Genomic DNA, 54,909 nt, shown 5'->3' on the forward strand with positions numbered 1-54,909 from the left:
CGCACTGACGGTGACCGGCTGGCCGAAGACGGACGGGGCCGGGCCGGACGTGACCGTCGTGGTGGTGTCCGCCGGGTCCGGCCGATCCGGGTGCCCGGTGTCAGGCGGTGAAGCCGCCGTCGACGCGGATCGTGGCCCCGGTGAGGTAACCGCCCTCGGCGCTCGCCAGGTGGGCGACGGTGGCCGCGATCTCGGAGGGCCGCGCGTAGCGGCCCAGCGCCGTGAGGCCGGCGATCGCCTCGGCGTTCGGCCCGTCGGCGGGGTTGGCGTCCGTGTCGGTGGGGCCGGGATGCACCAGGTTCACGGTGATCCCCCGCGGGCCGAGTTCCCGGGCCAGGCCCTTGGTCATCCCGGCCAGCGCCGTCTTGCTCATCGAGTACAGCGCCATCCCCGGGAAGACCGCGCGGTCCGCGATGTTGCTTCCGATGCTGACGATGCGGCCGCCCCGGCCCATGTGCCGCACGGCCGCCCGGGACGCCTCGAACGGCGCCCGGATGTTCACCGCCAGCGTGCGGTCCAGCTCCGCCGGCCCCACGTCCTCGATCGGGCCGACGGGGAAGACGCCTGCGTTGTTGACCAGGATGTCCAGTCGGCCGAACACGGCGGCGGCCTCGTCCACCGCGGCGGTGAGGGCCGCGGGGTCCGCGCTGTCGGCCCGGACGGCGAGCGCCCGGCGCCCCACGGCCTTGATCCGCTCCACCACCTCGGTGGCCCGTACCTCGTTCTTCTCATAGGTCAGCGCCACATCCGCGCCTTCCTCGGCCAGTCGCAGCGCCACGGCGGCGCCGATGCCCCGGCTTCCGCCCGTGACCAGCGCCGCGTTTCCTTCGAGTCGGTTCATGACGACCAGCCTCGCGGGCACCGGCGACGGGCACCGGCGGAAATCGGACCGGGCGCTCCGCCCGGGAGGATTCCGCCGTGCGCCGCCCGCCCCGGGCCGTCCGGCCCCCACCGCGGGACCAGCGACGCCTCGCCCCGTGCCCCTTCCTGGTGGACGCTGGAGAGGTACCGCGGCCGGTAGGTAAGCCGAGGAGGGCGGTCATGGGGCGTTATGTGTACGGGTTCGCCGAGGGGAACCGGGACCTGGCGGGGCTGCTCGGGGGGAAGGGGGCGAACCTGGCGGAGATGAGCCGGCTGGGGCTGCCGGTGCCACCGGGGTTCACGGTGACGACCGAGGCGTGCCGGGTCTTTCTGGCCGAGGGCACGGAGCCGGAGGGGCTGGCGACGGAGGTGTCCCGGTACCTGGCGGCGCTGGAGAGGGACAGCGGGCGGCGCCTCGGGCAGCCGGACGACCCGTTGCTGCTCTCCGTGCGCTCCGGGGCCCGGTTCTCCATGCCCGGCATGATGGAGACCGTCCTCGACGTCGGCCTGAACGACGCCTCCGTGCTCGGCCTCGCCAAGGTCTCCGGCAGTGAGCGCTTCGCCTGGGACTCGTACCGCAGGCTGATCCAGATGTACGGCAGCACGGTGATGGGCGTCGACCCCGCGCTGTTCGAGGAGGAGATGGCGCTCCTGAGGCAGGCCCGCGAGGCGCCCGACGACGTCCACCTGGACGCCTGCGACCTGGCCCGGCTCGTGGAGTCGTACAAGCGGATCGTGCGGGAGCGGACCGGCCACGAGTTCCCGCAGTCCCCCGCCCTCCAGTTGCAGCAGGCGATCCTGGCCGTGTTCGGGTCCTGGAACTCCGAGCGCGCCCGGCTCTACCGGCGCCGCGAGCGCATCCCGGACGACCTCGGCACCGCGGTCACCGTGCAGCGCATGGTCTTCGGCAACCTCGGCCCGGACTCCGGCAGCGGTGTCGCCTTCACCCGGGACCCGGCCACCGGACGGCCCGGCCTGTACGGCGACTACCTGGCGAACGCGCAGGGCGAGGACGTCGTGGCGGGCGTACGGGACGCCGTTCCGCTCGCGGAGCTGGCACGGCTGGACCCGCGCTCGTACCGCCGACTGCGCGATCACGCCAAGGCGTTGGAGCGGCACTACCGCGATCTGTGCGACATCGAGTTCACCATCGAGCGCGGCACCCTGTGGATGCTGCAGACCCGGGTGGGCAAGCGCACCGCCGAGGCCGCGTTCGCCATCGCCGCCGAACTCGTCGAGGAAGGACTGATCGGCGCGGACGAGGGCCTGGTCCGGGTCAGCGGCGACGGGCTCGCCCGGTTGATGTTCCCGCGCTTCGACACCGCCGCCCTGGGCGCCCCGCTCGCCCACGGCATACCGGCCTCCCCCGGTGCCGCGGCGGGCGCCGCCGTGTTCGACTCCGCGACGGCGCTACGGCGGGCCGCGGCAGGCGAGCCGGTGGTGCTCGTGCGCGAGGAGACCACGCCGGACGACCTGCCCGGCATCGTCGCCGCCCAGGCGGTGCTGACCGGCCGGGGCGGCAAGACCAGCCATGCGGCGGTGGTCGCGCGCGGCATGGGCAAGGTCTGTGTGTGCGGCGTGCAGGACATCACCGTGGACACCGGCGCGCGCCGGTTCACCACCCGGGACGGCACGGTCGTGACGGAGGGCGAGCTCATCTCGGTGGACGGCTCCGGCGGGACCGTCCACGCCGGGGCGGTACCCCTCGTCCCCTCCGCCACGATGCGCTATCTGGAGTGCGGGGAGCAGGCGGGCGCCGTGGTCTCGGCGGTCGCCCGAGCCCTCGAACACGCCGACACGGTACGGCGGTTGGAGGTGCGGGCCAATGCGGACACCCCCGAGGACGCCGCCCGCGCCCGGCGGTTCGGGGCGCAGGGCATCGGGCTGTGCCGCACCGAGCACATGTTCCTGGGCGAACGGCGCAAGCTGGTCGAGGAGATGATCCTGGCCCGCACGGACACCGCGCGCGAGCGGGCGCTGGCGGCTCTGCTGCCGCTCCAGCGCGCGGACTTCACGGAGATCCTGGCGGCGATGGACGGACTGCCGGTCACCGTACGGCTGTTGGACCCGCCGCTGCACGAGTTCCTGCCCGACCGCACCGAACTCGCCGTACGGATGGCCGCCGACGAGGCTTCCGGCCGGAAACCCGAGGCACGCGACGTGGAGTTGCTCGCCGCGGTGAACCGGACGCACGAGGAGAACCCGATGCTCGGGCTGCGCGGGGTGCGGCTCGGGCTGGTGGTGCCGGGTCTGGTGGCGATGCAGGTGCGGGCGCTCGCCGAGGCGGTCGTCGCCAGGCTCCGCGCCGGGGGCACGCCCCGGGCGGAGATCATGGTGCCGCTCGTCGGCGCGGTGGAGGAACTGCGGCTCGCCCGCGCCGAGGTGGACCGGGTGCTCGCCGAGGTGGGCGAGGAGACCGGCGTCCCGGTGCGCTGTCCGGTCGGCACGATGATCGAGCTGCCGCGGGCCGCGCTCACGGCGGGCCGGATCGCCGAGGAGGCGGAGTTCTTCTCCTTCGGCACCAACGACCTCACGCAGACCACCTGGGGCTTCTCCCGGGACGACGTGGAGGCCGCGTTCTTCCCGGCCTACCTCGACCTGGACGTCTTCGACGCCTCCCCGTTCGAGACCCTGGACCGCGAGGGCGTGGGCCGGCTGGTGCGGATCGCCGTGGAGGAGGGCCGGGCCGCCCGCCCGGACCTGGTGATCGGCGTCTGCGGCGAGCACGGCGGCGACCCGGAGTCGGTCCGCTTCTTCCACACGGCCGGCCTCGACTACGTCTCCTGCTCCCCCTTCCGTGTCCCGGTGGCCCGTCTGGAGGCCGGCCGGGCGGCGCTCGGGGACACCAGCCCCGGCTCCGACACCAGGTGAGGGGCCGTACGGCCCCCCGGCCAGGTCCGAACGGCACTGGCGGGAGCGGTACGGGAGGGGCGAGGGTGGCATCAGGAGCGGCACCGATCCCCCGCGGTGCCGCTCCCCCCGTGCACGGCCCCCGTACACGCGCATGGACCTCCCCCGCCGTCGGCAGCGCACCCGTGAAGAAGCAGCCATGATCCGTCCTCACGACGCGGCCCACCGCCGCATCGACCTCGACCGCACCGAGGCGCTGCGGCTGCTGGGCAGCGTGTCCCTGGGCCGGATCGTCTTCACCCGGCAGGCGCTGCCCACCGTCCGTCCCGTCAACCACGTGCTGGACGGCGGCGACATCGTGATCCGCACCCATGAGGCCGCGGCGCTCACCTCGCACACCAGGCGGGGGGAGGACGGCGGGGTCGTCGTCGCGTACGAGGCCGACGCCTTCGATCCCGACACCCGTCTCGGCTGGAGCGTCGTCGTCACGGGGTACGCGCGGCTCGTCACGGATCGCGCCGAACTGGAAAGGATCCGGGAGCTGTTGCACCCCTGGGCCCCGCCGGAGGACATGGACCAGGCGGTGCGCATCCGGCCGGACCTGGTCACGGGGGTGCGGCTGGCGGCCGCGGACGGCTGAGCGGCCGGCACGCCGACGCGCACCGGCCGCCGTGCCGGCTCAGGCCGTGGGGACGGCCAGCTCGTGCTGCTCCCCGCCGAGGACGACCTTCAGCGCGCCGGTCTCGGCGGCGCGGGAGAAGACGTCGTACGCCCGCTCCATCTGGTCCAACGGGAAGGTGTGGGTGACCAGTTGGCCGGTCGGGAGCCGGCCGGAGGCGGCCATCTTCAGCAGGGTCGGGGTGGAGTGGGTGTCCACCAGACCGGTGGTGATGGTCACGTTCCTGATCCACAGGTCTTCGAGGTGCAGCGTGACGGGCTTGCCGTGCACGCCGACGTTGGCCACATGGCCGCCGGGGCGCACCATGCGGGTGCACAGTTCGAAGGTGTCCGGCACACCGACGGCCTCGATGGCCACGTCCGCGCCGAGCCCGTCGGTCAGGTCCGCGACAAGCTGGCGCGGGGCCTCGTGGACGTCCGCGACCGCGTCGGCGCCGAACCGCCGGGCGGCCTCCAGGCGGGCCGGTGCCAGGTCCACGGCGATGATCCGCTCCGGCGCGAACAGCCGTGCCGTGGCGATCGCCGCGAGCCCGATCGGGCCGGCGCCGACGATCACGACGGTGTCGCCGGGCCGGACCCGCCCGTTGAGGACGCCCACCTCGTAGGCGGTCGGGAAGATGTCCGCGAGCAGCACGGCGTCCTCGCTCGCGAGGGTGCCGGGCAGCGGGTGCACGGACAGGTCGGCGTACGGCACGCGGACGTACTCCGCCTGCGTGCCGTCGATCAGATGCCCGAGGATCCAGCCACCGCCGCCGAGACACTGGCCGTAGACGCCCTCGCGGCAGTAGCGGCAGCGTCCGCACGAGGTGACGCAGGAGAGCAGCACCCGGTCGCCGGGCCGTACGGTGCGCACGTCGGTGCCGGTCTCCACTATCTCCCCGACGGCCTCGTGCCCGAGTACCGTCCCGGGCCGGACCTCGGGCACATCGCCCTTGAGGATGTGCAGGTCCGTCCCGCAGATCGTCACCGCCTGCACCTTCACGATCGCGTCGGTCGGCTCCTTGATCACCGGGTCCGGGACGTCCTCCCAGGACGCCTCTGCGGGCCCTTGAAAGACATAACCCTTCATGCCGCTCCTCACCCTCTTCACTCGGTGTGCCGCGGAACCGGGATGATCGATATACCCCGGTATGCCCAGCTTGGTCAGCGCGCGGGGGCCCGCGCTTGGGCCGGACGGCCCCGGTTTTCACCCGCCCCAGGTCCACTCCGCGACCTCCGGCAGGTCCGTGCCGTGCTCGCGGATCCAGTCGTGGTGGCGGCTGCGGACGTCGGCCATGGCCTGGCGGACGGCGGCGGCGCGGACCGCGAGGCCGGGGACGCGGTCGATGACGTCCATGACGAGGCGGTAGCGGTCGAGGTCGTTGCGGACGACCATGTCGAAGGGGGTGGTGGTGGTGCCCGATTCCTTGTAGCCGCGCACGTGCAGGTTCCGGTGGCCGGTGCGCCGGTAGGTGAGGCGGTGGATCAGCCAGGGGTAGCCGTGGTAGGCGAAGAGGACGGGTTTGTCGGTGGTGAACAGGCCGTCGTACTCGAAGTCGGGCATGCCGTGCGGGTGCTCCTCGTGCGGCAGCAGCCGGGTCATGTCGACCACGTTGACGACCCGCACGGCGAGGTCGGGCAGGTGCCGGCGCAGCAACTGGGCGGCGGCCAGCACCTCTTGGGTGGGGACGTCACCGGCGCAGGCGAGGACGACGTCGGGTTCGCCTCCGTTCTCCGTGCCGGCCCACTCCCAGATCCCGGCGCCGCGCGCGCAGTGGGCGCGGGCCTGGTCCATGGTCAGCCAGTCGAAGCAGGGCTGTTTGCCGGCGACCACCACGTTGACGTAGTCGCGGCTGCGCAGCACGTGGTCGGCCACGGACAGCAGGGTGTTGGCGTCCGGCGGCAGATAGACGCGGACGACCTCGGGGCTCTTGTTGAGGACGTGGTCCACGAACCCGGGGTCCTGGTGGGAGAAGCCGTTGTGGTCCTGCCGCCAGACGTGCGAGGTGAGCAGGTAGTTGAGGGAGGCGATGGGCGCCCGCCAGGTCAGCTGCCGTGAGGTCTTGAGCCACTTGATGTGCTGGTTGACCATGGAGTCGACGATGTGCACGAACGCCTCGTAGCAGGAGAACAGTCCGTGCCGGCCGGTGAGCAGATAGCCCTCCAGCCAACCCTGGCAGAGGTGTTCGGAGAGGACCTCCAGCACCCGGCCGTGCCGGTCCAGGTGTTCGTCCACCGGGAGCACCTGGGCCTGCCATGCCTTGCCGCTGGCGTCGAAGACGGCCTGGAGCCGGTTGGAGGCGGTCTCGTCCGGGCCGACGAGGCGGAAGTCCCGGCGCTCGCGGGTGTCCTCCATGACCTGTTCGAGGAGGTCGCCGAGGACCCGGGTGGGTTCGTGCAGGGCGGTGCCCGGCTTGTCGACGGCCACGGCGAAGGTGTCGAGCGACCGCAGCGGCAGGTCGCGCAGCAGGACGCCGCCGTTGGCGTGCGGGTTCGCCCCGAGGCGCCGGTCCCCCTCGGGGACGCAGGCGAGGACGTCGGCGGTGGGGCGGCCGTCCGGGCCGAACAGTTCCCCGGGCCGGTACGAGCGCAGCCACTGCTCCAGCTGCCGCAGGTGGGCGGGGTTCTCGCGGACGCCGGGCAACGGGACCTGGTGGGCCCGCCAGGTGCCCTCGACCGGCTTGCCGTCCACCTCGGCGGGGCCGGTCCAGCCCTTGGGGGTGCGCAGCACGATCATCGGCCAGTGCACCCGCTCGGTGGCCCCCTCCTCGCGGGCGGCGCGCTGCTTCAGCGCGATCCGGTCCAGGGCCTGGTCGAGGGCGGCGGCGAGGGCGCGGTGCACCACGGCGGGGTCGTCGCCGGTGACGTGCAGGGGTTCATGGCCGTATCCCCGCAGCAGCTCGTCCAGCTCCTCCTCGGGGAGCCGGGACAGCACGGTCGGGTTGGCGATCTTGTAGCCGTTCAGGTGCAGGATGGGCAGCACGGCACCGTCGTGCACCGGGTCGAGGAACTTGTCGGAGTGCCAGGACGCGGCGAGCGGCCCGGTCTCCGCCTCGCCGTCGCCGATCACGCAGGCCACGAGGAGGCCGGGGTTGTCGAAGGCGGCGCCGTAGGCGTGCGCGAGCGAGTAGCCGAGTTCGCCGCCCTCGTGGATGGAGCCGGGCGTCTCGGGGGCGACGTGGCTGGGCACGCCGCCGGGGAAGGAGAACTGCCGGAACAGCCGGCCCATGCCGGCCCCGTCCCGGGTGATGTCCGGGTACGTCTCGGTGTAGCTCCCCTCCAGCCAGGAGCCCGCGAGGACCGCCGGGCCGCCGTGCCCCGGCCCCCAGACGCACAGCGCGTCCAGGTCACGGGCCTTGATCACGCGGTTGAGGTGGGTGTAGACGAGGTTGAGTCCGGGCGAGGTGCCCCAGTGGCCGAGCAGCCGCGGCTTGATGTGCTCGGGACGCAGCGGCTCGGTCAGCAGCGGGTTGGCCATGAGATAGATCTGGCCGGCGGCCAGGTAGTTGGCGGCGCGCCAGTGCGCGTCCAGGGTGCGCAGCTCCTCCTCGGTGAGAGCGGCTCCCTGGTGGGCGGCCTCGGTCATGGGGACTCCGATCGTCGTCGGGTTCGCGCGAAGTCGGGCGTGTGCCGTCGTCCGCGGAAAGTCGGTCGTGGGCGGCGTCAGTCGGTTTCCGGTACGACGGCCACCGGGCAGGCCGCGTGGTGCAGCGCCCCGTGCGCGACCCGGCCGAGCTGGAGTCCGAAGCGGCCGCCGCGGCGCCGGGCGCCCACGACGAGCAGCGCGGCGTCCTGGGAGGCGGCGACGAGGACGTCCCGGGCGTGTCCCTCGGCGGTGCGCCGGTGCTGTTCGAGGCCCTCGGGCACGTCCCGCAGGGCGTCCTCCAGCGCCTCGGCCGCCTCCTGCTCCTCCGCGTGGGCGGGGCCGCCGGCGAGCAGCGGATGCCCGGTGTCGCTGTGCGCCGGGCGCCGCCAGGCTCGTACGGCCTCCAGGGGCAGCCCGCGCAGCGCCGCTTCCTCGGCCGCGAAGCGTACGGCGGCCGAGCCCGCGGCCTTCTCGGCGACGCCGAGCACGACGCGGCCGGGGGCCGCCGTGGCGGCCGTCTTCCGGGGGTTCCCGCGCAGCACGATCACCGGGCAGTGGGCGTGCGCGGCGACCGCCAGGCTCACGGAGCCGAGCAGCAGCTCGGTGACGGCGTTGCGGCCCCGGCAGCCGAGGACCATGGCGCGGGCGGTGCTGCTCTCGTTCACCAGCCCGAACGAGGGTTCGTCGGCCAGCACGGCGGTGGTGACCCGCAGCTCCGGGTGGTGCAGGTGGGCCCGGCGTTCGGCGGCGCCCATGATGTCCGCGGCCATCACCTCCTCGGCCGGTTTGCCGACCTCCTGGGCGATGAGGGAACCCTCGTAGCGCTCCCAGAGCGAGGCGTAGACCATGCGGAGCGGTGCCCCGCGCAGGGCGGCCTCGTCGGCGGCCCAGTCCACGGCGCGCAGACTCTCCTCTGAGCCGTCGACACCGACGACGACGGGCAGGTCCATCGTGTTCACTCTCCCTGGTAGAGGTCGACGAGGCGGGCCCGCACCCCATCGTTGACGGATTCATCGGCGCGCGCGAGCCGTACCGCGCGGTTTCGGCCACGGCCTCGCCCCATTCGGCCACTTCTCCGGCCGTCGCGCACCTCAGCTGTGCGCGACGACGGCCACGGGCGCGCCGACGTGGTGCAGGACGGCGTGGGTGACATGGCCGATGTGGATGCCGTACGGGCTGGTGCGGATGCGGCGTCCGACGACCACCAGGGAGGCGTCCTGGGCGGCGTCGACCAGGACCGGGGCCGCATTGCCGGCCCGGCTGGCCTCGCTCACCTCGACGTCCGGGAACTTCTGCCGCCAGGGCCGCAGCACCTCGGTGAGCAGGGCGGACGCCCGGCGGCCGAAGACGGGCACGACCGGCGGGTCGGCCGGAATGCCGTACGCGGCGTACGGCGGCGGGGTCCACCCGTGCACCACGCGCAGGGCGGCGCCGCGGCGCGCGGCGGCGGCGAAGGCGAACTCCAGGAGCGTCTCGCTGGGGCCCTCGGGGTCGTCGATGTCGAGGCCGAGGACGACGGGCTTGAAGGGGGTGGCGGCGGACGGGACGCCCGACGGGTCCGGCTGGTGCTCGTCGGCGGCCTGTTCACCCGCTCGGACCAGCACCACCGGACGCGTCGTGTGCGCGATGACGGACAGCCCGGCCGAGCCGATCAGGAACCCGCCGAGCCGGCCGAGGCCGCGGGAGCCGAGCGCCAGCAGTTCCGCTCCGTCGGCCGCCTCGGCGAGGGCGGTGGCCGGGTCGCCGGTGACCTGGTCGGTGACGACCTCGATGGCGGGGTGGCGCAGCCGCAGGCCCGCCGCGGACTCGCGCACCGTGCGGGCCCACTCCTCGGCCGCGGCGGCGTCGGCGTCGAGACCGGCCTCGGGCTCCCGCACATGGAGGATCCGCAACGGCAGGTCGCGCAGTGCCGCCTCGCGCGCCGCCCATTCGACGGCGGCCCGGCTCTCGGGGGAGCCGTCGAGGCCGGCGGTGACGGTTCGGGTCATGGTTCCACCTCTCACAAGGTCGCCCCTCGGGGTCTGGAGCGACGATTCCAGACTCCTGCACGCGGGGCGAGACGATCAGGGGCCGCTGGTCCCCGGCCTGGACCGATGGGCCCGGGAAGCGACCCCGGACGCGGGGGCCGAGCGGCCCCTGTGCCGACCGGCGGCGACCGGCGCACGCTGGGGACAGCGGAACTCCCGTCGCGAAGCCGCTTCGGGACGTCATGTCGAGAAGCCACGGAGTCACCATGTACGGCACCCCGCACATCGTCAGCGACGTCATGACGACCACCGTCGCCGCCGTCGGTCGGCGCGCCCCCTTCAAGGAACTGGTGGAGATGATGCAGGACTGGCAGGTCAGCGCCCTGCCCGTGATCGAGGGCGAGGGCCGGGTGGTCGGCGTGGTCTCCGAGGCCGACATGCTGCCCAAGGAGGAGCTGCGGGACGACCCGGCCGAGGAGTACCGGGCGCTGCGGCCCCCCGCCGACATGGCCAAGGGCGAGGCGATCACCGCCGGGGACCTGATGACCTCCCCCGCCATCACCGTCCACGCGGACGCGAGCCTCGCCGAGGCCGCCCGCACGATGGCCCGCGCCCGGGTCAAGCGGCTGCCCGTGGTGGACGCGACCGGCATGCTGGAGGGCGTCGTCAGCCGCGCCGATCTGCTCAAGGTCTTCCTGCGCGCGGACCAGGAGATCGAGGAGGAGGTACGGCGGGAGATCGTGGCGCGGCTCTTCCCGCCGCCGGACTCGGCCGTGGAGCTGCGGGTGGACGACGGCGTGGTGACCGTGCTCGGCCGGATCCGGGACACCTCCCTGGTCCCCGTGGCGGCCCGGCTGGTGCGCGCCGTCGAGGGGGTCGTGGACGTGCGCTTCGACCTGGCGCCCGGCGAGCGGACCGCGCACGCGTGAGGAAGGCCGCGGGACGACCCGGCCGGGCGTGACACCCTTGAGTCGCGAGGCCGGTCCTCGGGAAGTGGGGCCGGTCGGCCCTGGCACACACGGCACGGTCCGGCGATGATCGGCCGGGTGGCAGGCCGCAGTATGTCCGCTTCCGGGAACGAGAGGTCGAGATGACCGAGACACGCACCTTCACGGCACAGGACCCGATCCGGGTGTTCCTCCTGGACGACCATGAGGTCGTCCGGCGCGGCCTGGCCGACCTCCTCGACGCCGAACCGGACATCTCCGTCGTCGGCGACGCCGACACCGCCGCGCACGCGCTGGTCCGGGGCCCCGCCCTGCGCCCGCACGTCGCCGTGCTGGACGTACGGCTGCCCGACGGGGACGGCATCTCGGTCTGCCGGGAGCTGCGCGACCGGATGCCCGAACTGGCGTGCCTGATGCTGACCTCGTTCGACGACGAGGACGCCCTGCTGGACGCGATCATGGCCGGCGCGTCCGGCTATGTGCTCAAGCAGATCAAGGGCTCGGACCTGGTGTCCGCGGTGCGCACGGTCGCCTCCGGCCAGTCGATGCTGGACCCGGCGACGACGGCCCGGCTGATGCGCTCGCTGCGGGCCGACCCCGAGGAGACGCCGTCGCTGCCGCCGGAGCTGGCGAGCCTGTCGCCGCGCGAGCGGGACATCCTGGCGCTGATCGGGGACGGCCTGACCAACCGTGAGATCGGCCGGCGGCTGTACCTGTCGGAGAAGACGGTCAAGAACCACATCTCCCGGCTGCTGGCCAAGCTCGGTGTGCAGCGCCGGGTCCAGGCCGCCGTGCTCGCCTCCCATCTGGAGCCGCAGGGCGCGAACGAGCACTCCGCCCGCTGACCCGCGCCGGCGCGGCTGTTCCTCACGGCAGCTGGGGTACGACGGCCACCGGACAGCAGGAGTGGTGCAGCAACCGGTGCGTGACGCGGCCCAGCTGGAGCCCGGCATGCCCACGCTCCCGGCGTACCCCGAGGACCAGCAGGTCGGCGGCGGCGGAGCGGTGCAGCAGGACCTTGCCGGGCGGTCCTTCCAGGACGGTCCGGGACACCCGTACGTCCGGGTGCTCGGTCAGCGGGTCCTGCAACAGCTTGTCGATCAGGTCGGCGGCCTCGTCCTCGTAGTCGGGCTGCTCGGGCGGGGTCCCGTCGCCGGTGCGGCGCCAGGTGCGCACCGCGTCCAGGACGCACCGGCGGGCCGCCGCCTCGCGCAGGGCGAAGCGGGCCGCCGTGTCGCTGGTGCCGGGGTCGCCGACGCCGAGCAGCACCCGGTCGTGGGTGCCGCCGAGGCCGGCCGCGTCGCCGCGGACCACGATCACCGGCCCGGACGCCCGCCCGGCCATGGCCAGTCCGACCGAGCCGAGGAGCAGCCCCTTCAGCTCACCACGGCCCCGGCTGCCGGTCACCACGGCGGTGGCGTTGTCGCCCTCGGCGAGCAGCATGGACACCGGGTCCTCGGCCACGACGGCGGAGGCCACCTCCAGGTCCGGGGCGCGTCTGTGGACGCGTTCGGTCGCCGAGGCCACGATGTGCTCGGCCATCACATGGGGGGCGGACGGTTCCCCGCCGAGCGACGGGAGCCGGCCCTCGTAGCGCTCCCAGAGCGAGGCGTGCACGAGCCGCAGCGGCACACCGAGCCGGACCGCCTCGTCGGCCGCCCAGTCCACCGCCTGAAGGCTGTAGTCGGAGCCGTCGACACCCACGACCAGGGGCAGAGGCATGTTCCTCACCGCCATTCCTCGGGCTGCGCAGCGGCGCAGCGACCCGTCCGGCTTCCACACTCGCACGGCCGAACGGGCGGGTAGATGGGTACATTGTCCCTTTTCGGGGGAATCGGTCTCCTCGGATGAGGTCCGGGCGGCCCCTGCCCTCGGCGGCCCGTCCGACGCAGTCTGAAGGCACCGTCCACCGACGGCCGGTGTGACGGTGTCCGAAAGAGGCTCTGATGACCCCTGTCCCCCAGACCGGCCCGCCCCCCGGGATGCCGTCCTTCGACGGGCCGGTGAGCGTCGGCCGGCTGATGACCGCCCCGCCCGTGACCGTCGCGCCGGACGCCACCCTGGCGGAGGCCACCCGGCGGATGGCCGAGACCGCCGTCGGCTCCCTGCTCGTCGTGGAGGACAGCGCCGTGCTCGGCATCGTCACGGACCGCGACCTCGCGCTGCGCGGGCTGGGCGAGGGCCTGCCGCTGGACAGCCGGATCGACGCGGTGATGTCGCCGCGGGTGGTCACCCTGGACGCGGGCGACGAGATCCACGCGGCCTACCGCACCTTCCGCCGCACCGGCGTGCGGCGGCTGCCCGTCCTGGACGACGGGCGGCTGGTGGGCGTGCTGACCCTGGACGACCTGCTGCTCGACGTGTTCCGGCGGCTGGCGGACCTGCTCGGTCCGGTGGCATGGAGCGTGCTGAGGGAGCCGCCGGGGCCGCCGTGACCCCGCCCCCGCCGCGCGTCCCGGCCGATCCGGCCGCCGGGCGGGGACCGGTTCACGGGGGCCGCGGCGTGGCCTCAGGTCTCCTCGGGGCGGACGATCACCACCGGGCACGCGGCGTGCGCGGCCACCCGCTGGCTGACGGAGCCGAGCATGACGCGCGCGAAGCCGCCCCGCCCCCGGCTGCCCACGACCAGGACCTCGGCGCCCTCGGCGGCCCGGAGCAGGATCTCGGCGGGGTTGCCGTGGGCCACCCGGGTGCGCACCGTGGCGGCCGCCTCCGCACCGAGCACTTCCGCCAGCTCCTGCGCCATCTGCTCGCGGGTCGCCTCCTCGTCGATGTACATGTCCACCGCGGGCGCGGACCAGCCGTACAGCGGCACCTCCCAGGCCGCGACGGCCTCCACCGCGCCGCCGACGAGCCCGGCGTAACGCACGGCCCAGCGCACCGCCTCGAAGGAGGACGGCGAGCCGTCGACACCGACCACGATCCGGGGCTTGGCGACGTCCTGGTCCATCTGTCCCACCTCTCTGCGGCGGCGTTGCCGGCCACGGCTGTTGCCCCCCTGCCCTCCACGCTGCGCGACCCGCCGCCGCCCCGCCAGAAAAGAGCGTCCGTTCGGCCCTGCCGCCGGGCGCCGGAGCGGTGCATGCTGCCCTAAGGGGTACCGGGAGGATTCGGGAGGTGAGGCAGGGATGGGCAAGCAGACCAGGAAGAACGGCAAGGCGAAGGCCGCACAGCCTCGTAACGGCCGCGACTGCGGGGCATCGCTTCCCGCACGCCGCGATTCACGCCGCCGCACCGCCCACGCCACCCCCGGCGCCGGCCACTGGCGCGGCCACGGACCGGGCAACCAGTGGCTGCTGCTGCCCGGCGGCACATGGCGCCGGGTCGAGACGATCCGGGTGCGCGGCCTGTTCGGCTGAGCGGACGGGTCATCCCGGGGTGATCGGGAGGTCGTCGGTGAAGGCGTTGACCGGCTGGGCGATCGGTGTCACCTGCTGGGCGTCGAGCGCGGCCCGTGCGGATCTCGTGCCGAGGGTGCCCGCGGGATGCCAGGTGCCGGTGACCGCGAGCCAGGTGTCGGCCGGGGGCGACTCGGAACCGTGGACGTGGATCTTCACGGTCTGGGAGTCGGCGGCGCAGCAGGTGAAGATGATGCGGGTCAGGTACCAGCCGTCGCTTGCCGCGTCGGGTGTGACGAAGCCGGTCAGGCGGACGCTGCGGCCCAGGATGGCGCGGCTGCGGTCCTGCTGGACGCGCTTGGTGAAGTCCGTGAGGGTCAGCGGCAGCGGAGAGGTGGCGGGCAGCGGGTCGAAGCCCTTCTTCTGCACGGCGACCGGCTTGGACCCGGAACGGGCGGCGGTGTACGCGCCGAGGGCCGGCGGGGCGAAGAGCAGGAGGCTCAGCGCGGGGAGGACGAGCAGCCAGGCGATCTTGGGGGTGCCGGAGTGGTCGTGGCCGTCGTGCGCGTGCCCCTCGTGCCCGGCCCGGGAGAACGCCGCCGCGATCCCCAGCAGCAGGAGGACGACGCCCGAGGCGATGAGCGCGGGGCGCAGCCCGGACTTGACGTAGCGCAGGTACGTGTCGTCGAAGAGGGTGATGTGCAGCAGGCCGATCCCGGTCAGCTTCAGCAGCAGGGACGGGGCGACGCGTCTCACAGCAGGGCCCCTCCGATCAGGGCGCTGGCGGCGACGGCCACCACCGTGGTCGCCGTACAGAACCGCCAGGCGAAGGCCCGGCCGAACGTGCCCGCCTGGAGGGCGATCAGCTTCAGGTCGACCATGGGCCCGACCACCATGAACGCGAGCCGGGCGGTCGGCGAGAACCCGGTCAGCGAGGCGGCGACGAACGCGTCGGCCTCCGAGCAGACCGCCAGCAGGACCGCGAGGCCGGCCAGGAAGAGCACCGACAGCCAGGGCGTGCCGGAGAAGGCGTCGAGGACCGCGCGCGGCACGGCGACGTCGAAGGTGGCCGCCGCCATCGCGCCGAGCACGAGGAAGCCGCCGGCCTGGAGGAAGTCGTGCTGGAAAGCGAGCCGGAACTCCTGTCGGCGGCTGTGGCCGTGCGCGTGTCCGGTGTGCCGGTGGCGCAGCGCCGGGCGCAGCCACTTCTCGTCGCCCCGCCAGAGCCACAGCCAGCCCATCACGGCCGCCGTGCCGAGGGAGGCGAGGAGGCGGGCGGCGATCATCGCGGGGTTGCCCGGGAAGGCGACGGCGGTGGCGGTGAGCACGACCGGGTTGACGGCGGGCGCGGACAGCAGGAAGGCGAAGGCGGCGGCCGGCGTGACGCCCCGGCGGATCAGGCTGTTGGCGACCGGCACGGAGGCGCACTCGCAGCCCGGCAGCACCGCGCCGGCGACGCCCGCGACCGGCACGGCGAACACGGCCCGCTTCGGCAGCACCCGGGTGAACAGGTCGGCGGGCACGAAGGCGTTGATCGCGCCGGACAGCACGGTGCCGAGGACGAGGAACGGGAGCGCCTGCACGGTGACGGCCAGGCAGACGGTGCGCCAGGCCCCCACGGCGGGCTGGTCCAGCCACCGTGTACCGCCGAGGAGGAGGACGGCCGTCGCCCCCGCCGTGAGCAGGACGGCCGCGCCGAGCGGCCAGGGCCGGGCGCGGCGCACGGGCGGACGCGGAGGGGCGGGGACGACCGCCGCACCCTCCCCCAGAGCAACCAGTTCATCCGTTTTTTCCATCATCACTCCGGATGTCGGTGTCCGGGCGACGATATGCGAGGACGGCGGCCGGACCGCGTGTACACGCCGCCGCACTGACGGCCGTACACGCGCATGGCGTCCACCGGTGGCTCTTCTCACAATTCGGGCGAAACGGGGTTCGGAGTGATGGCAGCCACTTCGCGACGGGCGGGTTTTGTCTACGTTCGGGAGCCATGTCCTCGCACCCCCGCCGCACGGCCGGCGTCCTTCTGGCCTCGGTGACCGCCCTGCTCACCGCCGGCATCCCGGCGGCGACGGCCGCCACGCCCGCCCCGAAGCCGAAGCCGACCTCGCCGGCTCCGCGGCCGCAGCCCTCGAAGGCGCCGAAGCCCCCGGCACCGGCCCCGGTTCCCGATCCGCACGCCACCGTGGCCGTCCTCGACCTCGACGCGGACGGCGGCGTTCCCGTGGTCCGGGGCGAGGACCGGGCGTACGACACCGCCAGCATCGTCAAGGTCGACATCCTCGCCGCGGTGCTGCTCAAGGCACAGGACGAGCACCGCGCCCTGACCGACGAGGAGCGCGGCCACGCCGAGCCGATGATCCGGCGCAGCGACAACGCCTCGGCGGACGCCCTGTGGAAGGAGATCGGGCGGGCCCCCGGCCTCGCGGCGGCCAACGAGCGCCTGGGGCTGACGTCGACCACGGGCGGCCCCGGCGGCAGGTGGGGGCTGACCCGGACCACCGCGAGCGACCAGATACGGCTGCTGCGCGCGGTCTTCGACGACAGCGCCGCCGGCCCCCTCACCCCCGAATCCCGCGCCTACGTCCGCACCCTCATGGGCGAGGTCCTGCCCGAGCAGGCCTGGGGCGTCTCGGCGGTGAACTCCGCCGGCACCCGGCTGAAGAACGGCTGGCTGGAGCGCACCACCACGGGCCTGTGGGACGTCAACAGCATCGGCGAGGTCACCCTCGGCGGTCACCGCCGTCTCGTCGCCGTCCTCTCCGACGGCAGCGCCTCCATGGGCGACGGCGTCTCCCTGGTGGAGCGCACCGTCCGGACGGCCATGGCCTGACCTGCCGGCCCAGGCGGACGCGCGGTGCGCGGACGAGGGGCGGGGCGAGCGGCGGAACCGGAGCGATCTCTCGTACAACCGTTCCGTCGGCACAGACGTCTCACAGAGAGGGGAACTTCCGTTCTCCCTCCGAAAGTTCGTCTGCCACCGTCGCTCCAGTCAGAGGATTCCATGCCCTTCAGCTCTCCCGGCCCCCGTGCGATGCGCCAGACCGCGGGCGCGTTCGGCGCCGTTGCCCTGATCGCGCTGTGCGCCGCGCCGGCCGCGGCCGCCGACGACCCCGCGACCGGCCTGGCGCTGGGCACCATCGCCCCGTTCGACAGAGTGAAGCCGGGCAGCGAGCTGCAACTGTCGCCCGCCCTCACCGACACGGGTACCGCGGCGCTCGACAAGGTCTGGCTCTCGTACTCCGTCACCCGCGGTCTGAGCCAGACCGGGATCCCGTCCAACTGCCTGCGCTACACGGTCGGTTCGACCGACGAGGAGCCGGCCCGCGCCCAGGTGGTGTGCGAGTTCGACCAGCCGGTGCAGCCCGGTGTCGTCTACGCCCCGGAGCGTCCGCTGACCCTGAAGGCCCTGGACCGCGCCCTGTACGACCGGATCCAGGTGACGGTCGACTCCGCGGCGCCGACCCCCGGTGACGGCGCCTCCGCGCCGGTGCGCGGTACGGCCACCGCGCTGAAGCTGGTCGAGCGGACCGGCGGGACGCCGCCGCCGGCCGGCGCCGCCGGGACCGCGGACGTCCCGGTGACCGCGGACAACTCGGCCGACTTCCAGGTGACCGGCGCGCAGTTGAAGGGCGCGGTCGGGGACACCGTCACGCTGCGGGTGAAGTTCGCCAACGCGGGGCCCGCCTGGGTACTGCCGCAGCCGGGGCAGCGTGCGGCCCACGTGCTGGTCACGCTGCCCGAGGGCACCTCGGCGGTCAGGCCCGACGCGCTGTGCACGAACACCGGGGCCGAGTCCTACGCGTGCGGCACCGGCGCGCCCTGGGTGAAGGAGCAGGCCGCGAAGACCTACACCTTCAAGGTGAAGATCGACAAGTCGGTGCCCGGCGCCCGGGGTTACGCGGAACTCGGCTCGGAGCCCCGGCCGTTCGACCACGACAAGGCGAACGACACTGCCCGGATCACCCTCGACGTCACCGACGGCACGAACACCACGGGCGGCGGCTCGACCGGGGGCGGCGGCACCACGGGCGGCGGCTCGACCGGCGGCACCGGCTCGACGACGTCCACGGGGGGCACCGGCAAGGGCACGAGCGGCGGTTCCACCACGACGGGCGGCACCACCGGCTCCACGACCGGCACCGGCACCGGCACCGGCACCACCGGTGATCTCTCCACCGGCGGCACCGGTACCACCGGTGGCAGCCTGGCGAGCACCGGCGCGGGACCCGCGCTGCCCCTCGCGGGCGCCGCGGCCGCGGCCGTGCTCGCCGGCACGGGCGTACTGGTGGCCGTGCGCCGCCGGGGCGGCCGCGAGGACTGATTCCTCCGCCCGGCCTGACCGGCGGCGACGCCGGTCAGGTCCCCGAGCCGAAGCCCTGGGTGATGTACGCGCACTCGGTGTAGATGTACCCGGAGCGCAGCCTGGCCGTGTCGGAGCCCGCGGTCGTCACCTGACCGCGGTTCGGCTTGTGCACGAAGTACGTGGTGCCGACCGGGAGTTGGATGGTGCGCTGCGGGTAGTCCTTGCCGCCGCCGCAGGGCTTGAAGGTGGACATCAGCGTGTCGGCGAGCAGGTAGGAGCGGCAACTGCCGCAGGCCTTCAGGGTGAAGCTGCCGGTGACCGGTCCGGTGTACAGCACGGTGACGTCGTCCGGGCTGTCGTTCTTCACCGTGACCGAGATGCTGCCGCCGGAGGCGGTGGTGGGCAGCTTCTTGCCGGCCGCCGGAATGGTCTGGGCGACCTCGGCGGCGATGGCGATCTTCTGGGCGCGCGCCCGGTTCCTGTGGTGCGGGTGCGCGGCGACGAAGTCGTCCATGGTCTGCTGGGCGCCGGTGAAGTCGCCGCTCCTGTACTCCTGGACCCCGCAGTCGTACGCGCCGTCGGAGCCGCTGCGCCGGGCCCGGGACGCGGCGGACGCGAGCCCCCCGTCGATGTCGCCCGCGGAGCTCGTCAGGTCACCGATCCTGGTGTCGAGCCGCTTCAACTCCTCGACGGCCGCGCAGGACCCGGAGCCGCCGACGTCCTTCTGCGCCTTCTTCACGGCCGCGTCGACGGCCGGAACCACCTTGTCCGTCTGCGGGGAGTGCGGGAAGATCTTCATCAGGTCGCCGAAGCGTGTGCCCCAGTCCTGGTCGCCCGAGGCCAGGCCCTGCGACCCGCACTCGTACAGCGAGGTCGCGAGCCGGTCGTCGGGCCAGTCGGCCAGCGTGCCGACAGTGGCCTTCGGCAGTTCGCCGGGCACCGTGCGCAGATAGGTCAGCGGGGCCACGGCGGTGCAGTAGTCCCGACCGTCGTAGGGCGCGGCGACCTTGGAGTAGTAGGTGCGCAGGCTGGCGGGGACCTTGCGGGCGGCGCGGGAGCCGGGGTGGTGGACGACGAGGTCGCGGTAGACCCCGAGGACCTGGCGGTAGTCCGGCTCGGCGGTGCCGAAGGACTTGCCCGCGTCCGCCGCGACCAGGTGGTCGGCGCTCGCCAGGCGGTCCAGGAGCGCCTGCTGCACGGCCTCGTCCCGCGCGTCCCGGTACCAGAGCGCGCCACCCGCCGGTACCGCGAGCAGCACCAGGCCCAGCAGCAGCGCGAGGGGCGCGCGGCCGGGCCACAGGAGGCGGGTGCGCAGTCCGATGTACGCGCCGTGGGCGGCGGCCAGCAGCAGGAGGACGGCGTAGCCGGCGAGCAGCGCGCCGGGGACGCCGTCGGCATCGGCGGGCAGGGCGATGACCAGCAGGATCGCGGTCGCCACCCAGCAGGCGGCCATGAGCAGCCGACGGCGCGCGAGGGCGTAGCCGAGGCCGAGTCCGCTGAGGTTGAGCAGGGCGACGGCGACGGCCCGCCCGGCGTCCGGGGGCGCGGGCGGCGGACTCGCGGGCATGGGCGGCACGCCGAAGCCCTGCCCGGGACCGTACGCCCACGGCCCTCCGGTTCCGCCGGGCCCACCGGGACCCCCGGCTCCCCCCGGGGTTCCGGACCCCCCGCGCCCTTGGGAGCCCCAGGGACCGGCCGGTCCCCCGGCATCTCTCGGGCCCTCGGGCCCCCCGAAACCTCCGGACATGACGACTCCCCCTTGTCCGACAACCCCCACGGCCTCCGATTCTAGCCGCCGGCGCGCCCGGAGGCGCCCCAACTCGGGCTTGTACAAAGGGACTTGGCGCCCCTCTTGTCCCTTCGTCCACGCGGGCCCCGCACGGCGGTCCGGTCCGTGCGTGCGGCGCCCTCGAACAGACGGGTCGCCTGACCGGCCCAATGCGGGTGCGCCGGAGGGGCGAGGAGCCGTGACGAGTGTGACCGTGGTGGAAGGAATCCCGGGTGCGCCAGGACGGCCCGGGCGCGGCAGTGACGAGGAGGCGGGATGCCGGACCAGGTCGGCGTGCGCGGGCCCCTGCTCAGGGACGGTGCCGGCGCCGAGCACGCGCGGGCCGCCTTCGAGCAGTTGGGCGCCGTGGCGGACGCCGTGCTGTACGAGGGCTATCTGCTCTACCCGTACCGCCGGTCCTCCGCCAAGAACCGCGTCCGCTGGCAGTTCGGGGTGCTGCTGCCCCGGACCTGGGTGGAACGCGACGGTCCGGTGGCGCCCGGTGTCTCCGGCTCCGCGGACTCCTGGTACCAGCGGACCGAGTGCCTGGTGCGCGCCCTGCGGGACGACGCGGTCGTACGGCTGCGGGTGCGGTACCTCCAGATGCAGCACAAGCAGGTGGAGGCCGCGGACGGGACCCCCGTGGAGTCCCTGCGCACGGCCGACGGCACCACGCACCTCTCCTTCGACGAGGCGATCGCGCGAGAGGCCGGGCTGACCGTGCCGCTCGCGGACCTCCTGGACGGCGACCGCAGCGTCGCGGTCGGCGCGCCCGGCGGGGCCGAGGACGAGCCGCTGCCGGCGAACGGGGGCCGGATCGTGCGGCGTCACCGGGAGCTGCGGGCCACGACGACGGTCGCCGCCGAGCCACTCGCGCCGGGCCTGTACCGGCTGCGGGTGCGCACCGAGAACACGGGCGCGCCGGGCGACCCGGAGGCCTCCCGGAACGAGGCGCTGCGCGACGCGCTGATCGCCACGCACACACTCGTCGGCGGCGAGGGCGTGGAGTTCGTCTCGCTGATCGATCCGCCGAGCGGGCTGGCCGAGCAGGCGCGCGACTGCCGCAACGCGTTCACGTTCCCCGTCCTCGGCGGCGCGCCCCCGCGGGCGGCGGGCGGCGACGGCGGGACCGGCCCGGTGATGCTCTCGGCGCCGATCATCCTCTCCGACCATCCCCAGGTGGCGCCGGAGAGTCCGGGCGATCTGCACGACGCGGCGGAGATCGACGAGATCCTGACGCTGCGCACGATGCTGCTGACCGACGAGGAGAAGGCGGAGGCGCGGGCGACCGACCCCCGGGCCGCGCGGATCATCGACCGGGTCGACACCATGCCCCGCGAGGTCTACGAACGCCTGCACGGCGCGATCCGCTCGCTGGCACCGGCGGGCCCCTCGGGCAGGACGCCGGCGGGCCCCTCGGAGACGGCGCCGGGGGGCGGGCCCGGGGCCCGTTCCCCCGAACGCCCCGCCTGGTGGCGGGAAGACGGGGACGAAGGGCTGTCGCCGACGACCGACACCGTCCTGGTGGCCGGGGTCCCCGTCGGCGCCGGCAGCCCGGTGCTCCTGCGGCCGCACCTGCGCGGCGCCGACGCCCAGGACATGTTCCTGGCGGGGCGGTCCGCCACCGTCGCCGGAGTCTTCCACGACGTGGACGGCGGCGTACGGCTCGCCGTGACCGTGGACGACGATCCGGCGGCCGAACTGCACGGCTGGTACGGCCGTTTCCACTACTTCCGGCCCGACGAGGTCGAACCCCTCGCAACCACGGGCTCCCCGGCCGCCCCCGGCCGGGACCACGACCGACTGCGACGGAGGCCGCAGAGATGACCACACAGAGCGGTACCACCGAGGCCCGTGCCGACGCCCGCGAGGGCTTCGACGAGATCACCATCCTCTGGATCTCCGAGGGCATGAGCTGCGACGGCGACACCGTGTCGCTGACCGCGGCCGGGCAGCCGTCCATCGAGGACGTGGTGCTCGGCCTCATCCCGGGCCTGCCGAGGGTGAACCTGGTCAACAAGGTCCTCTCCCCGAGCCTGGGCGGCGAGGACTTCCTGGCCCCCTACCGCAAGGCGGCCCGCGGCGAACTGGAGCCGTTCATCCTGGTGATCGAGGGCTCGATCCCGAACCAGAACATCATCGAGGGCGACGGCTACTGGACGTCGTTCGGCAACGACCCGGAGACCGGCGAGCCGCAGACCCTCAACTGGTGGATCGACCAACTCGCGCCCCGGGCCTGGGCGGTGGTCGCGGCCGGCACCTGCGCCACGTTCGGCGGCATCCACGCCATGGCCGGCAACCCGACCGGCTGCATGGGCCTCGCGGACTACCTGGGCTGGGAGTTCAAGGCGCGCTCGGGGCTGCCGGTGGTCAACGTGCCCGGCTGTCCCATCCAGCCGGAGAACTTCATGGAGACCCTGGTGTGGGTGCTCCAGCACGCCGCCGGCACCGCGCCCCCACCACCGCTGGACCACATGCTGCGGCCGCAGTGGCTGTTCGGCAAGACCGTGCACGAGGGCTGCGACCGGGCCGCGTACTACGAGCAGGCCGACTTCGCCAAGGACTACAACTCCCCCAAGTGCCAGGTGAAGGTCGGCTGTTGGGGGCCGGTCGTCAACTGCAACGTGCCCAAGCGGGGCTGGATGTCCGGCATCGGCGGCTGCCCGAACGTCGGCGGCATCTGCATCGGCTGCACCATGCCGAGCTTCCCCGACGCCTTCATGCCGTTCATGGACGAACCCCCGGGCGGCACGCTGTCGTCGATGGTGATCAAGCCGTACGGGGCGGTCATCCGGCGGCTGCGCGGGCTGACCAACGACATGGTGAACCACGAGCCCCGCTGGCGGCACAACAAGCAGAAGCTGACCAGCGGCTACAACCCCCACTGGCGCGCGTGAGGCCGCCCCCCCCTCACCCCGCGCCCGCTCCGCCATCCGCCCCGCCCGACCCGAACAGCGAGGGACAGTAACGCAGATGACCACCACCGACGCGCGGACCTCAGGACGCAAACCCGCTCAGCTCGTGGACATGTCCTGGGATCCGATCACCCGGATCATCGGCAACCTCGGTATCTACACGAAGATCGACTTCGCCAACCGTGAGGTCGTGGAGTGCCACAGCACCTCGTCGCTGTTCCGCGGCTACTCGGTGTTCATGAAGGGCAAGGACCCGCGCGACGCCGGGTTCATCACCTCACGGATCTGCGGCATCTGCGGCGACAACCACACCACCTGCTCCAACTACGCCCAGCAGATGGCCTACGGCGTCAAACCGCCGAAGCTGGCCGAGCACATCACCAACCTGGGCGAGGCGGCGGAGTACATCTTCGACCACACGATCTTCCAGGACAACCTGGTCTTCGTGGACTTCTGCGAGGCGATGGTCAAGGCCACCAACCCCGGTGTGCTGGCCCGCGCCGAGCGCACCGACGCGCCCCGCGGCCACGTGCACGGCTACCGCACCATCGCCGAGATCATGAAGGCCTTCAACCCCTTCGAGGGCGAGGTCTACAAGGAGGCGCTGAAGGTCAGCCGGATCACCCGGGAGATGTTCTGCCTGATGGAGGGGCGCCATGTGCACCCCTCCACGCTCTACCCGGGCGGCGTCGGCACGATGCCCCAGCCGAGCGTCTTCACCGACTACCTCAGCCGGCTGATGCGCGTCATCGACTTCGTGAAGAAGGCGGTGGCGATGAACGACGACGTCTTCGACTTCTTCTACGAGGCGTTGCCGGGCTACGAGGAGGTCGGCAAGCGCCGTATCCTGCTGGGCTGCTGGGGCGCGTTCCAGGACCCGGACGTGGTCGACTACCGCTACGCCACCATGAACGAGTGGGGCAAGGCGATGTACGTCACCCCGGGCGTCATCGTGGACGGCAAGCTGGTCACCAACAACCTGATCGACATCAACCTCGGGCTGCGCATCATGCTGGGCAGCTCCTTCTACGAGGACTGGGTGAACGAGGACCCGTTCGTCACCCACGACCCGCTCGGCAACCCCGTCGACATGCGCCACCCGTGGAACCAGACGACGGTCCCGGTGCCGCAGAAACGGGACTTCGAGGGCAACTACAGCTGGGTCATGAGCCCGCGCTGGTACCACCCGGACACCGGTGAGCACCTGGCCCTGGACACCGGCGGCGGCCCGCTCGCCCGGCTCTGGTCGACCGCGCTGAGCGGCCTGGTGGACACGCCCTACGTGAAGGCGACCGGGGGCGGTGTCCGCATCACCCTGCCCAAGGGCGAGAAGCTGCCGGAGACCACCCTGGAGTGGCGCATCCCGAAGTGGAGCAACACCCTCGAACGCGACCGCGCCCGGCCGTACTTCATCGCCTACGCCGCCGCCATGGCCCTGCAGTTCCTGGAGGAGGCCATGGGGATGCTGCAGAGCGGCGAGACCAAGGTCTTCGAGAACTTCGAGGTGCCGGACGAGGCGATCGGCTGCGGCTTCCACGAGGCGGTGCGCGGGGTCCTCTCGCACCACCTGGTGATCCGGGACAAGAAGATCGCCAACTACCACCCGTACCCGCCGACCCCCTGGAACGCCAGCCCCCGCGACATCTACGGCACGCCCGGTCCCTACGAGGACGCGGTGCAGGGCCAGCCGGTCTTCGAGGAGAACGGCCCCGACGACTTCAAGGGCGTCGACATCATGCGCACGGTGCGCAGTTTCGACCCCTGTCTGCCCTGCGGGGTGCACATGTACATGGGCAAGGGCAAGACCCTGACCACCGTGCACTCGCCGACGTACGGGGCCGACCATGGCTGAACCGGCCGGGCGTCTCACGGACCCGGCGGTGGAGGCCCGGCTCGCGCGGCTGGACGAGGTGCTGGCCGGGCTGGAGAACACGCCCGGCCCGGCCCTGGAGGCGGTGCGGCTGCTGACCGAGGTCTACGGCGAGGCCCTCGCCCGGGTCCTGGACGGCGTGGACGAGCGGCTCGGGGCACGGCTCTCCGCCGACGAGCTGGTCGGGCACCTCATGGTGCTGCACGGGGTCCACCCGCAGTCCCCGGCCGACCGGGCCGCCCGCGCGGTGGAACGGCTGCGGCCCGCGGTGCGGGAGCGCGGCGGCGACCTGGAGTGGGCCGGGATCGAGGGCGAGGTCGCGCGGGTGCGGCTCGACTCCGGTTCCTCGGGCGGCTGCGGCGGCGGCTGCGGTGGCGGGTCCGCGGACATCGCGGAAGCGGTCCGGGAGGCCGTGCTGGCCGTCGCCCCGGAGCTGACGGACGTGGAGATCGTGCCGGGCGGCGAGGAGCGCAAGGCGGCCCCCGCGTTCGTCCCGCTGGGCACGGTCAAGCGCCGGTACGTGCCGCAGGGGGCGGGGTGAGCGTGGACGGGGCACTCGCCCGGGTCATCCGCTCCGCCGCCGACCGCGCGGCCACCTCCGGGGCCGAGGTCTGCGAGCTGTGCGCGGCCCGGGTGGCGGACGAGCACCCGCATCTGTACGACACCGGGGCCGCCGAGGTGCGCTGTGTGTGCCACCCCTGCTCGGTGCTGTTCGCGGACGGCGCGGCGGGCGAGGGCCGCTATCGGCTGGTGCCCCGGCGCCGGGTGCGGCTCGCACCCCTCGACACGGGGGTGCTGGACGTCCCGGTGGGGCTGGTGTTCTTCGTGCCCCGCTCCGACGGCACGGTCACCGCGCAGGGGCCGAGCCCGGCCGGCGCGATGCGCTGGGAGGTGGACGCGGCCGCCTGGCGGCGGCTGGCCGCCGAGGTCCCGCGGCTGGCGTCCATGGCCCCGGACGTGGAGGCACTGCTGATCAACACCGTGCGGGGCCTGTCGGAGCACTGGATCGTGCCGGTCGACGACTGTTTCCGGATGACGGCGCTGGTCCGCCGCGAGTGGCGGGGCCTCTCCGGTGGCGGGCGGGTCTGGCCGGCCGTAGAACAGTTCTTCAGGGACCTGACCGAACGGTCGTAGGACCTGGAAGGAGACGGACATGGGCACCATCCGAGTGGGCCGCCCCCAGGCGAAGCCCGACACGCCGAGTCACGTTCCCGGGCTGCACCAGGGCAACAAGGGCCCCTACCAGGAGCAGACCGGACACCACCGGGACGGCAGCTCCGACGCGCGCCGCTCCACCGGTATCCACTGGAAGCGGCATGACGCCCTGGGCGAGGGCATGCCGAACATCTCGCCCGGATGAGAGGACGGAAAGTGACCGCCATGAGCGATTGCAGATGCAGAAGGTGCGCCCGATCGGGGATGTCCGGACGGCAGTTGCTGCTGCTCCAGGCCGCGCTGGTCGGCGGCGTGATCACCGCCCTTGTGATCAAGGAGATCCCGGGCATCATGCGGGAGTTGCGGATCTTCCGGATGACCGGCGGGCCGGGCGCGAACCGGCGCTACCCCTGAGGCGGGCCGTGCACGAACTGTCGATCGCGACGGCGATCGTGGAACAGGCCGAGCGGATCGCCCGCGCGGACGGCGCGGACCGGGTGTCCGCGGTGACCGTCCGTGTCGGCGAGCTGTCCGGGGTGGTGCCGCAGGCGCTCGACTTCGCCTTCGAGGTGGCCCGCGACGGCACGCCGCTCGCGGGTGCCCGGCTCGTGGTGGAGGCGGTGCCCGCGCTGGCCTGGTGCGGCGGGTGTGCCGAGGAGTTCGCGGTGGGCATGCCGCCGTTCTTCTGGTGCCCGCGGTGCGACCGTCCCTCGCAGGAGCTGCGCAGCGGACGGGAGTTGGAGATCACGGGCGTCGACACGTAGCGGTCCGGCCCCCGCCGGTGACGGCGGGGGCCGGACCTGTGCGTGCCGCGGCCGATCAGCAGATGCGGGGCAGTTGCTCGCCCAGCGGCAGGTCCAGGACCCGGGTACCGCCGAGGCCGGTGGCGACGACGACCATGCCCGGGTGGTCCGCCACGCACTCGCCGATCAGCGCCGCGCCGACGCCCTGCGGGTGGGCGTGCATCGCGGCGAGCACCGCCTCGGCGTGCTCCGGGGGCACGAAGGCGACGAGCCGGCCCTCGTTGGCGACGTACAGCGGGTCGAGACCCAGGAAGCCGCAGGCGTTGGCGACCTCGTCGGGGACCGGGACGGCCCGGTCGCGCAGCCGTACCCCGGTGCCGGAGGCGCGCGCGATCTCGTTCAGGGAGGCGCCGAGTCCGCCCCGGGTGGGGTCGCGCAGCACGTGGACGTCCTTGGTGACCTCCAGCATGGCGGCGACCAGGCCGGCCAGGGGCGCGGTGTCGGAGGTGATCTCGACGCCGAACTCCAGCCCCTCGCGCACGCTCATGACGGCCACGCCGTGCCGGCCGATCGGGCCGCTGACGATGACCGCGTCGCCGGGGCGGGCGCGCTGGGGGCGGATGTCGACCCCGTCGGGGACGAGGCCGACACCCGCGGTGGTGACGTAGACGCCGTCGCCGTGCCCGCACTCCACCACCTTGGTGTCGCCGGTGGCCACGGTGACGCCCGCGGCCTGGGCGGCGGCGCCGATCGCGCGGGCGATCCGCCCGACGACGTCCAGTTCCACGCCCTCCTCCAGGACGAAGGCGGTGGAGAGGTAGGCGGGCCGGGCGCCGCTCATCGCGAGGTCGTTGACGGTGCCGTTGACGGCGAGGTCGCCGAGGCAGCCGCCGGGGAAGAACAGCGGCCGTACGACGTGGGAGTCGGTGGAGAAGGCGAGCCGGGCGCCGCCGAGTTCGAGGACGGCGGAGTCGGTGAGGGCCGCGAGGGTGGGGTTGCCGTAGGCCGGGGCGAAGACCTGCTCGACCAGCTCGGCGGAGAGGGCACCGCCGCCGCCGTGGCCCATGACGACGACCGGCTGGTCGCGCAGCGGGGCGGGGCAGGTCCAGTTCGCCGGGTCGACGGCGGTGTCGGGGGTGGCGAGGTCAGCCAACGGGGTTCATCTCCTCCTGCGGGATGCGGGACCCGCGCGGTGCCGGGGAGTTCATGCGGCGGTAGAGGTAGTACGCGGCGCAGGCGCCCTCGGTGGAGACCATGGTGGCGCCGAGCGGGGTGCGCGGGGTGCAGGCCGTGCCGAACGCCTCGCACTCGGTCGGCTTGATCAGGCCCTGGAGGACCTCGCCGGCCCGGCACACGGCCGGTTCCTCGGTGCGGATGCCCGAGACGTCGAAGCGGTGCTCGGCGTCGTAGGCGCGGAAGGCGTCGGTCAGCCGCCAGCCGCTGGCCGGGATGCGGCCGATGCCGCGCCAGTTGCGGTCGGCGACCTCGAAGACCTCCTCGATCATGCTGAGGGCGGCCGGGTTGCCCTGCTCGCGCACGGCCCTGGGGTAGGCGTTCTCCACCCGGTGCTCGCCGCGCTCCAGTTGGCGCACGGCGCGCCGGACGCCCTCCAGGATGTCGAGGGGTTCGAAGCCGGTGACGACGACGGGCACGCGGTGCTTCTCGGCCAGGTCCGGGTACTCGGCGGTGCCCATCACGCTGCACACGTGCCCCGCGGCGAGGAAGCCCTGCACCCGGCAGCCGGGCGCGGTCATGATCGCCTCGATGGCCGGGGGGACCCGGACGTGGGAGACCAGCAGGCTGAAGTTGTCCAGTCCCAGGCGGCGGGCCTGGTGGACGGCCATGGCGTTGGCGGGGGCGGTGGTCTCGAAGCCGATGGCGAAGAACACCACCTGCCGGTCGGGGTTCTTGCGTGCGAGGTCGAGCGCGTCGAGCGGCGAGTAGACCACGCGTACGTCGCCGCCCTCGCTCTTGACCCGGAACAGGTCCCGGTCGGTGCCGGGCACCCGCAGCATGTCCCCGAAAGAGCAGAAGACGACGCCCGGACGGGCGGCGATCTCCAGGGCCTTGTCGATGACCTCCAGCGGGGTGACGCACACCGGACAGCCGGGGCCGTGAATCAACTCGACCTTCTCCGGCAGGAGTTGGTCGATGCCGTGCCGGATGATGGAGTGGGTCTGGCCGCCGCAGACCTCCATCAGGGCCCAGGGGCGGGTGACCGTGGCGCGGATCTCGTCCAACAGCCGGTGCGCCCGCTCGGGGTCGTTGAACTCCTCGATGTACTTCACCGGACCTCACTCTCCTTCTCCTGGCGCGCAGCCTGTTCCCACGCATCGCCGAACTCTTCTTCCAGCAGGCCGAGTTGGCCGAACAGCTCCAGGGAGGCCCGAGCCGACTCCTCGTCGAGGCGCTGGAGCGCGAAGCCGACGTGCACGATCACGTACTCGCCGACCCGCACATCGGGCAGGTACTCCAGGCAGGCCTGTTTGCGGACACCGCCGAAGTCGATCAGGCCGGTGAGGGGGTCGGCCTGGTGGTCGATGGACACGACCTTGCCGGGCACTGCAAGACACATGTCTCACTCCGTCTCGTGGTGGGGTGCGGTGGCCGCGACCATGAGCTGGCCGAGCGCCAACCCGCCGTCGTTCGGGGGGACTTCGCCGTGCCGCAGGACCGTGAAGCCGTCGGCCCGCAGCAGGGTGGAGCACTTCTCCTCCAGCAGGGCGTTGGCGAACACCCCGCCGGTGAGGGCGACCGTGTCCAGTCCGGTCGCGCCGCGGGCCCGGCGGCAGATCTCGGTGACGGCGCGGGCCACGCCCCGGTGGAAGCGGGCGGCGAGCACCGGGGCCGGGGTACGGCGGCGCCGGTCGGCGAGCAGGGCCCGCAGCATCGGCGCGGGGTCGCAGGCGAGGGTGGCGCCCCCGGTGAGCCCGAAGGGGTACGCCACCGCGTCGGCGTCCCCCGCCCCGAGCGCCGCGGCCTCCAGTTCCAGCGCGGCCTGCGCCTCGTATCCGGCGCGATGGCACACGCCGGCGAGGGAGGCGACGGCGTCGAAGAGCCGCCCCATGCTGGAGGTGGGCACGCAGGCCACCTGCCGGTCCAACTGCTGTCTCAGCAATGCCAGTTCGGACGGGGAGCAGGCGGTGACGCTGGGCAGGTCCGGGTCCCAGGGCAGGCCCGCGGCCCACAGCCGGGCCAGGGCGAGTCGGCAGGGGTTGGCCACGCCCGCGTCGCCGCCGGGCAGCGGGGCGGGGGTGAGGTGGGCGAAGCGCCGGTAGCCGGTGTAGTCGGCGAGCAGGATCTCGCCGCCCCACACCGTGCCGTCGTCCCCGTAGCCGGTGCCGTCGAAGGCGACGCCGATGACCGGGGTGGTGCCGTCGAGCCCGTGTTCGGCCATGGCGGAGGCGATGTGGGCGTGATGGTGCTGGACGAGCCGCAGCGGGAGCCCGGTGCCCGCGCGCCTGCGGGCCCAGCCGGTGGAGTGGTACCCGGGATGCCGGTCCGCGGCGACCAGCCGGGGCTCGACGTTGGTCAGGCGACTCAGGTGCCGCTCGGCCCGCCGGGCCGCGTCCAGCGTGGCCAGGTCGCCCATGTCACCGATGTGCGGCCCGAACCAGGCCAGGTCGCCCTCACCGAGGCAGGGCGCGTTCTTCAGGTCGCCGCCGACCGCCAGCGCGGGGCGCACCGGGACCGGCAGGCGCAGGGGGCGGGGCACGTAACCGCGCGAGCGGCGCAGCACCTGCTCGGTGCCGTCGGGGCGTACCCGCAGCAGGGAGTCGTCGCAGGGCGCGGCGATGGGCCGGTCGTGGGCGAGCCAGGCGTCGGCGAGCCCGGCCAGCCGGGTCAGTGCCTCGGCGTCGTCGGTGACGATGGGTTCGCCGGATCGGTTGCCGCTGGTCATGACCAGCACCTGGGGTCCGGGCGGATCGCCGGGCAGTCCGAACAGCAGGGTGTGCACGGGGGTGTAGGGCAGCATGACCCCGAGGTGCGGGCTGCCCGGACAGACCTGGTCGGCCGGTTCGGGGCCCGCGGCGGGGACGCGGCGGCGCACCAGCACGATGGGGCGGCGGGGCGCGGTCAGCGCGGCGCGCTCGGCGCCGGTGAGGACCGCGAGCCGCTCGACGACGGTGAGGTCGGCGCACATCACCGCGAACGCCTTGCCGCCCCGCTCCTTGCGGTCGCGGAGCGCGGCGACGGCCTCGGGGCTGGTGGCGTCGCAGGCCAGGTGGTAGCCGCCGAGCCCCTTGACGGCGACGATCCGTCCGGCGGCGAGCAGTGCGCGGGCCGCCGCGAGGGCGTCCGCGTCCCGCGCCGGGCGCACGCCGGGTCCCGTCAGGGTGAGCCGGGGCCCGCAGCGGGGGCAGGCGACGGGCTGGGCGTGGAAGCGCCGGTCGGCGGGATCGCCGTACTCCCGGGCGCAGTCCGGGCACATCGGGAAGCCGGCCATGGTGGTCGCCACCCGGTCGTACGGCATGCCGGTGGCGATGGTGAAGCGGGGGCCGCAGTGGGTGCAGGTGACGAACGGGTGCCGGTGCCTGCGGTCCCCCGGCTCGGCGAGTTCGCGCAGGCAGTCGGCGCAGGTCGCGGTGTCGGGCGGGAGCTGGGCGCGGCCGGCCGCCCGCTCGGTGGAGCGGATCGTGAACGGCCCGGCGGCGCCGGTGGCGGGCAGGTCCTCGTGGGAGACGCCGGTCACCGTGGCCAGCGGCGGCGGCTGGTGGGCCAGGAGCGCGCAGAACCGGTCCACCTCGTCCGCCGGTCCCTCGACCTCGATGAGCACGCCGTCGCCGGTGTTGCCGACGAACCCGGCCAGGCCCGACCGGGCGGCCAGGCGGTGCACATACGGACGGAAGCCCACCCCCTGGACGGTGCCGCGCACGGTGACCCGGCGGCGGACCGCGCCGGTCGCGGGAGCGGTCATGCGACGGGCGTGGACGCGGTGTGGTGGTGGTGTCCGTGCGGGTGCGGCGCGAGGGGCGGCCGGTGCGCGGGGGCGCCGTCGCGGGCGGCGAGGGCATGGTCGAGGACGGTGCCGACGCCGTCCCCGGTGCGGGCGCAGGACCGTACGATCTCCACCCCCGGGTTGACCCGCTGCACGTTCGCGCGGAACGCGGTCTCGTCGAAGCCGGCGGCCTGCGCGAGGTCGGTCTTGGTGACGACCACCAGATGGGCGGAGCCGAACGCGGTCGGGTACTTCAGCGGCTTGTCCTCGCCCTCGGTGACCGCCATCAGCACGATCCGCAGGGTCTCGCCGAGGTCGTACGAGGCGGGGCAGACCAGGTTGCCGACGTTCTCCACGAAGAGCACGGAGGTGTCCTCGGGCAGCCAGCCCGTGAGCCGTTCGCGTACCTGACGGGCCTCCAGGTGGCACAGCCCGTCGGTGAGGACCTGCTGGACGGGGGCGCCGGAGCGGGCGAGCCGGGTGGCGTCGTTCTCGGTGGCGAGGTCGGCGGTGAGCGCGGCCACGGGCACCCCCCGCGCCACCGCGTCGGCGAGCATCCGGCCGAGGAGTTCGGTCTTGCCGCTCCCCGGGCTGGACAGCAGGTTGACCATGGCCACCCCCCGCCCGGCCAGTTCCTCGCGCAGGCTCGCGGCGAGGTCGTCGTTCTTCGCCAGGACGGCCTGTCGGACGTCGGACCGGCACATGGGCGCTGCTCCTCGGGTCGGGCGGCTGGGCCCCGGGCCGCGTCCCGCGCGGCCCGGGTGTCACCGATCTTCTGCCGTACCGGCCGCGTGGACGGGCAGCGCAGCCGGGTGCGCCGGGCCGGATTCCATCGAGCGGCCCAATGCGGCGGCCGGTGCGCCCGGATCGGCCAGCAGCAGCGGGACGAGTGCGTGCAGCGCGGTGACGGCGGGCCCGACGGCGGCGCGCACGGCCGCGCTGAGCCCCGGCAGGATGTCCTCGTCCCCGCGGGGCACCACCTCCGGCTCGCAGGCCAGGACCAGTACGCGCGGCAACGGCTCCTCGCCCAGGTGGGTGGCCAGGGCCAGCACCTTCGCGGGGTCCATGCCGTGCGCCTCCGGCGGGACGGTGCCGTCGGGGGGCTCGGCCTCGATCAGCGACAGGGTGCCGGGCCGGTGCCCGCCCCGCGCGGCGTCCACCAGGACAGCGGTCCCGCACCCGCCGAGCAGGTCGTAGGCGAGGTCGAGACCGCGGATGCCGTAGTCCCGCACCCGCACCCCGGGGGGCAGGGGGCGCCGGTCGAGGGCACGGATCACCTCGGGCCCGAAGGCGTCGTCGGCGAGGAAGATGTTGCCGACCCCGGCGATGAGGAGGGGCGCGGTCATCGGGAGGCTCCGGCGGGGGCGGCGGGCGAGCCGGCGGGGGCGGCGGGGGCGGCGGGGGCGGCGGGGGCGGCGGGGGCGGCGAGCGGGGGATGCCCGGTGGGCGCCCCGGGGGGCCGATGCGCGTCCGCGGGTGCGGCCGACGGCCGGGGCGAGCCCGGCGGTGTCTTGCGGACGAAGGCCGCCCGCAGGGCGTGGTACGGGGCCTGCGGGTCGAAGAACAGGGCGTGCATGCGGGCGAGTTCGGACCGCCGGTACTCCGCGAGGGGCCGGTGCCGTTCGTCGGCGGCGCGGGCGGACGCCTTCGCGGCGATACGGCGGTGGAGGCCGGGAGTGGCGGCGAGGTCGGCCGCGAGCCGTTCCACCTCGGCGGCGAACTCCCCCGGCGCGGCCGGTACGAGACGGTCCACCAGCCCGAGCCGCCGGGCTGCCGCCGCGCTTTGCGGCAGCGCCTCCTCGGTCAGCCGGCGGGCCTCGTCCGGGCCGACGCGGCGCGGCAGGGTGTACGTCCAGAACTCGGAGCCGTACAGGCCCATGCGCCGGTAGTGCGGGTTGAGGACCGTACCGGTGCGGCACCAGACCTGGTCGGCGGCGAGGGCGAGCATCGCGCCGCCCGCGGCCGCGTTGCCGGCCAGTGCGGCCACCACCAGCCGGTCGGTGGTCCGCAGTACCGCCTCCACCAGGTCGTCCATGGCGTTGAGGTTGGCCCAGGACTCCCGCGCGGGGTCGGGCGCCGCCTCGATGACGTTCAGATGGATGCCGTTGGAGAAGAAGTCCCGGGCGCCGCCGAGCACCAGGACCCGGGTGGGGCGGGTGAGCGCGTGCTCGTAGGCGGCGAGGAGGCGGCGGCACTGGCCGGTGCTCATCGCGCCCCCCGGGAAGGAGAAGCTCAGCAGGCCGACGTCGCCGTGCTGCCGGTAGCGGATGTCGGCGTACGTGCGCCGGTGCGCGGGAAGTTCCAACGGCGCGGGGATCTCCGGGAGTCGAACGGCGCCGAGGACATCGGCCGCCGGGCGGCGGAAGGGTGCCGGGTCGCCGGAGTTCCGGCGCGGACGCAGTTCCGGGATCCAGACCGCGCCGTCCCGGGTGGCCCGGCAGACCGCCCCCGACCGCTGGGCCAGCAGGTCGCCGGGCCGGCCGCGCAGTTCGTCCTCGGGGTGACCGCCGTGCAGGAAGAGCTCCCGGCCGACGAGTTCGTCGAGGACGCCGGGCCGCGAGTCGGCGCCGCGCAGCTTGCGCAGCACCGTGGCGGTGTCGTCGTGCTCCCAGTCGACGCGCCGCCGCTCCTGGCGGAAGGAGTCCCGCCAGACGACGCCGATCGACGGGTCGCTCTGCGGGCGGGGCTTGTACGCGCCCTCCGCATGGCGTCGCACGGCCGTGAGGATGGCGGTGACGGCGGCGTCGGAGACCTCGTTGCGGTACAGGTCGCTCTTGCCGACCGGCGCCACGGGGAACCGCTCGGCCGCCCAGACGGGGCCCGCGTCCATGCCGGCCTCGGCCTGGAGCACGGTCACGCCCCATTCCCGGACCTGTCCGGCGATGGCCCAGTCCAGCGCGGAGGGTCCCCGGTCGCCGGGCGGCCCCGGATGCACGATCAGGCAGGTGTGCTCCCGCCACACGTCCTCGGGCAGGGCGGTCGTGAGCATCGGGGCGATGACGAGGTCCGGACGGAATCCCCGTACGGCGGCCCGCACCGGTTCGTCGCCGTGCGAGGCCAGGACGACGTCCACGCGGTGTCCTCGGTCGGACAGTTCGGCGTACACGCGCTGGGAGAGACTGTTGAAAGCGCTGGCCACGAGCAGGATGTCCATGACGCGGCATGCTCGCCCCAGCGCCCCGCCCCACGAAGGACCGGCACGGCGTTTCACCCCCGCCGACGGGCACGCTTGCGCCATCCGGACCGCGCGGGCGGGGCTCGTCAGCGGGCGGGAGCCGGTCGCGCCGCGGCCGGGCCGAGGATGCCGGATCCGCCCCGTGTCGCCCCGCACCCGCCGGGAACCCGGTCCGTGCCCTCGGCGGACCCGACCGGCTGGAGGTCCCATGACGACGGACGCCGTACGCTACGACGACCGGGGCGAGGTGCCGCTCGCCGGCTACGCCGCCCTCGCCTGCGTGTTCGCGGCGGGCACCGGAACCTTCGCGCTGCCGGCCCGGCGCCGGGGCATAGAACTGCCCGAGCGGGTGCCGCCGTGGGATGTCGTCCTGCTCGGCACCGCCGCCTACAAGGCGTCCCGGCTGCTGGCCAGGGACAAGGTCACCAGCTTCGTGCGGGCGCCGTTCACGCGGCGCACGGGCGAGGGCGCGGCGAACGAGGTCATGGACGAGCCGCGCGGGCGAGGGCCGCGGCGGGCCGTCGGCGACCTGCTGTCCTGCCCGTTCTGTGTCTCCGCCTGGGCCGCCGGCACGCTGGTGTGCTCCTACGTGGCGGCGCCCCGGCTCACCCGCCTGGTCTGCGGCGGCCTCGGCGCGCTGACCGTGGCGGACTGGCTGCAGTACGCCTGGACGTGGACGCAGCGGACGGCGGAGGGCTGATCCCCCTGTCCGCCCCGTCCTCACTCCTCGTCCGCCGCGCGGCCGGCTCCGCGTCGAGCACGCCCTCGTCCTGGAAGAGTTCCGGCGTCAGGCGGGCCGGAGAAGCATGGCCGTCGCCGTCGGCATCCGCCGCGACGGGGGTACTCGGGCCCCGTACCTGTGCGTGGGGGATGCGTGGGGAAGGGGACGGACTCATGCGGCACGACGAGATGATCGGAAAGGTGCAGGCGCTCGCCCAGCTGCCCGACCGGGGCACCGCCGAGCGGGCCGCGCACGCGGTCGTGACGACGCTGTCGGAGCGGCTCCCGTCCGGGCTTGCCCGCCACGTGGCCGCCCAGCTGCCGCCCGACATGGCCGACGCGATGCGGCGGGCCGCGGACGCCGGCGCGGTGGGCGCGCACGGTTCGGGCACGTCGGGCGAGCGGTTCGGGCTGACCGCCTTCGCCGGGCGCATCGCCGACCGGGCGGGCACCGACGAGGACACGGCGATACGGGAGGCCGCCGCCGTACTGGAGGTCCTGGACGCCGCCCTCGCCCCGGAACTGACCGAGCGGATGGCGGGCGCGCTGCCCGCGGACATCCGGGAGCTGCTGCCGGTGGGGCGGGCGAGCGAGGGCGGGGAGGCGGGCCGCTGAGCAGGGGCGGACCTCTTCGCCCTCCGCCCGGCAGGTTCGCCGCCGCCGACGGCACTCCCCGCCTCCCCCGGCCGGCCCCGCCCCGGGCGGTCAGCGGCGCCCCGGCCAGATCCGGCGGCGCCTGCGCACGCGGGCGGTACGGGGTTTCGACGGGCGGGTCACCCATCGGTCCTCGACCTGATCGAGACCGAACAGCAGCAGGCTGAGAACGGGGAGCAGCAGAACCGCGACGGTGATCACTGGAGGTACCCCCTCCTGGCCGACGACACCCCGCGAGTGCCCCGGCACGGGCCACCCACCCGGGAGGGCTGTGAAGGTCCTGTGACCACCCGCACCAGGGCCGCGTGGCCCACGTCCACTGTCACATCACTCGGCTCCTGCCACATCTCCTGCGTACGTGCTGACCGGCGCCCCTTGGCCGAGTCGAAGAAGCGCGCCGGTGACCGTGCCGCGGCCTGCGTTCCCGGGGACGAGCGGGAGTACCGGAGGTATCCGCCGGACCCGGCGCCGCCGTACCGCGAGCGGCGGTCGGCGGCGGCCGCCCGGCGGTCGGGGCGCTCGGCATCGGGCGCGGCGGCACCGAGGCCCGGCACGCGGCGGTGGCGGCCGGGCGTGTTTCGGGGCCCCTGCCTGCTGCTGCGCGCGGAGGGGCTGCACAGCTGTCCGCAGATGGCGTGGTCGGTGTACCGGCGGACGGTCGCGGAGGTGGTGGGCCCGCCGCCGGAGCTGGTCCTGCTCGCGTGACCCGGGCGCGGGCGCTGGACGGGCCGCCCACCCGGGCCTGTGCTTACGGTGCTCCCAGGAGCGTGGGACGGGAGCGATGGTGGGTGATGCGCGTCGGCGGGCGGCCGGACCGGAGGGAGGCGGGCGCCGGGCGGGCCGCGCGGCGCTCGGCAGCCGGCCGGCGTACTCCGTACGGCTCGCGGCCTCCCCGCGCCCCGAGCCGCGGGAGCCGTTGCCCGAACGCACCGTGCCCTGGCTGCGCGTCGCCGCGGCCTACGCCTGGCGGCTCATCCTCGTCGGCATCGTCGTCTACGGCGTCTTCAGCGTCCTCGGCAGCTTCCAGCTGATCGCCGGCGCCCTCTTCCTGGCCCTGGTCATCACCTCGGTGCTGCGCCCGCTCGCCGATCTGCTGAGCCGGTTCCTGCCGCGGCCGCCGGCCGTCGCGATCGCGCTGGTGGGCAGTCTGCTGCTGCTGCTCGCCCTGCTCGCGCTGGTGGGCAACGCGGTGGCGGGCGAATCGCCCAGGCTGGCGGGCGAGTTCCGCGGTGGCGTGCACCAGATCGAGGAGTGGCTGCAACGGCCGCCGTTCCGGCTCAGCCCCGGCCGGCTCGCCGCGCTCGAACGTCAGGTGACGGACTACATCAGCGCACACCGCTCAAAGCTGCTCAGCAGTGCCGTCAGCGGGCTCGGCCGGGTGGTGGAGCTGGTGGCCGGCGGGGCGCTGGCGCTGTTCGCCTCGGTGTTCTTCATCCACTCCGGGGAGCGGCTGTGGGGCTGGGTGCGCGAGGAGTTGCTGCCGGCCAGGGCGCGGCCGGCCTGGGACCGGGCGGGGCGGGCGGCCTGGCGGACCTTCGCCGGGTACACGCGCGGCATCATCATCGTGGCCGCCACCAACGCCGTCCTGGTGGGCGTGGCGCTGCTGGCGCTGCGGGTGCCGCTGGCGCTGCCGCTGACCCTGCTGGAGTTCTTCGCCGCGTTCGTGCCGCTGGTGGGCTCGCCGGTGGCGCTCGCGGTCGCCACGGTGGTCGCGCTGGCCGGTCGGGGTCCGCTCACCGCGCTCGCCGTGCTGGCGCTCATCGTGGTGATCGGCCAGTTGGAGGGGCATGTACTGCACCCGGTGGTGATGAGCTGGGCGGTGCAGCTGCATCCGCTGGTCGTCGCCGTGTCCGTGATCGCGGGCAGCATCGTGGCGGGGGTGATCGGCGCGGTCGTCGCGGTTCCGCTGATCTCGGTGGCGTGGACGGTGCTGCGGGCGCTGCGGGCCGTGCCGCCGTGAGCGACGCCGGAACCCGGGAATCCCGTAACCCCCGGACCTCGGACCTCGGACCCCCGACCCCCGACCCCGACCCCGACACGATCCGAACACGAGACCATCCGCTCCTCCGAATGGGTGACCCTGGCTCCCGCGGCCCCTGTGACTACGCCGACCAGGTGATACTTACGTTGTGCGAGCGGCGGGCTGCAGACCGTGTCCGAGCACAGGTCCCACTCATAGCTATATTGCAAGGAGCAGCACGACCATGAACATCCTCACGAACGTCCTCGCCGGCCTCATCAACCTCGTCGGGTGGCTGGTCTGACGCCGCAGGGCGTGTGAAGCAGAGCGGCGCCGCCTCCCCGTCCCAGGGAGGCGGCGCCGCCGTCGTGTCGGCCCGGGTGGCTCAGCGCAGCGCCGCGGCGACGAGCCCGGCGATCTGGAGGATCTCGACGCGCGCCACGTCGCGAGCCTACCGGGCGTCCCGTTCCAGGCGGTCGAGGAGTTCCAGCAGGCCCAGGGCGCCCGCCAGTTCGACGGGGTTCAGGGAAGGGGTGATGGCGGAGCGGAGGGCGTGGACGGCCGGCAGGGCCTCGCGCAGGGCGATGTTGGCGGCCTCGATGCCCGGCGCGATCCGCAGGCCCTCGCCCACCCGGGCGTAGTCGGCGAGCGCGACGCCGGCCAGCCGGCGGGCCTGCTCCGGGGTGACCGCGCGTCGGAAGTGGTCGATGGTGGCGATCAGCCGGGGCACACCCCAGACGACGAAGGTGAACTGCTGGGTCCCCGTGGAGACCTGGATCTGCTTCTTGATGCCGCGCGAGGTGTCCCGGACGTCGGTGATCAGGGGCAGGAAGATGCTGAACCGGCCGCGCAGACGGTTGACCGGGTGGGCGTCGAAGACGAGCCGGTGATCGGTGACGTGCAGCTTGCCACCGATCGCCTCCCTGCCCGCCATGCCGACCGTCCACATCAGCTGGTCGAAGGCGAACCGGCTCAGCCCCGACGCGTCCACCGAGACGACGGCGTTCGCGTTCTTGCTGAGCCGCACGGCCTCGCCGGGCAGCAGATCGGGCGCACCGAACGCCATCGGGCCTCCTCCCCCTGGTCGACGGCCGCGGGGCGCGGCAGCCGGGCTCAGGATAGCGGGGTCAGCCGGCCGCGAAGTTGTCGAGTTGCTCCTTGCCGCCGTTGAAGCGGTCGTGGTCGCCCACCGTCTTGCCGGTGGAGGTGTACTGCCACATCGTGTAGGAGGACCAGCCCGCCGGGAGGGTGCCCGCCGTCGAGGCGTAGCGGGCGATCCACAGCGGACTGCTGCTGAAACCGGCGTAGTTCCCGGTGCACATGGTCCACCAGTTGGTGGCCGTGTAGATCACCGCGGCACGGCCGGTACGGGCCTTGTAGCGATCGAGGAAGTCACGGATCCAGGTGACCATCTGGCTCTTCGACTTGCCGTAGCAGTCGTCGCCGTACGGGTTCCACTCGATGTCGAGGACCCCGGGCAGCGTCTTGCCGTCCGCCGACCAGCCGCCGCCGTGGTTCACGAAGTAGTCCGCCTGGGCGGCGCCGTCGGTGGAGTCGGGGGTGGCGAAGTGGTAGGCGCCGCGCACGATGCCGACGTCGGAGGAGCCGGTGTACTGCTGGGTGAAGTAGGCGTTCTGGTACGACGTTCCTTCCGTGGCCTTGGTGTACGCCCAGCGCACCCCACTGCCGTACAGGGTCGACCAGGCGACGTCGCGCTGGTAGCTGGAGACGTCCACGCCCTCGGTCTGGCCGGTGCGGGAGTCGGAGAGCGAGTCAGTGGCGGCGCCGGTGGCGGAACCGTCGTGGGCGACGACGCCCATGCCCATGTAGGCACTGCCCCGCTCGGGGGTCACGGCGCCGCTTCGGGGCACGGCCGCCGGGACGGACAGGGTGAGGAGGAGGCCGGTCAGCACGCCGGTGACGGTCAGGCGTGAGCGGCCCCTGGTAAGGGGTATCGAGCTTCGCACGGCTTCCATCTGACCCGGCATCCGGCCGCACCGCACTCCGGGTTCCGCCCAACGAAGGCGGCTACCGGCGGGGTTGGGCCATCCGGGTGGCCGCCGGCCGGCCAGGGGGGAGGTCCCCACGGCCGGCCGGCGCCCGTCAGCCGTCGATGCGGTGCTGGGTCCAGAAGGAGGTCAGGTCCGTGCTGGTGGCGGCCTGGGCCGCGGCCTTGAAGTCGGCCGTGGTCGACACGCCGTACCAGTGCGCGGTCGCGTAGTCCTTCAGCAGCTTGGCCATGGCGGTGTCGCCGAGGAGGCGCCGGAGGTCGTGCAGCGCGCATTTGCCGTAGCCGTAGACCACGGTGGAGTAGCGGGAGGAGTGGGCGTCCCAGTACGCCATCGAGTTGGTGATCTTCTCCGTGCTGGAGGCCCAGGAGACGCTGTTCCAGCAGTTGGTGCCGGTGTTGCCCTGGGCGAGGTCGGTCGAGTAGTCGGCGAACGACTCGTCCAGCCAGGGGTTGTTGTACTCGTCGTCGCCGACGATGCCGTACCACCACTGGTGGGCGATCTCATGGGTGAGCGCGGTGCTGCTGACCAGGTCGAGGACGAAGCCGGGGTACTCCATCCCGCCGAACCAGAAGTTGTTGTCGAGGACCGCGTCGAGTTCGCCGTACGGGTAGGCGCCGAAGCGGGCGGCGTGGGCGTCGACGGCGGACTTGGCGGTGCTGAGCATCGACTGGGCGCTGGTGGAGCTGATGCCGGAGACGGAGTAGACGTTCACCGCGACGCCGGCCGGCGAGGTGCCGGAGATCCTGGTGAAGGGCCCGGCGGCCCAGGCGAAGTCACGGACCTGGGATGCGGTGGCCGTGGTGACGGTGCGACCGCTCGTGCCGGGGGTGTCGGTGGAGGTGCCGGTGGCCGGGACCAGCAGGCTGCTCGGGTGGTCGAGGGTGACCTTGAAATCGGCGGCCAGGGAGTAGAAGGCCTCGCCGTTGTCGGTGTACGGATCCAGGTGCCAGCCCGCGGCGTCCCGGACGGCGAGGACGGGCAGCGCGTTGCCGATGAAGTTGTACGCGCCGTCGTGCCCGAAGCGGTCGGCGCCGCTCGGCACGGTGATGCCGAGGTCGAAGCCGATGGTGGCGCTCTGTCCCTGGGCGAGCGGGGCGGGCAGGGTGATCTTCAGAGCGGTGCAGGCCACGGAGAGGTCGCCGGCGGTGCCACCGGTGACGTTGCCGACCTTGACGGGCATCGCGTCGCAGGTGCCGTGGTAGTTGTCCCACAGCCGCAGGTAGACCTCGTTCAGCGCGGTGGCGGAGGCGTTGGTGAACGTCGCGCTCTCGTGCCCGGTCCAGGTGCTGCCGCTCGTGTCGCTGCTCAGGTTCACGGTGTACGAGGGGGCGGCGGGGGTGCGGGTGGTGTCGGTGGCCGGGGGCGTGGTGCCGCCGGAGGTGTCGAGGGCGATGTCGTCCAGCACGAAGCTGGTCTGGAGGCTGGAGTCCTCGGTGCCGGTGAAGGACAGGGTCACCGTCTGCCCGGCGAAGGACGACACGTCGAACGACTTCTGCGCGTAGCCGCTGTTCTTGTCCAGGTTGGACCAACTGGCCAGGGTGGTGCTGCCGATCTTGGCGGTCAGCTTGTCGTAGGCCGTGCCGGACGTCGTCTCGGCGGTGTCGACGTGCAGCCAGAAGGTGAGGGTCGCGGTGGCGCAGCCACTCGGGATGGTGACGCTCTGACTGAGGGTGTCGGTCCGCGTCTGCCCGGTGCCGTCCAGCCAGGCGTACCAGCTGCCGCCGTGGGAGCTCTGCCCGGTGCGATTGGTGATCACGGTCGACGCGGACGGTGTCCACGCCGAACTCCCGTTCTCGAAGCCGCCGTCGGTGACGACCTGGGCGGGAGTGCAGTCGGCCGCCGCGGACGCGGGCCCGGCGTGCGTGGCGGCCGCGGGGGAGGTGCGGGCGGTGGCGGACGCGGGGGCGGTGTGCGCGGCGGCGGGGACGGCGGGGAGGAAGAAGGCGGCCAGTGCGGCGGTGGTGAGCGCGGCTACGCCTGCGGCCTTGTGGGGGGTCGGTCTCACACGCTACTCCTTTGCGGCGGCCGGGGTCCCGGCCTGCTCGACGACCGCCCGGCCGGCGGGGTGCGCCGGGGCGGCCGCGGATGGGGCTTGCGCGAGCGCTGTGCTGAGCAACCGGTCGCACCCGCTGGGGCCGGGGCGACGGCTGCCGAAAGAGTGCCAGATTTGACCCGTCCATGCCATACAGTTCCACCGGTTCGGCCGGGCAGAGGGCACGCCCTGAAGCAGGCACCGGGACCGCCGGGGAGCAGGGGCCGGGGTGGAACGCCGGAATCAGCAGCCGGGGCGGGGACAGCGCATCGGCCGGGATCCGGTCCGCGACGGCCGCGGCTCGCACCGAAGCCGGAACCGCCGGCACGCAGAAGCCCTGAGACGGGGCCGAGCCCGGATCGGCGCCGCAAGGGCCTGGCCGATCGGGACCGCCCGGCCGGAATCGGGAGTGCGCCGGGAGCGGGGACCGGGGCCGGGCGGCCGACGCCGGAAGCCGAGGCCGGCGTGGAGGGGCGCGGTTTCCGGGCGCCGCCCGGCTGTCGCGGGCGGCGCCGGTCGTGGTCAGGCCGAGCGCAGCGTCATCAGGACCGCACGCAGGCGGTCGCCGTCGGGGCCCGGCCAGCCCGTGACCACGTGGCCGAGGGCGTCCTCGGCCGGGAGCGGCGGGTGGGCGGTCGTCGGGGTGAGGACGCGGTGGACGTGGAGGACCGTGTCGTTCGGGGTGGGCAGGCGGGTGCCCTCCGGCTCGTCGGCCGGAGCCGGGGTGAATCCCTCCAGAAGGAGCGCGCCGCCCGTGTAGGCGCGGGTCACCTCGTGGTCCGGGGTGTCCGTGATGCTCTGGGCCATCGCCTGCGCCTTGCCCTCGATCAGCAGCAGCAGTTCGGTGACCAGCACCGGATCGCACAGGCCGTCGTACGTCCAGCGCTTGCCCAGGACGCCGTGCTCCATGGTGCCGACGAGCCCGTGCTCGGCGCCCTCCAGCGGCGCGCCGCGGTAGCTCAGCGGCACCAGGTAGGTGGTCCGCTCGGGGCTCGTCGCGTCGGTGACGATCATGATCTCGATACCGACCTCGCCCTCGGGGTCGTCCAGCCGGAAGCCGCCGGACTTCTCCAGGACGGGGGTGCCGGGGCCGCCGCGGTACCAGGGGCGGCCGGGCAGCCACTCGGCGAGCAGCTCGACCTTGGAGGGCGTGAGGGTGGTGTGGTGGATGACGGCCATGGCGGTGCTGGTCTCCCCGGTGTGCGCGTACTGATCACGCTCAGCCTCGCACACCGTCCGCGAGGGCCGGCTCCGTCGTCAACGCCGCCCAGGGGTTGGGGCCTTCACCGGTCACCGGCCCGCGGCCTCCGTGGACGAGGCGGCAGGGCCGCTCGGACGGTCCGCGCGCGCCCAAGAGGGCCGGGTGAACGCCGAGACATCCGTTGACCGGTGTCCCTCGAACGTGGCGGCGAGGTCCGCGAACCGGGCCCCCGGTGCCGGACGAGCACCGGGGTCGAGCACCACCGTGCCGGTGCCGAGCCGACGCGGCTCCCGGACCAGGCGCCGGCAGGCGGGAAAGCCTCGGCGGTGGCGGCGAAAGCCCGACCGCGCCCGGTGAGGAACCGGGGCGGCCGGTGGTGCGACGGCGCGTTTCCCGGCCGATCGGCTTCCGGCCGCGCCGGTCCCGTGCGGGCACCCCTATGGACCGAGGGACCGCGCCGAACCCCTGTGCAGGACCGGCGCGGTCCTCGCCTCAGCCCCGGGAGTGCGCCCGCTCGAACGCCGCGAACGCGGCCTCCTGGCGCCATTCCAGGCGCGCCTTGGCACTGTCGTCGAGGAGCCGTCGGCAGGCCGCGCTCCGCACGGGCTCCCCGGGACGTTCGGCACGGCAGGCCGCGACCGGGTGGTAGCCCCGGGCGGTGGGGTTGCCCTGCCACAGGCTCGCGCCGGGCAGGAAGGCGTACTGGAGCGAGGCGCGGGCGAGGTCCTTCAGCTCGGGGTAACCGAGGCCGTAGGTCGCGGCCGCGTACTGGTACTCGTGGCTGATGTCGATGCGCGAGACGCCGGGGTCGTCGGTGGCGAGGACGACCGGGACGCCGTAGCGGCGGTACGTGGTGAAGGGGTGCTCCGCCCCCTTGACGCCGAGGATCTGCGCGTTGCTGGAGAAGGGCACCTCGACGGCGATCTGCCGGGCCGCCATGGTGCGGGCGGTGCGCTGCCAGTCGTCCTCGTGCACGAGGTCGACGCCGTGTCCGACGCGCTCGGTGTGCGCGACGTCCACGGCCTCCTCGATGTGGAACTTCAGCGCCTCGGGCTTGACCAGTCCGGGCCACAGCTCGCCCGCGTGCAGGGTGACATGGGCCTTCGGGTACTGCGTGCGCAGATAGCCGACCACGCGCATCTGGAGGCTGTAGTTCTGCAGCGAGCTGTCCCCGTCCTCGGGCTGCACCAGGTTGACGGCGACGAAGCGCCGGTCCGCCTCGGCGAGCCGCATGCCGAGGTCCAGCTGGGTGAAGACCCGCACCGGTGAACTGCCGCGGGACGCCTGGGAGATCCAGCGGACGGTGAGCCCGCAGGCGGGCCGGGCGCCGGACGTGCCGCAGTGCTCGGTGGCGCGGAACTCGGCGTCGCCGTCGTCGGCCTCCTTGCGGGCGTCGGCGACCAGTCGGTCCAGTTTGCCGCCCGCGACCAGCTTGCGGTGCAGGGCGGCGAGGTCGTCGTCCCAGCCGACCGTGTCGGCGAGCTTCTTCGCGCCGTCGGAGGCCGGGGTGACCATCGTCTCCAGGTAGGACTGGTTGTCGGCGACGACGGTGTCGGCGACCTGGGCGAGCAGCTTGCCCCGGTGCCGCCAGGTGACCTCGCCGAACTTGCCGAAGGTGTCGAAGAAGTGGTCGTGCCCGTTCTCGTCGGGCGGGAAGTCCTGCATCGACCAGGCACGCACGATCGCGTCGTGGAAGGCGCGGTCGGTGCGGGCGTCGGCGGCGGGGCGGGTGCCGGTGCCGCAGGGCGGGGCGACCGCGGTCATCGTCGCGCTGTCGATGCACAGGCCGTCCTCGGCGGCCAGTTCGATGAGGTAGTCCGTGTTCACCGCGCCGGAGAGGTGGTTGTGCAGGTCCCCGCCCTTGGGGAGCCGCCGGAAGAACTCCCGCAGGGCCGCGGGCCGGTCCTTGACCGAGCGGAGATAGGCGTCGGTGCGCGCCTCGGCGGCGGTGGCCCGCCGGGGCGGCTGCGCGGCGGCCCGGGCACCCGCGTGCGCGGGCTGCGCGGCCGCGGGCAGGGCGGACAGCAGGGACAGGACACTGAGGGTGCCGAGCACGGCGGGAACGACCCGGCGCGGTACGGCACTTCGGGTGTGCAGACTCACACGGGCATGATCAGCGAAGGAGTACGGCCGCGGGGGCACGACCGGCACACGGGCACCCGTCCGAGTGACGTACCCGTCCGCCTGTCCGGCACGGACCGCACGGATGGTACGGACGGCGCGGAGGGGACCACCAAAGTGGCATGCCGGGCGCCGGCGCGGGTAGTCGCGCTTGCGACGTCGTACATCGGCGACACACCAGGAGGCCGACCCCATGCTGATGGCGCACCCCGCCGTACTGAAAGACCTCATCGCCCAGTACGAGACCCTCGCTCTGCTCGGCGCGGAGGAGAGCACGCCGAGGGCGCGACAGCGGCTCGCCGACGTCTCGTACACGCTGTGCGTGGCCACCGGCACGCGGGATGTCGACATGGCTCTGATCGCGGCACGCCACCGGCTGTCCGGGGCCCGTCCGGAGGACGACTCACTGCTCCGGGAGGCCCCGGCGGCATCCGGCGTCTGACGCCGGGGCGCGGGGCCGTCCACCGCCGCCGGCACCGCGCCCCACCAGCGGCTCCCCGCCGCGCTCCCCCGAACTCGTGGGCTCCCGCTTCTGGTCGGCGGGACCTGCCGAACGGTATACAGGCCCGGTCAGCCGCGTGAGGGCCGCGCCATGGCGCCGCCGTCCGCGCCGGGTACCGGTCCCAGGGGGAACCATGACGAACGACGGACGTACGGCGGACGGGGCGAGAGCCCGGCGGCGGGCCGCGGTGCTGGCGGCGGCGGTGGGCGGTTGCGCCCTGGTCGCCGCGTCCACCGCACCGGCCGCCGCGCATCCGGCCGGACACGGGCACCGCCTCGACTACGTGGCGCTCGGCGACTCCTACACCTCGGGGCCCGGCATACCCACCCAGGTGGACGCCGACTGCGCCCGTTCCGACCACGACTACCCCTCCCTGGTGGCGGACCGGGAGGAGGCGAGCACCTTCACCGACGCCAGCTGCTCGGGCGCGACGACCGTGCAGATGTGGCAGGCCCAGGGCGGCAACCCGCCCCAACTCGACGCCGTGTCAAGGGACACGGACCTGGTGTCGCTCCAGATCGGCGGCAACGACGTCGGGTTCGGCACCATCATCGGCACATGTGCCCGGCTCGGTGTCCAGGACCCGACGGGCAACCCGTGCGAGCGTGCCTACGAGGCGTCCGGGCAGGACCGGTTGGCGCTCGCGGTACGGCAGACCGCGCCGAGGATCGCGGAGGTGCTGCGGGCCGTGCACGCGCGGGCGCCGCACGCCCGGGTCGTGGTCGTCGGCTACCCCGACCTGCTGCCCGACGACGGCGTGGGCTGCTTCCCGCAGGTCCCCTTCGCCCAGGGTGACGTCGCGTATCTGCGGGACACCGAGAAGCGGCTGGACCTGATGCTGCGCACGGTGGCGGCCCACAACCGGGCGGAGTACGTGGACACGTACGGCCCGACGGTCGGGCACGACATGTGCAAGGCTCCGGCGGACCGCTGGATCGAGCCGCTCCAGCCGGCCGCGCCCGCGGCCCCGGCCCATCCCAACGCCCGGGGCGAGGAGGCCATGGCGCGGGCGGTCGTGGACCGGCTCGCGGGGGACCACGGGCACCGCTGAGCCCGGCGCGGCGGCCTCCGACGGTGCGTCGGGGGCCGCCGCGGACCGCGTTCGGGAAGGGGCCTGCGCTCAGCCGCCCAGCGCGCTCTGCACCACCGCGCGCGCCTCCTCCTGCACCCGGGCCAGGTGGTCCGGGCCGAGGAAGGACTCGGCGTACACCTTGTAGACGTCCTCGGTGCCGGAGGGCCGGGCGGCGAACCAGGCGTTGTCGGTGGTGACCTTGATGCCGCCGATGGCGGCCCCGTTGCCGGGCGCCTCGGTGAGCACGGCGGTGACCGGCTCCCCGGCGAGGGTGTCCGCGGTGACCTGGGCCGGCGACAACTTGCCGAGCAGGGCCTTCTGTTCGCGGGTCGCGGGGGCGTCGATACGGGCGTAGGCGGGCTCGCCGAAGCGGGCGGTCAGGCCCGCGTAGTGCTGGGACGGGGTCTTGTCCGTGACGGCGGTGATCTCGGAGGCGAGCAGGGCGAGGATGATGCCGTCCTTGTCGGTGGTCCACACCGAGCCGTCCCGGCGCAGGAAGGAGGCGCCGGCCGACTCCTCGCCGCCGAAGCCGAGGTCGCCGCCGACCAGTCCGTCCACGAACCACTTGAAGCCGACGGGCACTTCCACCAGGCGGCGGCCGAGGTCGGCGGCGACCCGGTCGATCATCGTGGAGGACACCAGGGTCTTGCCGACGCCCGCCTCGGCGGACCACAGCTCGCGGTGCCGGTAGAGGTAGTCGATGGCGACCGCGAGGTAGTGGTTGGGGTTCATCAGGCCCGCGTCCGGGGTGACGATGCCGTGCCGGTCGGCGTCGGCGTCGTTGCCCGTGGCGATGCGGTACTTCTCGCGCTGCTCGATCAGCGAGGCCATCGCGTAGGGCGAGGAGCAGTCCATGCGGATCTGGCCGTCCCAGTCCAGCGTCATGAACCGCCAGGTGGGGTCGGTGTGCGGATTGACCACCGTGAGGTCGATGCGGTGCTGTTCGGCGATCCGGCCCCAGTAGGCGACGGAGGCGCCGCCGAGCGGGTCGGCGCCGATGCGCACCCCGGCCGCGCGGATGGCGTCGAGGTCCAGCACGCTCGGCAGGTCGCCGACGTAGGTGCCCAGGAAGTCGTAGCGGCCGGTGGTGTCGGCGGCGAGCGCGCGGGCGTACGGCAGCCGTCGCACGTCCTTCAGACCGCCGGTGATGATCTCGTTGGCGCGGTCCTGGATCCAGGAGGTGGCGTCGGAGGCGGCCGGCCCGCCGCTCGGCGGGTTGTACTTGAAGCCGCCGTCGGCGGGCGGGTTGTGCGAGGGGGTGACGACGACGCCGTCCGCGAGCCCCGTGGTGCGGCCCCGGTTGTGGGCGAGGATGGCGTGCGAGACGGCGGGGGTGGGCGTGTAGCCGTCCGCGCTGTCGATGAGCACGGTCACCTCGTTGGCGGCGAACACCTCCAGCGCGGTGACCTTCGCGGGCTCCGACAGGGCGTGCGTGTCGGCGCCCAGGAACAGCGGGCCGTCGATGCCCTGTCCGGCGCGGTACTCGCAGATGGCCTGGCTGGTGGCGGCGATGTGGTCCTCGTTGAAGGCGCTCGCCAGGGACGAGCCCCGGTGCCCCGAGGTCCCGAAGGCCACCCGCTGCGCCGGGTCGGCCGGGTCCGGGTGCAGCGCGTAGTACGCCGTGACCAGCCTCGCCACATCGACAAGGTCCTCAGGACCGGCCGGCCGGCCGGCTCGCTCGTGCGCCATGGATGCGTTCCTCCGCGTCGGTTTCGGTCGCTCGCTCCCGCCCATCTTTCCTCGTCAGGAGCATGACGCGCGAGTGCGCCTTATGATCCTTCGATCTCCGTGCCGTCCCCGCCACCCGCGCGGGGCGCTTCACAGACAGGCCTGCCACCATGACCGCACCCGTCCCCGGAGCCCCCTGGATTGCCGCGCGGTGCGCGCAGGTCGCCGTGGTGGCGGTGGTCGCCGTCGACCTGGCGCGGGCGGTGTCCGTCGGCCCCCGGCCGCGCCACGCGTTGCCCGTTGGGGCCTGGTTCACGCCGGTCCTCGTGTGGGGGACGATGCTTTCGGCCGCGGTGTTCCTGGTGTGGTTCGCCCGCTGCCGGCGCAACGCCCACCTCCTCTCCCACGGCACGGTGAAGGGCTTCTCTCCCGCCTGGGGCGTCCTCGCCTGGCTGATACCCGTGGTCAACCTCTGGGTGCCGCGGGTCCTGGTGCAGGACGTGCTGCGCGCGAGCACTCCCGGCGACGGTGCCGCCGCGCGTTCGGACGCGCTGGTGAACGTCTGGTGGGGGGTCTGGGTGGCACATGTCTTGTTCGCCCCGACAAGTACCTGGTACGGCGTAGGCGGGTCGCTGCCCGCGGAGGTGGCGGCGGAGGTCCTCTACGGCGCGGCGGCCGTCCTGGCGGTCGCCGTGATCCAGCGGATCACGGCGCGGCAGGCCGCCGGGATCGCCGCGGGGGCCGTGGCGCCCGCGCCCGCCGGCCCGCCGCGGACCCCGTAGCCCCGGACGGCCGTCAGCCGATGTGGTAACTGTCGCCGTACACCTTCCAGTCGAGCGGGGTCCTCAGGTCGAGGTTGCCCCTGCGCAGGAAGACGCGCTGTTCGGTGTCGACGCGGGTGGTGTCGCTGTGGGCCTCCTCCTGCTTCATGGCCCATACCCGGGCGTCGAGAAAGGCGTTGAGGTACGCCGTCTCGTCGCCGCCCCGCGCCGGCGGCTCGGCGGTGCGCAGGGCGCGCTTCCTGATGTTGCGGAAGCTGGTGGGGTCGCCGCCGTCGCCGTGCATGACGAGGGCGTCGTAGTAGCAGAACTGGCCGAGGGCGCGCAGTCCGTCGGTCTTGCCCTGGGCGACCGCGGGGTCGAAGTACACGCGGTCGCGTTCGTCGTCCTGGCACTTCTGGAACGCCGTGTCCCGCGCGGCCCTGCGCCAGTCCCTGGGGAAGTCGGGGTCGAGGCCGGAGTGCGAGTCGGTGCCGTTCACCTCGCGCAGGGCGGGCAGGTACCGGGCGAGGACGTTACCGGGCTCGCGGTCGGCGTAGAGCGTGACGAGGTCGAGCATGTCGCCGGTGCCGGAGCAGAACCCGATGATGCCGGCGGTGTAGCCGCGGCCGTCGCCGATGTCCTCGATGTACTTGTACTGGGCCTTCCAGTCGAGCGAGGAGTTCTCCGCGCTCGACACCAGCTTCATCGCGATCTCCTTCTTCGCCGGGTCGTCGAGACCGGGCGCGGAGGCCGCCTGCGCCGTGGTGGCGCGCTGGACGCCGAGCGCGGCACCGGCGGCCACGGCACCGAGGGCGGCGACGAGGGCGCGGCGGGAGAGGCGGGCGGGGGCTGTCTCGCGGTGTGAGTGCGCCACAGGGAGCTCCAAGTGAGGGTGGGGGGTGGCGAGTCGGACCAGTGCGAAGGCGTTACGAGTACTGGTAGGAAAGTTTCCTATCAGAGCCGTGGGGCGCCGGTAACCCGACCCGGGTGAAGTTCGTAGGATCCGACAGACCTGGCACCGCACCCGGTGGGCCCCGCCTCTCGCGCGACCCCATTCAGAAACAGACCCGCTCAATCCCATCCGGGTGCGCAATTGGACTTGTGGATCACCTCGGAGCAGGGTGGACAGACCCCCTCACACACCCGGGGGCACCCCCTACCGCACCACCCGGAGAAGACCCGATGACCCACGTCGCGGACCCCGCTCGCTACGACGGCGCCATGCGCTACCGGCGCACCGGCCGCTCGGGCCTGGACCTGCCGGTCCTGTCCCTGGGCTACTGGCACAACTTCGGCGACGACCGCCCCTTCGAGACCCAGCGCGAGATCGCCCTGCGCGCCTTCGACCTCGGGATCACCCACCACGACCTGGCGAACAACTACGGCCCGCCGTACGGCTCGGCGGAGGTCAACTTCGGCCGGCTGATGCGGCGGGACCTCGCGCCGTACCGCGACGAGATGGTGATCTCCACCAAGGCGGGCTGGGACATGTGGCCGGGCCCCTACGGGCAGGGCGGCGGGTCCCGCAAGTACCTGCTGGCCTCGCTGGACCAGTCGCTGCGCCGGATGGGCGTGGACTACGTGGACATCTTCTACTCCCACCGGCTGGACGCGAGCACGCCGCTGGAGGAGACGATGGGCGCCCTCGACACGGCCGTGCGCCAGGGCAAGGCGCTGTACGTCGGCATCTCCTCCTACGACGCGGAGCGCACCCGGCAGGCCGCCGCGATCCTGCGCGACCTCGGCACGCCGCTGCTGATCCACCAGCCCTCGTACAACATGTTCAACCGCTGGATCGAGACCGACGGCCTGCTGGACGTGGCACAGGAGGAGGGGTTCGGCGTCATCGGCTTCACGGCGCTCGCCCAGGGCCTGCTGACCGGCCGCTACCTGGACGGGGTCCCGGGGGACTCGCGGGCGGCGCGCGGGACGTCGTTCGACCGCTCCTGGCTGACCGAGGACGTGCGGCGCCGGCTGCGCGCGCTGAACGACATCGCCGCCCGGCGCGGACAGACCCTGGCCCAGCTGGCGCTCGCCTGGGCGCTGCGCGACCAGCGGGTGACCTCCCTGGTCATCGGCGCCTCCCGGACCGAGCAGCTGGAGCAGAACGTGGCGGCGCTGGACAACCTCGACTTCACCGACGAGGAGCTGGCCGAGATCGACACGTACGCCACCGACGGCGGCGTCGACCTGTGGCAGGACGCCCGGCTGGGGAACCTCGACTGACCCGGGCGAGTGTGATGCATATCACAGAAACCAGGGATAAATAAGACTCGATCTGGCAACTCGGACCCTCATACGTATCCCCTACGACCGCAAGGAGCCGCTCACCGCATGGTGCACGCAGCCCGACCCAGCCACGTCCCGCCGCCCCACCCGGACCTGAGCCGCGCCCGCGACTGCGAGCGCTGCCTCGGCTGGGGGACGGTCGTCACCCGCGACGGTGAACACGAGCTGTGCCCCGGCTGCCAGCGGGACCCCGGCGCCGCCCGGGGCCCGCTGCTCTGAGGGCCCGTACCGTTGAGGCATGGCCGCCCCTCCGCTTCCGGGACCGCTGGCCCATCTGGCGCCGCTGCTCGGCCACTACGGCTACTGGGCCGTGGGCGCCGTGATCCTCGTCGAGGACTTCGGCATCCCGGCTCCCGGCGAGACGATCCTGCTCGCGGCCGGGGTGTACGCGGGCGCGGGTGAGCTGGACATCGTGAAGGTGGCGCTCATCGCGTTCGCCGCGGCCGTGGTCGGGGACAACATCGGCTGTCTGATCGGCCACTTCGGCGGGCGCGCCTTCGTGCACCGCTGGGGGCGGTACGTCTTCCTGACGCCGAAACGGTTCGCGGCCGCGGAGCAGTTCTTCGCCCGGCACGGCGGCGTGATCGTGACCGTGGCCCGGTTCATCGAGGGCCTGCGCCAGGCCAACGGCATCGTCGCGGGCACCTCGGGCATGCACTGGCGCCGCTTCCTCGCCTTCAACGCCCTCGGCGCGGCCCTGTGGGTGGGCCTGTGGACCACCCTCGCCTATCTGGCGGGCAGCCACATCGACAAGGTCTACGCCGACGTCAAGCGCTACGAGATCTACTTCCTCGTGGCCCTCGCGGTCCTGGCCCTCGTGCTCGTGGCCCGCCATGCCGTACGTCGGCGCCGCGAGCGGTGAACCCCGGGGGCCCGCGGCAGTGCCGGCCCGGACAACCGAGGACGGGTCATCGGTTTGAGGAGCGTCGCAGTGGCAAACCGAATGGCGAACGGACATCACGAGACGTTGGGATGGGAGACTCCGATGGCTGGCAACCAGAAGGCGAAGGGCAAGGCGGAGCAGGCCAAGGGCAAGGCGAAGGAGGCCGTGGGCCGCGCCGTCGGCAATGAGCGCATGGAGGCCGAGGGCCGCATGGAAGGCGCGCGCGGAGACGCCCGGCAGGCCAAGGAGAAGGCCAAGGACACCTTCAAGCACTGAGGCCCGCCGTCGGCCCTGGCGCTGATCCGGACGACCGGTCGCAGCGGGTCCCGGGGAATCCGCCCGAGCGGGTTCCCGGGACCCGTTGTCACGTCCGGCGCCCGTCCCCATCAGGGGTCCGTGTGCAACCGGAGGATTCCCGGCGCACGTCCCCTTGATCGACGGACCAGCGGGTATCCGGGCAAGGACGGCACGTTCCCACGCTCGCGGGAAGCGACCCCGAACCCGGAGGGAAAAGGGCGACGAGTATGGACATCCCGATGAGGACGCATGCGAGGACACGCGACTCGCGCTACGACCGCACCTGGGACACCGGCATGTGCAGCAGCGCCGACGCGCGCGACGCCGTCGCCGCCCTGCTCGCCTCGGCGCACCCGGCGCCGGCACGGCGCTCGGTGCAGGACGCGCAGCTCGTCGTGAGCGAACTGGTCACCAACGCGGAGAAACACGCGCCCGGCCCGTGCGCCCTCAGCCTGGAGCTGGGGCCCGGCGCCCACGCGCTGCGCATCTGCGTGACGGACACCTCCACCGACCCGCCGCGCTCCCGCCCGCCCGATCCCGGGCGCGTCGGCGGCCATGGGCTGCACCTGGTGACGATGCTCTCGCGGAACCTGGAGGTGACGGTCCTGCCCGAGGGCAAGCGGGTCACCGCCACGGTGCCGCTCGTGACCGAACGCGCCGCCGCACGCCACGGCGACTGAGACGGCGGCGGCCGCCCGGTCCGGCGGGCCCCGCCCACCACGAACTCCAGCAGGACGCAGCGCACCGCGGGCAGCCCGGCGAGGCGGGCCCACGCGAACATGACGGCGACGGCATAGGACACGGCCGCTGCTCGGGCTCCGGGCCGTCACCGGCCGGCCCCTCGGTGTCGTGGCCTCCAGGACATGCCGGAGTACGACGGGACCCGCGATCCCCGCTGCCCTGAACCGGGCCGTGCGGGCGGCGCTCACCGACGCGGGTGCCCTCCTCATGCTCGGCCCCCAGTCCGCAAACGGCACCCGCGCGGCGGCCGGGGTCCGTTTCGGACGCGCGGAGTGCGGGCACCCGTGCCACGCTCGAAGGGGAGCACCGAGAGTGAACGGCCCAGCACCGGCGGAGGGCGCAGTGGCGGTGTCGGAACAGCGGCGGTCGTCCCCGCGCGCCGGACGCGGCGGGCGTCCGGTGCGGGCGCTCGACCAGCGCCTGCCGGTCTCCGCCGCGGGCAAGGAGTTCCCGCGCGAGTCGTTCCCGGGCCACTGGCCGTTCCCGCTGGAGCCGTGAGCGAGGAGGCATGCCATGAGCGACGGCCGTGACGTCCACGGGAACCAGTGGTACGGCCCCCAGCCCGACGTGGCCGGCCCGGCCGGTTATCCGGACGCCCCGCCGCGGATGGGGTTCTTCACCGACACCTCGGTGTGCATCGGCTGCAAGGCCTGCGAGGTGGCCTGCAAGGAGTGGAACGCGGTACCGGAGGACGGCCTCGAACTGACCGGCATGTCCTACGACAACACGCAGGGCCTGGGTGCCGACACCTGGCGCCATGTGGCCTTCGTCGAGCAGCGCAAGCCGTTCGGCGGGCAGGAGCCCGGCGTCTCCCACGAGGACACGGACGTCTTCGCGGCCGCGGCCCGGCTCGGCGCCGACGCAGCCTCCCCGGGTCCCGGCGCCACCGCTCCCCCGCCCGGGGACGCCCCCGAGGGGG

Annotated in this window: 55 protein-coding genes and 1 pseudogene (1 of these 56 only partly in view); 30 read left to right on the plus strand and 26 right to left on the minus strand. The window is 73.7% G+C overall.

The window, feature by feature from the left end:
- Nucleotides 1-100: 100 nt before the first annotated feature.
- Nucleotides 101-841: an SDR family NAD(P)-dependent oxidoreductase gene (locus tag ACWDD7_RS26760; protein WP_450459263.1), complete on the minus strand. Its 741-nt coding sequence runs from the start codon at nt 839-841 to the stop codon at nt 101-103.
- Between the two features lie 200 nt (nt 842-1,041).
- Between ACWDD7_RS26760 and ppdK the strand changes: the two genes are divergently transcribed.
- Both ppdK and ACWDD7_RS26770 read left to right on the plus strand, forming a co-directional pair.
- Complete coding sequence (ppdK, locus tag ACWDD7_RS26765) at nt 1,042-3,732, plus strand: pyruvate, phosphate dikinase (protein ID WP_450459264.1); 2,691 nt, start codon at nt 1,042-1,044, stop codon at nt 3,730-3,732.
- 178 nt (nt 3,733-3,910) lie between these two features.
- A complete protein-coding gene (locus ACWDD7_RS26770) occupies nt 3,911-4,351 on the plus strand; it encodes a pyridoxamine 5'-phosphate oxidase family protein (RefSeq protein WP_450459265.1) in 441 nt (146 codons plus the stop codon).
- A gap of 39 nt (nt 4,352-4,390) precedes the next feature.
- Here ACWDD7_RS26770 and ACWDD7_RS26775 read toward each other — a convergent pair whose 3' ends face one another.
- From ACWDD7_RS26775 to ACWDD7_RS26790, 4 genes are all read right to left on the minus strand, one after another.
- Complete coding sequence (locus tag ACWDD7_RS26775) at nt 4,391-5,458, minus strand: zinc-dependent alcohol dehydrogenase family protein (protein WP_351873495.1); 1,068 nt, start codon at nt 5,456-5,458, stop codon at nt 4,391-4,393.
- A 117-nt stretch (nt 5,459-5,575) separates the two neighbouring features.
- On the minus strand, nt 5,576-7,954 hold the full coding sequence (locus tag ACWDD7_RS26780) for a phosphoketolase family protein (RefSeq protein WP_450459266.1): 2,379 nt from the start codon (nt 7,952-7,954) through the stop codon (nt 5,576-5,578).
- A gap of 77 nt (nt 7,955-8,031) precedes the next feature.
- Nucleotides 8,032-8,904 (minus strand): universal stress protein, encoded by an 873-nt coding sequence (locus tag ACWDD7_RS26785; RefSeq protein WP_450459268.1) that lies wholly within the window; start codon nt 8,902-8,904, stop codon nt 8,032-8,034.
- 141 nt (nt 8,905-9,045) lie between these two features.
- Nucleotides 9,046-9,942 (minus strand): universal stress protein, encoded by an 897-nt coding sequence (locus tag ACWDD7_RS26790; protein ID WP_392214130.1) that lies wholly within the window; start codon nt 9,940-9,942, stop codon nt 9,046-9,048.
- A gap of 245 nt (nt 9,943-10,187) precedes the next feature.
- Between ACWDD7_RS26790 and ACWDD7_RS26795 the strand changes: the two genes are divergently transcribed.
- Nucleotides 10,188-10,850 carry a CBS domain-containing protein gene (locus ACWDD7_RS26795; RefSeq protein WP_450459269.1) on the plus strand — a complete coding sequence of 221 codons (663 nt, stop codon included), beginning with the start codon at nt 10,188-10,190 and terminating at the stop codon, nt 10,848-10,850.
- A gap of 161 nt (nt 10,851-11,011) precedes the next feature.
- Nucleotides 11,012-11,713 (plus strand): response regulator transcription factor, encoded by a 702-nt coding sequence (locus ACWDD7_RS26800; protein WP_351873510.1) that lies wholly within the window; start codon nt 11,012-11,014, stop codon nt 11,711-11,713.
- 22 nt (nt 11,714-11,735) lie between these two features.
- On the opposite strand, the gene ACWDD7_RS26805 is transcribed toward ACWDD7_RS26800, so the two are convergent.
- Nucleotides 11,736-12,590, minus strand: coding sequence for a universal stress protein (locus ACWDD7_RS26805; protein WP_450459365.1), 855 nt, complete (start codon nt 12,588-12,590; stop codon nt 11,736-11,738).
- 224 nt (nt 12,591-12,814) lie between these two features.
- On the opposite strand from ACWDD7_RS26805, the gene ACWDD7_RS26810 reads away from it, so the two are divergent.
- Nucleotides 12,815-13,303 (plus strand): CBS domain-containing protein, encoded by a 489-nt coding sequence (locus ACWDD7_RS26810; protein WP_450459270.1) that lies wholly within the window; start codon nt 12,815-12,817, stop codon nt 13,301-13,303.
- Between the two features lie 74 nt (nt 13,304-13,377).
- On the opposite strand, the gene ACWDD7_RS26815 is transcribed toward ACWDD7_RS26810, so the two are convergent.
- Nucleotides 13,378-13,818: a universal stress protein gene (locus tag ACWDD7_RS26815; protein WP_450459271.1), complete on the minus strand. Its 441-nt coding sequence runs from the start codon at nt 13,816-13,818 to the stop codon at nt 13,378-13,380.
- Between the two features lie 178 nt (nt 13,819-13,996).
- Here ACWDD7_RS26815 and ACWDD7_RS26820 point away from each other — a divergent pair, with 178 nt between their 5' ends.
- A complete protein-coding gene (locus ACWDD7_RS26820) occupies nt 13,997-14,227 on the plus strand; it encodes a hypothetical protein (protein WP_450459273.1) in 231 nt (76 codons plus the stop codon).
- 9 nt (nt 14,228-14,236) lie between these two features.
- On the opposite strand, the gene ACWDD7_RS26825 is transcribed toward ACWDD7_RS26820, so the two are convergent.
- The gene (locus ACWDD7_RS26825; RefSeq protein ID WP_450459275.1) at nt 14,237-14,962 is read right to left on the minus strand and encodes a TIGR03943 family putative permease subunit; all 726 of its coding nucleotides are present in this window, start codon (nt 14,960-14,962) and stop codon (nt 14,237-14,239) included.
- Nucleotides 14,959-16,002 (minus strand): permease, encoded by a 1,044-nt coding sequence (locus tag ACWDD7_RS26830; RefSeq protein ID WP_450459276.1) that lies wholly within the window; start codon nt 16,000-16,002, stop codon nt 14,959-14,961. The genes ACWDD7_RS26825 and ACWDD7_RS26830 overlap by 4 nt, the downstream gene beginning before the upstream one ends.
- Nucleotides 16,003-16,196: 194 nt before the next feature.
- On the opposite strand from ACWDD7_RS26830, the gene ACWDD7_RS26835 reads away from it, so the two are divergent.
- Both ACWDD7_RS26835 and ACWDD7_RS26840 read left to right on the plus strand, forming a co-directional pair.
- Complete coding sequence (locus tag ACWDD7_RS26835) at nt 16,197-17,039, plus strand: serine hydrolase (RefSeq protein WP_450459278.1); 843 nt, start codon at nt 16,197-16,199, stop codon at nt 17,037-17,039.
- A gap of 171 nt (nt 17,040-17,210) precedes the next feature.
- Nucleotides 17,211-18,530 (plus strand): hypothetical protein, encoded by a 1,320-nt coding sequence (locus tag ACWDD7_RS26840; protein WP_450459279.1) that lies wholly within the window; start codon nt 17,211-17,213, stop codon nt 18,528-18,530.
- A gap of 34 nt (nt 18,531-18,564) precedes the next feature.
- Here the strand turns inward: ACWDD7_RS26840 and ACWDD7_RS26845 are convergent, their stop codons facing one another.
- Nucleotides 18,565-20,079, minus strand: coding sequence for a hypothetical protein (locus ACWDD7_RS26845; protein WP_450459281.1), 1,515 nt, complete (start codon nt 20,077-20,079; stop codon nt 18,565-18,567).
- 477 nt (nt 20,080-20,556) lie between these two features.
- Here ACWDD7_RS26845 and ACWDD7_RS26850 point away from each other — a divergent pair, with 477 nt between their 5' ends.
- The 8 genes from ACWDD7_RS26850 (at nt 20,557) to hypA (ending at nt 26,984) form a co-directional block, all read left to right on the plus strand.
- A complete protein-coding gene (locus ACWDD7_RS26850) occupies nt 20,557-22,107 on the plus strand; it encodes a hypothetical protein (RefSeq protein ID WP_450459283.1) in 1,551 nt (516 codons plus the stop codon).
- Nucleotides 22,104-23,177: an NADH-quinone oxidoreductase subunit B family protein gene (locus ACWDD7_RS26855; RefSeq protein WP_351873535.1), complete on the plus strand. Its 1,074-nt coding sequence runs from the start codon at nt 22,104-22,106 to the stop codon at nt 23,175-23,177. Before ACWDD7_RS26850 ends, ACWDD7_RS26855 begins: the two co-directional genes overlap by 4 nt.
- A gap of 76 nt (nt 23,178-23,253) precedes the next feature.
- Nucleotides 23,254-25,047: a nickel-dependent hydrogenase large subunit gene (locus tag ACWDD7_RS26860; RefSeq protein WP_450459284.1), complete on the plus strand. Its 1,794-nt coding sequence runs from the start codon at nt 23,254-23,256 to the stop codon at nt 25,045-25,047.
- Nucleotides 25,040-25,606 carry a NifU family protein gene (locus ACWDD7_RS26865; RefSeq protein WP_450459285.1) on the plus strand — a complete coding sequence of 189 codons (567 nt, stop codon included), beginning with the start codon at nt 25,040-25,042 and terminating at the stop codon, nt 25,604-25,606. The genes ACWDD7_RS26860 and ACWDD7_RS26865 overlap by 8 nt, the downstream gene beginning before the upstream one ends.
- Nucleotides 25,603-26,199, plus strand: a complete 597-nt coding sequence (locus tag ACWDD7_RS26870; RefSeq protein ID WP_450459287.1) for a DUF5947 family protein — start codon at nt 25,603-25,605, stop codon at nt 26,197-26,199. The genes ACWDD7_RS26865 and ACWDD7_RS26870 overlap by 4 nt, the downstream gene beginning before the upstream one ends.
- Before the next feature lie 19 nt (nt 26,200-26,218).
- A complete protein-coding gene (locus ACWDD7_RS26875; RefSeq protein ID WP_351873546.1) occupies nt 26,219-26,425 on the plus strand; it encodes a hypothetical protein in 207 nt (68 codons plus the stop codon).
- Between the two features lie 59 nt (nt 26,426-26,484).
- Entirely contained in the window at nt 26,485-26,634 is a 150-nt protein-coding gene (locus ACWDD7_RS26880) for a hypothetical protein (RefSeq protein WP_450459288.1), read from the plus strand.
- 8 nt (nt 26,635-26,642) lie between these two features.
- The gene (hypA, locus tag ACWDD7_RS26885) at nt 26,643-26,984 is read left to right on the plus strand and encodes a hydrogenase maturation nickel metallochaperone HypA (protein WP_351873552.1); all 342 of its coding nucleotides are present in this window, start codon (nt 26,643-26,645) and stop codon (nt 26,982-26,984) included.
- 55 nt (nt 26,985-27,039) lie between these two features.
- Here the strand turns inward: hypA and hypE are convergent, their stop codons facing one another.
- From hypE to ACWDD7_RS26920, 7 genes are read right to left on the minus strand one after another with little or no spacing between them, the layout of a single operon-like run.
- Nucleotides 27,040-28,116 (minus strand): hydrogenase expression/formation protein HypE, encoded by a 1,077-nt coding sequence (gene hypE, locus ACWDD7_RS26890; RefSeq protein ID WP_450459289.1) that lies wholly within the window; start codon nt 28,114-28,116, stop codon nt 27,040-27,042.
- Nucleotides 28,109-29,251 carry a hydrogenase formation protein HypD gene (gene hypD / locus ACWDD7_RS26895; RefSeq protein ID WP_450459291.1) on the minus strand — a complete coding sequence of 381 codons (1,143 nt, stop codon included), beginning with the start codon at nt 29,249-29,251 and terminating at the stop codon, nt 28,109-28,111. The genes hypE and hypD overlap by 8 nt, the downstream gene beginning before the upstream one ends.
- Nucleotides 29,248-29,538 carry a HypC/HybG/HupF family hydrogenase formation chaperone gene (locus ACWDD7_RS26900; RefSeq protein ID WP_450459293.1) on the minus strand — a complete coding sequence of 97 codons (291 nt, stop codon included), beginning with the start codon at nt 29,536-29,538 and terminating at the stop codon, nt 29,248-29,250. The genes hypD and ACWDD7_RS26900 overlap by 4 nt, the downstream gene beginning before the upstream one ends.
- Before the next feature lie 3 nt (nt 29,539-29,541).
- A complete protein-coding gene (hypF, locus tag ACWDD7_RS26905) occupies nt 29,542-31,881 on the minus strand; it encodes a carbamoyltransferase HypF (protein ID WP_450459294.1) in 2,340 nt (779 codons plus the stop codon).
- Nucleotides 31,878-32,606, minus strand: coding sequence for a hydrogenase nickel incorporation protein HypB (hypB, locus tag ACWDD7_RS26910; RefSeq protein ID WP_450459295.1), 729 nt, complete (start codon nt 32,604-32,606; stop codon nt 31,878-31,880). The genes hypF and hypB overlap by 4 nt, the downstream gene beginning before the upstream one ends.
- A 60-nt stretch (nt 32,607-32,666) precedes the next feature.
- Nucleotides 32,667-33,248, minus strand: a complete 582-nt coding sequence (locus tag ACWDD7_RS26915; RefSeq protein WP_450459296.1) for a hydrogenase maturation protease — start codon at nt 33,246-33,248, stop codon at nt 32,667-32,669.
- Nucleotides 33,245-35,056, minus strand: coding sequence for a hydrogenase maturation protein (locus tag ACWDD7_RS26920; protein ID WP_450459297.1), 1,812 nt, complete (start codon nt 35,054-35,056; stop codon nt 33,245-33,247). The genes ACWDD7_RS26915 and ACWDD7_RS26920 overlap by 4 nt, the downstream gene beginning before the upstream one ends.
- Before the next feature lie 229 nt (nt 35,057-35,285).
- Between ACWDD7_RS26920 and ACWDD7_RS26925 the strand changes: the two genes are divergently transcribed.
- Nucleotides 35,286-35,777 (plus strand): DUF1360 domain-containing protein, encoded by a 492-nt coding sequence (locus ACWDD7_RS26925; protein WP_450459299.1) that lies wholly within the window; start codon nt 35,286-35,288, stop codon nt 35,775-35,777.
- Between the two features lie 194 nt (nt 35,778-35,971).
- A complete protein-coding gene (locus ACWDD7_RS26930; RefSeq protein WP_351879581.1) occupies nt 35,972-36,412 on the plus strand; it encodes a DUF2267 domain-containing protein in 441 nt (146 codons plus the stop codon).
- 90 nt (nt 36,413-36,502) lie between these two features.
- Here the strand turns inward: ACWDD7_RS26930 and ACWDD7_RS26935 are convergent, their stop codons facing one another.
- On the minus strand, nt 36,503-36,652 hold the full coding sequence (locus ACWDD7_RS26935; RefSeq protein WP_351879584.1) for a hypothetical protein: 150 nt from the start codon (nt 36,650-36,652) through the stop codon (nt 36,503-36,505).
- A 174-nt stretch (nt 36,653-36,826) separates the two neighbouring features.
- Here ACWDD7_RS26935 and ACWDD7_RS26940 point away from each other — a divergent pair, with 174 nt between their 5' ends.
- Both ACWDD7_RS26940 and ACWDD7_RS26945 read left to right on the plus strand, forming a co-directional pair.
- Nucleotides 36,827-37,156 carry a hypothetical protein gene (locus tag ACWDD7_RS26940; protein ID WP_450459301.1) on the plus strand — a complete coding sequence of 110 codons (330 nt, stop codon included), beginning with the start codon at nt 36,827-36,829 and terminating at the stop codon, nt 37,154-37,156.
- A gap of 76 nt (nt 37,157-37,232) precedes the next feature.
- Entirely contained in the window at nt 37,233-38,411 is a 1,179-nt protein-coding gene (locus ACWDD7_RS26945) for an AI-2E family transporter (RefSeq protein ID WP_450459302.1), read from the plus strand.
- A 451-nt stretch (nt 38,412-38,862) separates the two neighbouring features.
- Here the strand turns inward: ACWDD7_RS26945 and ACWDD7_RS26950 are convergent, their stop codons facing one another.
- The 6 genes and pseudogenes from ACWDD7_RS26950 to ACWDD7_RS26975 form a co-directional block, all read right to left on the minus strand.
- Nucleotides 38,863-39,477, minus strand: coding sequence for a hypothetical protein (locus ACWDD7_RS26950; protein ID WP_450459303.1), 615 nt, complete (start codon nt 39,475-39,477; stop codon nt 38,863-38,865).
- A 61-nt stretch (nt 39,478-39,538) separates the two neighbouring features.
- Nucleotides 39,539-40,387 carry a lysozyme gene (locus tag ACWDD7_RS26955; protein WP_450459305.1) on the minus strand — a complete coding sequence of 283 codons (849 nt, stop codon included), beginning with the start codon at nt 40,385-40,387 and terminating at the stop codon, nt 39,539-39,541.
- Nucleotides 40,388-40,514: 127 nt separating this feature from the next.
- Nucleotides 40,515-42,428 carry a M1 family aminopeptidase gene (locus ACWDD7_RS26960; protein WP_450459306.1) on the minus strand — a complete coding sequence of 638 codons (1,914 nt, stop codon included), beginning with the start codon at nt 42,426-42,428 and terminating at the stop codon, nt 40,515-40,517.
- 549 nt (nt 42,429-42,977) lie between these two features.
- Complete coding sequence (locus ACWDD7_RS26965) at nt 42,978-43,634, minus strand: maltokinase N-terminal cap-like domain-containing protein (RefSeq protein WP_450459308.1); 657 nt, start codon at nt 43,632-43,634, stop codon at nt 42,978-42,980.
- A 40-nt stretch (nt 43,635-43,674) separates the two neighbouring features.
- Nucleotides 43,675-43,976 (minus strand): annotated as a pseudogene (locus ACWDD7_RS26970) (spherulation-specific family 4 protein); the annotation flags it as partial.
- Between the two features lie 172 nt (nt 43,977-44,148).
- Nucleotides 44,149-45,759, minus strand: coding sequence for an adenosine deaminase family protein (locus ACWDD7_RS26975; protein ID WP_450459310.1), 1,611 nt, complete (start codon nt 45,757-45,759; stop codon nt 44,149-44,151).
- Nucleotides 45,760-45,970: 211 nt separating this feature from the next.
- Between ACWDD7_RS26975 and ACWDD7_RS26980 the strand changes: the two genes are divergently transcribed.
- Nucleotides 45,971-46,219: a DUF5133 domain-containing protein gene (locus ACWDD7_RS26980; RefSeq protein WP_351881368.1), complete on the plus strand. Its 249-nt coding sequence runs from the start codon at nt 45,971-45,973 to the stop codon at nt 46,217-46,219.
- 193 nt (nt 46,220-46,412) lie between these two features.
- Complete coding sequence (locus ACWDD7_RS26985) at nt 46,413-47,330, plus strand: SGNH/GDSL hydrolase family protein (RefSeq protein WP_450459312.1); 918 nt, start codon at nt 46,413-46,415, stop codon at nt 47,328-47,330.
- Between the two features lie 69 nt (nt 47,331-47,399).
- Here ACWDD7_RS26985 and pgm read toward each other — a convergent pair whose 3' ends face one another.
- A complete protein-coding gene (gene pgm, locus ACWDD7_RS26990; RefSeq protein ID WP_392214164.1) occupies nt 47,400-49,040 on the minus strand; it encodes a phosphoglucomutase (alpha-D-glucose-1,6-bisphosphate-dependent) in 1,641 nt (546 codons plus the stop codon).
- A 149-nt stretch (nt 49,041-49,189) separates the two neighbouring features.
- On the opposite strand from pgm, the gene ACWDD7_RS26995 reads away from it, so the two are divergent.
- Nucleotides 49,190-49,801 carry a DUF4328 domain-containing protein gene (locus ACWDD7_RS26995; protein WP_450459314.1) on the plus strand — a complete coding sequence of 204 codons (612 nt, stop codon included), beginning with the start codon at nt 49,190-49,192 and terminating at the stop codon, nt 49,799-49,801.
- A 13-nt stretch (nt 49,802-49,814) separates the two neighbouring features.
- Here ACWDD7_RS26995 and ACWDD7_RS27000 read toward each other — a convergent pair whose 3' ends face one another.
- The gene (locus tag ACWDD7_RS27000; protein WP_450459316.1) at nt 49,815-50,654 is read right to left on the minus strand and encodes a chitosanase; all 840 of its coding nucleotides are present in this window, start codon (nt 50,652-50,654) and stop codon (nt 49,815-49,817) included.
- Between the two features lie 308 nt (nt 50,655-50,962).
- Here ACWDD7_RS27000 and mgrA point away from each other — a divergent pair, with 308 nt between their 5' ends.
- The 7 genes from mgrA to ACWDD7_RS27035 all read left to right on the plus strand — a co-directional run.
- A complete protein-coding gene (mgrA, locus tag ACWDD7_RS27005) occupies nt 50,963-52,006 on the plus strand; it encodes an L-glyceraldehyde 3-phosphate reductase (protein WP_450459318.1) in 1,044 nt (347 codons plus the stop codon).
- 108 nt (nt 52,007-52,114) lie between these two features.
- Complete coding sequence (locus ACWDD7_RS27010) at nt 52,115-52,288, plus strand: hypothetical protein (RefSeq protein ID WP_351878055.1); 174 nt, start codon at nt 52,115-52,117, stop codon at nt 52,286-52,288.
- A gap of 19 nt (nt 52,289-52,307) precedes the next feature.
- Nucleotides 52,308-52,931: a DedA family protein gene (locus ACWDD7_RS27015; RefSeq protein ID WP_450459320.1), complete on the plus strand. Its 624-nt coding sequence runs from the start codon at nt 52,308-52,310 to the stop codon at nt 52,929-52,931.
- A gap of 123 nt (nt 52,932-53,054) precedes the next feature.
- On the plus strand, nt 53,055-53,228 hold the full coding sequence (locus ACWDD7_RS27020; RefSeq protein ID WP_392214171.1) for a CsbD family protein: 174 nt from the start codon (nt 53,055-53,057) through the stop codon (nt 53,226-53,228).
- A 260-nt stretch (nt 53,229-53,488) separates the two neighbouring features.
- A complete protein-coding gene (locus ACWDD7_RS27025; protein WP_351878061.1) occupies nt 53,489-53,929 on the plus strand; it encodes an ATP-binding protein in 441 nt (146 codons plus the stop codon).
- A 403-nt stretch (nt 53,930-54,332) separates the two neighbouring features.
- Nucleotides 54,333-54,488: a hypothetical protein gene (locus tag ACWDD7_RS27030; protein WP_351878063.1), complete on the plus strand. Its 156-nt coding sequence runs from the start codon at nt 54,333-54,335 to the stop codon at nt 54,486-54,488.
- 15 nt (nt 54,489-54,503) lie between these two features.
- Nucleotides 54,504-54,909, plus strand: partial view of a 4Fe-4S dicluster domain-containing protein gene (locus tag ACWDD7_RS27035; protein WP_450459321.1) — the beginning only. Its footprint extends 617 nt past the window's final position; 406 of the gene's 1,023 nt are visible here — the first part of the coding sequence; it begins with the start codon at nt 54,504-54,506; the stop codon falls past the right edge of the window.

This window comes from Streptomyces sp. NPDC001056, assembly GCF_053598955.1.

Bases quoted from the DNA above. Each gene is read 5' to 3' on its own strand.
- ACWDD7_RS26760 (WP_450459263.1), bottom strand. From the start codon at position 841: ATGAACCGACTCGAAGGAAACGCGGCGCTGGTCACGGGCGGAAGCCGG.
- ppdK (WP_450459264.1), top strand. From the start codon at position 1,042: ATGGGGCGTTATGTGTACGGGTTCGCCGAGGGGAACCGGGACCTGGCG.
- ACWDD7_RS26770 (WP_450459265.1), top strand. From the start codon at position 3,911: ATGATCCGTCCTCACGACGCGGCCCACCGCCGCATCGACCTCGACCGC.
- ACWDD7_RS26775 (WP_351873495.1), bottom strand. From the start codon at position 5,458: ATGAAGGGTTATGTCTTTCAAGGGCCCGCAGAGGCGTCCTGGGAGGAC.
- ACWDD7_RS26780 (WP_450459266.1), bottom strand. From the start codon at position 7,954: ATGACCGAGGCCGCCCACCAGGGAGCCGCTCTCACCGAGGAGGAGCTG.
- ACWDD7_RS26785 (WP_450459268.1), bottom strand. From the start codon at position 8,904: ATGGACCTGCCCGTCGTCGTCGGTGTCGACGGCTCAGAGGAGAGTCTG.
- ACWDD7_RS26790 (WP_392214130.1), bottom strand. From the start codon at position 9,942: ATGACCCGAACCGTCACCGCCGGCCTCGACGGCTCCCCCGAGAGCCGG.
- ACWDD7_RS26795 (WP_450459269.1), top strand. From the start codon at position 10,188: ATGTACGGCACCCCGCACATCGTCAGCGACGTCATGACGACCACCGTC.
- ACWDD7_RS26800 (WP_351873510.1), top strand. From the start codon at position 11,012: ATGACCGAGACACGCACCTTCACGGCACAGGACCCGATCCGGGTGTTC.
- ACWDD7_RS26805 (WP_450459365.1), bottom strand. From the start codon at position 12,590: ATGCCTCTGCCCCTGGTCGTGGGTGTCGACGGCTCCGACTACAGCCTT.
- ACWDD7_RS26810 (WP_450459270.1), top strand. From the start codon at position 12,815: ATGACCCCTGTCCCCCAGACCGGCCCGCCCCCCGGGATGCCGTCCTTC.
- ACWDD7_RS26815 (WP_450459271.1), bottom strand. From the start codon at position 13,818: ATGGACCAGGACGTCGCCAAGCCCCGGATCGTGGTCGGTGTCGACGGC.
- ACWDD7_RS26820 (WP_450459273.1), top strand. From the start codon at position 13,997: ATGGGCAAGCAGACCAGGAAGAACGGCAAGGCGAAGGCCGCACAGCCT.
- ACWDD7_RS26830 (WP_450459276.1), bottom strand. From the start codon at position 16,002: ATGGAAAAAACGGATGAACTGGTTGCTCTGGGGGAGGGTGCGGCGGTC.
- ACWDD7_RS26835 (WP_450459278.1), top strand. From the start codon at position 16,197: ATGTCCTCGCACCCCCGCCGCACGGCCGGCGTCCTTCTGGCCTCGGTG.
- ACWDD7_RS26840 (WP_450459279.1), top strand. From the start codon at position 17,211: ATGCCCTTCAGCTCTCCCGGCCCCCGTGCGATGCGCCAGACCGCGGGC.
- ACWDD7_RS26845 (WP_450459281.1), bottom strand. From the start codon at position 20,079: ATGCCCGCGAGTCCGCCGCCCGCGCCCCCGGACGCCGGGCGGGCCGTC.
- ACWDD7_RS26850 (WP_450459283.1), top strand. From the start codon at position 20,557: ATGCCGGACCAGGTCGGCGTGCGCGGGCCCCTGCTCAGGGACGGTGCC.
- ACWDD7_RS26855 (WP_351873535.1), top strand. From the start codon at position 22,104: ATGACCACACAGAGCGGTACCACCGAGGCCCGTGCCGACGCCCGCGAG.
- ACWDD7_RS26860 (WP_450459284.1), top strand. From the start codon at position 23,254: ATGACCACCACCGACGCGCGGACCTCAGGACGCAAACCCGCTCAGCTC.
- ACWDD7_RS26865 (WP_450459285.1), top strand. From the start codon at position 25,040: ATGGCTGAACCGGCCGGGCGTCTCACGGACCCGGCGGTGGAGGCCCGG.
- ACWDD7_RS26875 (WP_351873546.1), top strand. From the start codon at position 26,219: ATGGGCACCATCCGAGTGGGCCGCCCCCAGGCGAAGCCCGACACGCCG.
- ACWDD7_RS26880 (WP_450459288.1), top strand. From the start codon at position 26,485: ATGTCCGGACGGCAGTTGCTGCTGCTCCAGGCCGCGCTGGTCGGCGGC.
- ACWDD7_RS26900 (WP_450459293.1), bottom strand. From the start codon at position 29,538: ATGTGTCTTGCAGTGCCCGGCAAGGTCGTGTCCATCGACCACCAGGCC.
- hypF (WP_450459294.1), bottom strand. From the start codon at position 31,881: ATGACCGCTCCCGCGACCGGCGCGGTCCGCCGCCGGGTCACCGTGCGC.
- hypB (WP_450459295.1), bottom strand. From the start codon at position 32,606: ATGTGCCGGTCCGACGTCCGACAGGCCGTCCTGGCGAAGAACGACGAC.
- ACWDD7_RS26915 (WP_450459296.1), bottom strand. From the start codon at position 33,248: ATGACCGCGCCCCTCCTCATCGCCGGGGTCGGCAACATCTTCCTCGCC.
- ACWDD7_RS26920 (WP_450459297.1), bottom strand. From the start codon at position 35,056: ATGGACATCCTGCTCGTGGCCAGCGCTTTCAACAGTCTCTCCCAGCGC.
- ACWDD7_RS26925 (WP_450459299.1), top strand. From the start codon at position 35,286: ATGACGACGGACGCCGTACGCTACGACGACCGGGGCGAGGTGCCGCTC.
- ACWDD7_RS26930 (WP_351879581.1), top strand. From the start codon at position 35,972: ATGCGGCACGACGAGATGATCGGAAAGGTGCAGGCGCTCGCCCAGCTG.
- ACWDD7_RS26945 (WP_450459302.1), top strand. From the start codon at position 37,233: ATGGTGGGTGATGCGCGTCGGCGGGCGGCCGGACCGGAGGGAGGCGGG.
- ACWDD7_RS26950 (WP_450459303.1), bottom strand. From the start codon at position 39,477: ATGGCGTTCGGTGCGCCCGATCTGCTGCCCGGCGAGGCCGTGCGGCTC.
- ACWDD7_RS26955 (WP_450459305.1), bottom strand. From the start codon at position 40,387: ATGGAAGCCGTGCGAAGCTCGATACCCCTTACCAGGGGCCGCTCACGC.
- ACWDD7_RS26965 (WP_450459308.1), bottom strand. From the start codon at position 43,634: ATGGCCGTCATCCACCACACCACCCTCACGCCCTCCAAGGTCGAGCTG.
- ACWDD7_RS26980 (WP_351881368.1), top strand. From the start codon at position 45,971: ATGCTGATGGCGCACCCCGCCGTACTGAAAGACCTCATCGCCCAGTAC.
- ACWDD7_RS26985 (WP_450459312.1), top strand. From the start codon at position 46,413: ATGACGAACGACGGACGTACGGCGGACGGGGCGAGAGCCCGGCGGCGG.
- pgm (WP_392214164.1), bottom strand. From the start codon at position 49,040: ATGGCGCACGAGCGAGCCGGCCGGCCGGCCGGTCCTGAGGACCTTGTC.
- ACWDD7_RS26995 (WP_450459314.1), top strand. From the start codon at position 49,190: ATGACCGCACCCGTCCCCGGAGCCCCCTGGATTGCCGCGCGGTGCGCG.
- mgrA (WP_450459318.1), top strand. From the start codon at position 50,963: ATGACCCACGTCGCGGACCCCGCTCGCTACGACGGCGCCATGCGCTAC.
- ACWDD7_RS27010 (WP_351878055.1), top strand. From the start codon at position 52,115: ATGGTGCACGCAGCCCGACCCAGCCACGTCCCGCCGCCCCACCCGGAC.
- ACWDD7_RS27015 (WP_450459320.1), top strand. From the start codon at position 52,308: ATGGCCGCCCCTCCGCTTCCGGGACCGCTGGCCCATCTGGCGCCGCTG.
- ACWDD7_RS27020 (WP_392214171.1), top strand. From the start codon at position 53,055: ATGGCTGGCAACCAGAAGGCGAAGGGCAAGGCGGAGCAGGCCAAGGGC.
- ACWDD7_RS27025 (WP_351878061.1), top strand. From the start codon at position 53,489: ATGAGGACGCATGCGAGGACACGCGACTCGCGCTACGACCGCACCTGG.